This window comes from Aminipila sp., from assembly GCF_032051575.1.
Taxonomy (GTDB): Bacteria; Bacillota; Clostridia; order Peptostreptococcales; family Anaerovoracaceae; genus Aminipila.
In genome coordinates this window covers 230,687-288,357 of record NZ_DAMBYD010000006.1, presented here as the reverse complement: position 1 = coordinate 288,357, position 57,671 = coordinate 230,687, and the positions used below count along the sequence as shown (strand labels likewise).

At 35.5% G+C, this 57,671-nt stretch carries 58 protein-coding genes and 1 pseudogene (2 of these 59 running past the window's edge); 55 read left to right on the top strand and 4 right to left on the bottom strand.

What is annotated here, in order from left to right; all coding sequences use genetic code 11:
• Together RTW14_RS10480 and RTW14_RS10475 are read left to right on the top strand one after the other, a co-directional pair.
• Positions 1 to 1,018, top strand: the 3' portion of a protein-coding gene (locus RTW14_RS10480) for a sodium-dependent transporter (protein WP_312650656.1). 383 nt of this gene lie to the left of the window's left edge; the window shows 1,018 of its 1,401 coding nt (coding positions 384–1,401); the start codon falls outside the window, past its left edge; the stop codon is at positions 1,016 to 1,018.
• A gap of 24 nt (positions 1,019 to 1,042) precedes the next feature.
• Positions 1,043 to 2,230, top strand: coding sequence for an aminotransferase-like domain-containing protein (locus tag RTW14_RS10475; protein WP_312650777.1), 1,188 nt, complete (start codon positions 1,043 to 1,045; stop codon positions 2,228 to 2,230).
• Between the two features lie 144 nt (positions 2,231 to 2,374).
• On the opposite strand, the gene RTW14_RS10470 is transcribed toward RTW14_RS10475, so the two are convergent.
• Together RTW14_RS10470 and RTW14_RS10465 are read right to left on the bottom strand one after the other, a co-directional pair.
• A complete protein-coding gene (locus RTW14_RS10470; RefSeq protein ID WP_312650653.1) occupies positions 2,375 to 3,784 on the bottom strand; it encodes an alanine/glycine:cation symporter family protein in 1,410 nt (469 codons plus the stop codon).
• A gap of 217 nt (positions 3,785 to 4,001) precedes the next feature.
• Positions 4,002 to 5,411, bottom strand: coding sequence for an alanine/glycine:cation symporter family protein (locus RTW14_RS10465; RefSeq protein ID WP_312650650.1), 1,410 nt, complete (start codon positions 5,409 to 5,411; stop codon positions 4,002 to 4,004).
• A gap of 303 nt (positions 5,412 to 5,714) precedes the next feature.
• Here RTW14_RS10465 and glpK point away from each other — a divergent pair, with 303 nt between their 5' ends.
• From glpK to RTW14_RS10405, 12 genes are all read left to right on the top strand, one after another.
• A complete protein-coding gene (gene glpK, locus RTW14_RS10460; RefSeq protein ID WP_312650647.1) occupies positions 5,715 to 7,205 on the top strand; it encodes a glycerol kinase GlpK in 1,491 nt (496 codons plus the stop codon).
• Between the two features lie 29 nt (positions 7,206 to 7,234).
• Positions 7,235 to 7,897: a pentapeptide repeat-containing protein gene (locus RTW14_RS10455; protein WP_312650644.1), complete on the top strand. Its 663-nt coding sequence runs from the start codon at positions 7,235 to 7,237 to the stop codon at positions 7,895 to 7,897.
• 83 nt (positions 7,898 to 7,980) lie between these two features.
• Positions 7,981 to 9,033: an acyltransferase family protein gene (locus tag RTW14_RS10450; protein ID WP_312650640.1), complete on the top strand. Its 1,053-nt coding sequence runs from the start codon at positions 7,981 to 7,983 to the stop codon at positions 9,031 to 9,033.
• Between the two features lie 199 nt (positions 9,034 to 9,232).
• Positions 9,233 to 10,279 (top strand): heat-inducible transcriptional repressor HrcA, encoded by a 1,047-nt coding sequence (hrcA, locus tag RTW14_RS10445; protein WP_312650636.1) that lies wholly within the window; start codon positions 9,233 to 9,235, stop codon positions 10,277 to 10,279.
• The gene (grpE, locus tag RTW14_RS10440; protein ID WP_312650633.1) at positions 10,272 to 10,841 is read left to right on the top strand and encodes a nucleotide exchange factor GrpE; all 570 of its coding nucleotides are present in this window, start codon (positions 10,272 to 10,274) and stop codon (positions 10,839 to 10,841) included. The genes hrcA and grpE overlap by 8 nt, the downstream gene beginning before the upstream one ends.
• 14 nt (positions 10,842 to 10,855) lie before the next feature.
• On the top strand, positions 10,856 to 12,730 hold the full coding sequence (gene dnaK / locus RTW14_RS10435; RefSeq protein ID WP_312650629.1) for a molecular chaperone DnaK: 1,875 nt from the start codon (positions 10,856 to 10,858) through the stop codon (positions 12,728 to 12,730).
• Between the two features lie 119 nt (positions 12,731 to 12,849).
• Positions 12,850 to 13,989, top strand: a complete 1,140-nt coding sequence (gene dnaJ / locus RTW14_RS10430) for a molecular chaperone DnaJ (RefSeq protein WP_312650627.1) — start codon at positions 12,850 to 12,852, stop codon at positions 13,987 to 13,989.
• A gap of 250 nt (positions 13,990 to 14,239) precedes the next feature.
• The gene (folE, locus tag RTW14_RS10425) at positions 14,240 to 14,794 is read left to right on the top strand and encodes a GTP cyclohydrolase I FolE (protein ID WP_312650624.1); all 555 of its coding nucleotides are present in this window, start codon (positions 14,240 to 14,242) and stop codon (positions 14,792 to 14,794) included.
• Positions 14,795 to 15,295, top strand: coding sequence for an HD domain-containing protein (locus tag RTW14_RS10420; RefSeq protein ID WP_312650620.1), 501 nt, complete (start codon positions 14,795 to 14,797; stop codon positions 15,293 to 15,295). It begins immediately after the preceding gene.
• A gap of 26 nt (positions 15,296 to 15,321) precedes the next feature.
• Positions 15,322 to 16,161, top strand: coding sequence for a dihydropteroate synthase (gene folP, locus RTW14_RS10415; RefSeq protein ID WP_312650616.1), 840 nt, complete (start codon positions 15,322 to 15,324; stop codon positions 16,159 to 16,161).
• A 7-nt stretch (positions 16,162 to 16,168) separates the two neighbouring features.
• Positions 16,169 to 16,990, top strand: coding sequence for a 2-amino-4-hydroxy-6-hydroxymethyldihydropteridine diphosphokinase (gene folK, locus RTW14_RS10410; RefSeq protein ID WP_312650612.1), 822 nt, complete (start codon positions 16,169 to 16,171; stop codon positions 16,988 to 16,990).
• A gap of 187 nt (positions 16,991 to 17,177) precedes the next feature.
• Positions 17,178 to 18,947, top strand: a complete 1,770-nt coding sequence (locus tag RTW14_RS10405; protein WP_312650608.1) for an oleate hydratase — start codon at positions 17,178 to 17,180, stop codon at positions 18,945 to 18,947.
• A 174-nt stretch (positions 18,948 to 19,121) separates the two neighbouring features.
• On the opposite strand, the gene RTW14_RS10400 is transcribed toward RTW14_RS10405, so the two are convergent.
• Positions 19,122 to 19,790: a CPBP family glutamic-type intramembrane protease gene (locus tag RTW14_RS10400; protein WP_312650604.1), complete on the bottom strand. Its 669-nt coding sequence runs from the start codon at positions 19,788 to 19,790 to the stop codon at positions 19,122 to 19,124.
• Between the two features lie 151 nt (positions 19,791 to 19,941).
• On the bottom strand, positions 19,942 to 20,829 hold the full coding sequence (locus RTW14_RS10395) for a 3-hydroxyacyl-CoA dehydrogenase family protein (RefSeq protein ID WP_312650602.1): 888 nt from the start codon (positions 20,827 to 20,829) through the stop codon (positions 19,942 to 19,944).
• A 275-nt stretch (positions 20,830 to 21,104) separates the two neighbouring features.
• Between RTW14_RS10395 and RTW14_RS10390 the strand changes: the two genes are divergently transcribed.
• The 41 genes and pseudogenes from RTW14_RS10390 to RTW14_RS10195 all read left to right on the top strand — a co-directional run.
• A complete protein-coding gene (locus RTW14_RS10390; RefSeq protein WP_331654433.1) occupies positions 21,105 to 21,515 on the top strand; it encodes a ribosomal maturation YjgA family protein in 411 nt (136 codons plus the stop codon).
• A gap of 184 nt (positions 21,516 to 21,699) precedes the next feature.
• Complete coding sequence (locus tag RTW14_RS10385; protein WP_312650599.1) at positions 21,700 to 22,053, top strand: BMC domain-containing protein; 354 nt, start codon at positions 21,700 to 21,702, stop codon at positions 22,051 to 22,053.
• Between the two features lie 14 nt (positions 22,054 to 22,067).
• Positions 22,068 to 22,523 (top strand): EutP/PduV family microcompartment system protein, encoded by a 456-nt coding sequence (locus RTW14_RS10380; RefSeq protein ID WP_312650596.1) that lies wholly within the window; start codon positions 22,068 to 22,070, stop codon positions 22,521 to 22,523.
• A gap of 1 nt (position 22,524) precedes the next feature.
• On the top strand, positions 22,525 to 23,955 hold the full coding sequence (gene eutA, locus RTW14_RS10375) for an ethanolamine ammonia-lyase reactivating factor EutA (protein WP_312650593.1): 1,431 nt from the start codon (positions 22,525 to 22,527) through the stop codon (positions 23,953 to 23,955).
• Positions 23,956 to 23,997: 42 nt separating this feature from the next.
• Positions 23,998 to 24,648 (top strand): ethanolamine utilization microcompartment protein EutL, encoded by a 651-nt coding sequence (eutL, locus tag RTW14_RS10370; RefSeq protein WP_312650590.1) that lies wholly within the window; start codon positions 23,998 to 24,000, stop codon positions 24,646 to 24,648.
• 30 nt (positions 24,649 to 24,678) lie between these two features.
• Entirely contained in the window at positions 24,679 to 25,479 is an 801-nt protein-coding gene (locus tag RTW14_RS10365; RefSeq protein WP_312650587.1) for an ATP-binding protein, read from the top strand.
• A gap of 31 nt (positions 25,480 to 25,510) precedes the next feature.
• On the top strand, positions 25,511 to 25,786 hold the full coding sequence (locus RTW14_RS10360; protein ID WP_312650584.1) for a EutN/CcmL family microcompartment protein: 276 nt from the start codon (positions 25,511 to 25,513) through the stop codon (positions 25,784 to 25,786).
• Between the two features lie 38 nt (positions 25,787 to 25,824).
• Entirely contained in the window at positions 25,825 to 27,042 is a 1,218-nt protein-coding gene (gene eutH / locus RTW14_RS10355) for an ethanolamine utilization protein EutH (RefSeq protein WP_312650581.1), read from the top strand.
• Positions 27,043 to 27,068: 26 nt separating this feature from the next.
• A complete protein-coding gene (locus RTW14_RS10350; RefSeq protein WP_312650578.1) occupies positions 27,069 to 27,362 on the top strand; it encodes a BMC domain-containing protein in 294 nt (97 codons plus the stop codon).
• A 29-nt stretch (positions 27,363 to 27,391) separates the two neighbouring features.
• Positions 27,392 to 28,720 (top strand): 4Fe-4S dicluster domain-containing protein, encoded by a 1,329-nt coding sequence (locus RTW14_RS10345; protein ID WP_312650575.1) that lies wholly within the window; start codon positions 27,392 to 27,394, stop codon positions 28,718 to 28,720.
• Position 28,721: 1 nt separating this feature from the next.
• Positions 28,722 to 29,270: a BMC domain-containing protein gene (locus RTW14_RS10340; protein WP_312650573.1), complete on the top strand. Its 549-nt coding sequence runs from the start codon at positions 28,722 to 28,724 to the stop codon at positions 29,268 to 29,270.
• A gap of 40 nt (positions 29,271 to 29,310) precedes the next feature.
• Entirely contained in the window at positions 29,311 to 29,985 is a 675-nt protein-coding gene (locus RTW14_RS10335) for a cupin domain-containing protein (protein WP_312650571.1), read from the top strand.
• 30 nt (positions 29,986 to 30,015) lie between these two features.
• A pseudogene (locus RTW14_RS18750) lies at positions 30,016 to 30,267 on the top strand (BMC domain-containing protein); the annotation flags it as partial.
• 401 nt (positions 30,268 to 30,668) lie between these two features.
• A complete protein-coding gene (locus RTW14_RS10325; protein ID WP_312650566.1) occupies positions 30,669 to 32,180 on the top strand; it encodes an acetaldehyde dehydrogenase (acetylating) in 1,512 nt (503 codons plus the stop codon).
• Position 32,181: 1 nt separating this feature from the next.
• Positions 32,182 to 32,829, top strand: coding sequence for a phosphate propanoyltransferase (locus RTW14_RS10320; protein ID WP_312648417.1), 648 nt, complete (start codon positions 32,182 to 32,184; stop codon positions 32,827 to 32,829).
• Positions 32,830 to 32,879: 50 nt separating this feature from the next.
• Entirely contained in the window at positions 32,880 to 33,167 is a 288-nt protein-coding gene (eutM, locus tag RTW14_RS10315; protein ID WP_312650563.1) for an ethanolamine utilization microcompartment protein EutM, read from the top strand.
• A gap of 123 nt (positions 33,168 to 33,290) precedes the next feature.
• Positions 33,291 to 34,712: an APC family permease gene (locus RTW14_RS10310; protein WP_312650560.1), complete on the top strand. Its 1,422-nt coding sequence runs from the start codon at positions 33,291 to 33,293 to the stop codon at positions 34,710 to 34,712.
• A gap of 194 nt (positions 34,713 to 34,906) precedes the next feature.
• Positions 34,907 to 35,491, top strand: coding sequence for an ANTAR domain-containing response regulator (locus tag RTW14_RS10305; RefSeq protein ID WP_312650557.1), 585 nt, complete (start codon positions 34,907 to 34,909; stop codon positions 35,489 to 35,491).
• Between the two features lie 36 nt (positions 35,492 to 35,527).
• Positions 35,528 to 36,136: an ANTAR domain-containing response regulator gene (locus tag RTW14_RS10300; RefSeq protein ID WP_312650551.1), complete on the top strand. Its 609-nt coding sequence runs from the start codon at positions 35,528 to 35,530 to the stop codon at positions 36,134 to 36,136.
• The gene (locus RTW14_RS10295) at positions 36,117 to 37,478 is read left to right on the top strand and encodes a sensor histidine kinase (RefSeq protein ID WP_312650547.1); all 1,362 of its coding nucleotides are present in this window, start codon (positions 36,117 to 36,119) and stop codon (positions 37,476 to 37,478) included. Before RTW14_RS10300 ends, RTW14_RS10295 begins: the two co-directional genes overlap by 20 nt.
• Before the next feature lie 135 nt (positions 37,479 to 37,613).
• Positions 37,614 to 38,981 (top strand): ethanolamine ammonia-lyase subunit EutB, encoded by a 1,368-nt coding sequence (gene eutB, locus RTW14_RS10290; RefSeq protein WP_312650544.1) that lies wholly within the window; start codon positions 37,614 to 37,616, stop codon positions 38,979 to 38,981.
• Between the two features lie 13 nt (positions 38,982 to 38,994).
• A complete protein-coding gene (eutC, locus tag RTW14_RS10285) occupies positions 38,995 to 39,888 on the top strand; it encodes an ethanolamine ammonia-lyase subunit EutC (RefSeq protein ID WP_312650540.1) in 894 nt (297 codons plus the stop codon).
• Between the two features lie 41 nt (positions 39,889 to 39,929).
• Positions 39,930 to 40,376: an ethanolamine utilization protein EutQ gene (locus RTW14_RS10280; protein WP_312650537.1), complete on the top strand. Its 447-nt coding sequence runs from the start codon at positions 39,930 to 39,932 to the stop codon at positions 40,374 to 40,376.
• Between the two features lie 134 nt (positions 40,377 to 40,510).
• Positions 40,511 to 40,981, top strand: coding sequence for a metallophosphoesterase family protein (locus RTW14_RS10275; protein WP_312650534.1), 471 nt, complete (start codon positions 40,511 to 40,513; stop codon positions 40,979 to 40,981).
• Between the two features lie 121 nt (positions 40,982 to 41,102).
• Entirely contained in the window at positions 41,103 to 41,528 is a 426-nt protein-coding gene (locus RTW14_RS10270) for a MarR family winged helix-turn-helix transcriptional regulator (protein WP_312650530.1), read from the top strand.
• A gap of 22 nt (positions 41,529 to 41,550) precedes the next feature.
• On the top strand, positions 41,551 to 42,843 hold the full coding sequence (locus RTW14_RS10265) for a DUF6198 family protein (RefSeq protein ID WP_312650527.1): 1,293 nt from the start codon (positions 41,551 to 41,553) through the stop codon (positions 42,841 to 42,843).
• 70 nt (positions 42,844 to 42,913) lie between these two features.
• Positions 42,914 to 43,318 carry a hypothetical protein gene (locus RTW14_RS10260; RefSeq protein WP_312650523.1) on the top strand — a complete coding sequence of 135 codons (405 nt, stop codon included), beginning with the start codon at positions 42,914 to 42,916 and terminating at the stop codon, positions 43,316 to 43,318.
• 242 nt (positions 43,319 to 43,560) lie between these two features.
• The gene (locus tag RTW14_RS10255; protein ID WP_312650519.1) at positions 43,561 to 44,043 is read left to right on the top strand and encodes a very short patch repair endonuclease; all 483 of its coding nucleotides are present in this window, start codon (positions 43,561 to 43,563) and stop codon (positions 44,041 to 44,043) included.
• 275 nt (positions 44,044 to 44,318) lie between these two features.
• A complete protein-coding gene (locus RTW14_RS10250; protein ID WP_312650516.1) occupies positions 44,319 to 44,516 on the top strand; it encodes an antitoxin in 198 nt (65 codons plus the stop codon).
• 11 nt (positions 44,517 to 44,527) lie between these two features.
• Entirely contained in the window at positions 44,528 to 45,601 is a 1,074-nt protein-coding gene (locus RTW14_RS10245; RefSeq protein WP_312650512.1) for a DNA cytosine methyltransferase, read from the top strand.
• A gap of 8 nt (positions 45,602 to 45,609) precedes the next feature.
• The gene (locus RTW14_RS10240) at positions 45,610 to 46,830 is read left to right on the top strand and encodes a DNA cytosine methyltransferase (RefSeq protein ID WP_312650509.1); all 1,221 of its coding nucleotides are present in this window, start codon (positions 45,610 to 45,612) and stop codon (positions 46,828 to 46,830) included.
• Positions 46,831 to 46,853: 23 nt separating this feature from the next.
• Positions 46,854 to 48,581, top strand: a complete 1,728-nt coding sequence (locus RTW14_RS10235) for an McrB family protein (protein WP_312650506.1) — start codon at positions 46,854 to 46,856, stop codon at positions 48,579 to 48,581.
• 10 nt (positions 48,582 to 48,591) lie between these two features.
• Positions 48,592 to 49,845, top strand: a complete 1,254-nt coding sequence (locus tag RTW14_RS10230) for an LlaJI family restriction endonuclease (protein WP_312650503.1) — start codon at positions 48,592 to 48,594, stop codon at positions 49,843 to 49,845.
• Positions 49,846 to 49,884: 39 nt separating this feature from the next.
• Positions 49,885 to 51,375: a hypothetical protein gene (locus tag RTW14_RS10225; protein ID WP_312650500.1), complete on the top strand. Its 1,491-nt coding sequence runs from the start codon at positions 49,885 to 49,887 to the stop codon at positions 51,373 to 51,375.
• Between the two features lie 19 nt (positions 51,376 to 51,394).
• Positions 51,395 to 51,547, top strand: a complete 153-nt coding sequence (locus RTW14_RS18855) for a DUF3427 domain-containing protein (RefSeq protein WP_442871570.1) — start codon at positions 51,395 to 51,397, stop codon at positions 51,545 to 51,547.
• A 96-nt stretch (positions 51,548 to 51,643) separates the two neighbouring features.
• Complete coding sequence (locus RTW14_RS10220) at positions 51,644 to 51,823, top strand: hypothetical protein (protein WP_312650496.1); 180 nt, start codon at positions 51,644 to 51,646, stop codon at positions 51,821 to 51,823.
• A gap of 553 nt (positions 51,824 to 52,376) precedes the next feature.
• Positions 52,377 to 52,916, top strand: a complete 540-nt coding sequence (gene thpR / locus RTW14_RS10215) for an RNA 2',3'-cyclic phosphodiesterase (RefSeq protein ID WP_312650492.1) — start codon at positions 52,377 to 52,379, stop codon at positions 52,914 to 52,916.
• Between the two features lie 13 nt (positions 52,917 to 52,929).
• Positions 52,930 to 53,724 (top strand): EFR1 family ferrodoxin, encoded by a 795-nt coding sequence (locus tag RTW14_RS10210; protein WP_312650489.1) that lies wholly within the window; start codon positions 52,930 to 52,932, stop codon positions 53,722 to 53,724.
• 15 nt (positions 53,725 to 53,739) lie between these two features.
• Positions 53,740 to 54,177 (top strand): YaiI/YqxD family protein, encoded by a 438-nt coding sequence (locus RTW14_RS10205; RefSeq protein ID WP_312650486.1) that lies wholly within the window; start codon positions 53,740 to 53,742, stop codon positions 54,175 to 54,177.
• A 200-nt stretch (positions 54,178 to 54,377) separates the two neighbouring features.
• On the top strand, positions 54,378 to 56,969 hold the full coding sequence (locus RTW14_RS10200; protein ID WP_312650483.1) for a hypothetical protein: 2,592 nt from the start codon (positions 54,378 to 54,380) through the stop codon (positions 56,967 to 56,969).
• Positions 56,970 to 56,997: 28 nt separating this feature from the next.
• Positions 56,998 to 57,671, top strand: the 5' portion of a protein-coding gene (locus RTW14_RS10195; protein ID WP_312650480.1) for a DUF1848 domain-containing protein. 268 nt of this gene lie beyond the right edge of the window; only the first 674 of its 942 coding nucleotides appear in the window; its start codon is at positions 56,998 to 57,000; its stop codon lies beyond the right edge, outside the window.

Below are 57,671 nucleotides of genomic sequence, written 5' to 3'. Positions count from 1 at the left end.
CGGAGCAGATGCAACAAATTATTTTATAAATTTCTATACCAATGGATTTTCAGCATCCATCTTTGCAGTTATATTTACAATAATTACAGTAATAATTGTGATGGGTGGTGTGTCTGGAGGCATTGAAAGATTTTCAAAGATTGCCATGCCGGCATTATTTGTTTTATTATTAGTAGTAATTATAAAAGCAGTAACCCTGCCAGGAGCATCAGCTGGCCTGGAATTTATGTTTGTACCTAATTGGGAAGTTTTTAAGGGATTTGGTTGGATATCCGTACTTGCCACAGCCGGGGGACAAATGTTCTTCTCATTATCACTTGGCATGGGAATTATCATTACCTATGGATCCTATCTTTCCAAGACCGAAAATATTGAAAAAAATGCCCTTATTATTCCTATTACGGATACAATAGTGGCATTAATGGCAGGCTTAGCTGTTTTTCCAGCTGTATTTGCAATGGGTATGGAGCCTGCAGGAGGCCCAGGACTGCTATTCATAACATTACAGGCTGTATTTGATGCTATGGGAGCTGCTGGTCCTATGTTTGGCTTCTTTCTGTATTTTTTAGTTTTTATTGCAGCAATTACCTCATCCATATCACTAATGGAAGTTGTAGTATCCGTTCTTATTGACAGAAAAGAAGAAAAAGGAAAGATAGCTAACCGAAAGCAGCTGTCTGTATTTATTGGAGCTATATTATGTGTACTTACAATTTTGATTTCTATAGATTCTCTTGGAGAAGGCAGCCTGCCAAAACTTTTAGGATTCTGCTGGTTAGATTTCTTTGATTTATTATCAGAAGGTATCATGATGCCGGTTGGTGCGCTGTTAATGTCTCTGATTATTGGTTGGAAGCTTGGACCAGACTGGATGAGAGAAGAACTGTGCCAAGAAGGAAATAAGTGGAGATTTGAAAAATTTGCTATGTTCTGTTTTAAATATATTGCTCCTATTGGAATGGCTATGATTCTTTTAGGACAGATTGATGGTTTCTTTAAACTTGGCATTTTCAACTAATTGAAAGTGATTTTAGGAGGGAAAATTGTGATAAAATTTTCAGATAAAATGAATTTATTAACAGGTTCTGAAATTAGAGAGCTACTAAAACTTACTGAAAAGCCTGATATTATTTCATTTGCAGGGGGGCTGCCGGCTCCAGAATTATTTCCTATCGAAGAATTAAAAAGAATTGCAGTTTGTGTAATGGAGGAATCAGGAAAACAAGCACTTCAATATTCCACTACAGAAGGATTTTTACCGCTAAGAAAACATATTGCAGAAAGAATGCTTGCTAAAAATAAAATAAAAACAGATCCTTCTCATATTCTTATGACCAGTGGTTCCCAGATGGGGCTTGATTTTTCTGCCCGCGTATTCTTAAATAAAGATGATATCGTGCTTCTTGAAAGCCCTTCATATCTTGGTGCGATCAATGCTTTTAAAGCTAGTGAAGCTAAATTTATAGAGGTACCTACTGACAAAGAAGGTATGATTATATCAGAATTAGAAAAAAATTTGGGAAAAGAAGAACGGGTTAAAATGATTTATGTCATTCCTGATTTTCAAAATCCTTCGGGAAGGACCTGGTCACTGGAAAGACGTCAGAAATTTATGGAAATCGTAAATAAATATGAAATTCCTGTTATTGAAGACAATCCATATGGAGAGTTAAGATTTGAAAAGGAAATCTTACCTGCGCTTAAAGCACTTGATACGAAAGGATTGGTTGTTTATCTTGGAACTTTTTCAAAGGTTTTGGTTCCTGGTTATAGACTTGGATGGGTATGCGCCAGTGCTGAAAAGCTGGAAAAATATAACTTTATAGAGCAGGCATCAAGTTTACAGGCATCAACTATTTCTCAAATGGAAGTTTCAAAATATATGGATTTATATAATCTGGATGATCACATTGCAAAAATAAAAGAGGTATATAGAAAAAGAAGAGATATAATGCTTAAGACTATGGATGAAGAATTTCCTGAGGGTGTAGAGTATACTCGACCAGAGGGAGGATTATTTACATGGGTAATTCTTCCTGAATACATAAACGCTAGAAATATGGCACTGGAATGTATTGAAAAGAAGGTGGCCTATGTTCCGGGTGGAAGCTTTTTCCCTAATGGAGGACATGAGAATACTTTCAGAATGAACTACTCGTGCATGCCAGAGGAAAAGATTATTGAAGGGATTCAACGAATTGCTGAAGTGATTAAAAAAAATATGAAATAACAGAAGATAATAAAAGACTCAGCATTAATGCTGAGTCAGACTATAAAAAATAGAAGGTTGGCGAAAACTAATCTTCTATTTTTTATACTAATTTTTTATTAAGGAAGTTAATACCGTATACTGTATACTTGATAGAGCAAATTTTTAGGCAGATTTTTTTTCTATATATGCAGGGTTATTAAAATAGTCTTTTATAAGTTTTACAACAGTACCACTGAGTAAGAACAAAGCAATCAGGTTTGGAATTGCCATGAGACCATTAAATGTTTCAGCAACAGACCAAATTAGGCCTAAATCAGCTGTAGCACCGATAATCGCTACTAAAGAATAGATAATCATAAAAGGTTTTATGATTTTGGGACCAAATAAAAATTCAATGCACCTTGAGCCGTAAAGTCCCCAGCCAAGAATGGTTGAAAATGCAAAACAACATAATGCTATGGCAGTAATAATCGAAATCCATCCGCCATAAGTTGCTGTAAAACCGCTGATTGATAATTCTGCACCGGCAGCAACCCCGTAAGTAAATGGAACACCACTGCATAAAATAACTAGTGCAGTCAAAGTACAAATTAAGATAGTAGCAGTAAATACCTCAAAAATACCAAACAACCCTTGTTTAACGGGATGATTTGTATCAGCTGAGGCATGGGCTATTGGACCTGTTCCCAAACCAGCTTCATTCGAAAATATACCTCTTGAAATTCCTTTTTTTAAACTTATAAACAGGGTACCTACAACACCACCTGTGGCAGCCGATGGAGAGAATGCACCTTTAAAAATTAGTGCAAATACTGCTGGAATATGGCTGATATTCATTAGGATAACCCCTAATGCCAGAACAATATAAAGTAAAGCCATAAAGGGGACAAGTTTTTCAGTAACCATTCCTATACGTTTAATACCTCCTAAAAGAACCAGAGCAACTAGCATTGTAATAATAATTCCGATAAATAAGTTAATGGTTTTGAGGTTTTCAATTGATGCAACATTGAAGTTTAAAAGAGCAGAATCGATGGCTACTGTGATGGTGTTTACCTGAGTTGCGTTTCCAGTACCAAAAACTGCAAGAGTACCAAATATGGCAAATGCTATTGACAACCATTGCCAGTTGGAGGATAAGCCGTTTTTTATGTAATACATAGGGCCACCTACCCAGTCACCATGTATATTTTTTTCACGGAAATGGACAGCCAGTGTTACCTCCGAAAACTTAGTACACATGCCTAAAAGTGCAGAAAACCACATCCAAAAAACTGCACCAGGACCTCCGATTGCAATTGCACCTGCTACCCCCGCTATACTGCCTGTCCCGAGCGTAGCAGCTAAAGCTGTACACAACGCCTGAAAGGGTGTTGTGGCACCTTTTGCCGCTTTAGTTTTGTGAAAGGCTTTACCAATAGTTGTTTTAATGGCATAGTTGAATTTACGCAGCTGTATAAAACGAGTATTGAAGCTCAAGTATAAGCCTACACCGATTATGCAAATCATAGCAGGTACACCCCATACAAAGTTATTTACCATAGTATTAATACTTTCAATAGTGGCTAACATATTTTTCTCCCCCTTTTTTTCCCTAACCTAAAGATTAAATTTATTTTTTATTATATCACAAAAATCAGATTATTTTAATATTTTATAATCTTTAAATAATTTTTATTAAATGTAATATTAAGATAATTACAGTGAGCTTTAGAACATGATTTGCTAGATACAAAAAGACCCAGGATAAACCTGAGCCTTTTTGTGTTTAGCAATAATTCTTTTTATATTACTTAATATTATCGTCTTCATATGCAGGGTTTGAGAAATAGTCTTTTACAAGTTTTACAACTGTGCCACCAAGTAAAAATAGTGCTATCAGGTTTGGTATTGCCATCAGTCCATTGAAAGTTTCAGCAATAGACCAAATCATTCCTAAATCAGCAGTAGCACCTATGATAGCTACTAAAGAATATACAATTACGAAAGGCTTAATGATTTTTGAACCAAATAAAAATTCAATACACCTTGTACCGTAAAGACCCCAGCCAAGAACAGTAGAAAAGGCAAAACAGCATAATGCAATGGCGGTAAAGATTGTAATCCCTCCACCATAAGTTGTTGCGAAACCGCTAATTGTTAACTCTGCACCAGCGGCTGTACCATATTTAACTTCAATACCACTGCATAGAATAACAAGCGCTGTTAAAGTACAAATAACGATAGTATCTGCGAAAACTTCAAAGATGCCGAACAGACCTTGCTTAACAGGATGATTTACATCGGCTGATGCATGGGCTATGGAGCCTGTTCCTAAACCAGCTTCATTAGAAAATATACCTCTGGAAAAACCCTTTTTTAAACTCATAAACATACTGCCTACAACACCACCAGTAACGGCAGATGGGCTGAAAGCACCTGCAAAAATCATTCCAAATACGCCAGGAAGATGATCTATATTAAGAAGAACAACACCAAGTGAAAGTACGATATAAAGTAAAGCCATGAAAGGAACCAGTATTTCAGTAACTTTTCCGATACGTTTTATTCCACCTATTAGTACTAGGGCAACAAGTATTGCAATTATAATTCCGATAATTAAATTAATCATTCCCATATTTCCGGTTGATACAACATTGAAATTTAAAAGAGCAGAATCTACGGCTGTTATGATGGTATTAACCTGAGTGGCATTACCAGTTCCAAAAACCGTAAGTACACCGAAACCGGAAAAGGCGACTGCCAGCCACTGCCAGTTAGCAGACAAGCCGTTTTTTATATAGTACATAGGGCCGCCAACCCAGTCCCCATGTATATTTTTTTCACGAAAATGGACAGCCAATGTTACTTCTGAAAATTTAGTACACATGCCTAAAAATGCTGAAATCCACATCCAAAAAACTGCACCAGGACCGCCGATTGCAATAGCACCAGCTACTCCTGCTATGTTTCCGGTACCTACTGTAGCGGCTAAAGCGGTACATAGGGATTGGAATGGAGTAGTAGAACCTTCGGCAGCTTCGCTTTTTTTGAATGCTTTACCAAGCGTCATCTTTATTGCGTAGGTAAACTTTCGCAACTGTATAAAACGAGTAGAAAAGCTTAAGTATAAGCCTACACCGATTATACAGATCATAGCCGGAACACCCCAAACGAAATCATTTATTATGGTGTTAATATTTTCAATAGTATTTAACATATATTTCCCCTTTCATTTACCTTAATGCAAATTTATATAATAGGATTATAGACAAACAAGATTGATATTATTGCTAAGGTAATTAGAACTTTAAAAAATTATTTAAAATATTGTAATAATTTTAAATATTACAATTCAAGATTATAACAAATAATAATGAGCATTTGCAAACATTTATTTCTTTATTTTTAATTATTTTTTATAAACAGTATAAGCATAAAAACATAAAGTAATATGATATAATATAAAAACCAAAATATAATCATATTTATAGTAAGAAAAAATGTAAAAATGAGGCAGATTATGAATAAATATATTATGGCCCTTGATCAGGGCACTACAAGTTCAAGATGTATACTATATAATAAGAAAGGTGAAATTGTAAGTCTTGCTCAGAAAGAGTTTAAGCAGATTTATCCTCAGGGTGGATGGGTAGAACATGATCCAATGGAAATCTGGTCTACACAAATTGGTGTAGCACAGGAAGCATTATATAAAATAGATGCTACTTTTGAAAATATTCAGGCTATAGGGATAACTAATCAAAGAGAAACTACAGTGGTCTGGGATAAGCATACTGGGCTTCCTATATATAATGCGATTGTCTGGCAGTGTAGACGTACAGCTGAGTTTTGTGACGAGTTGAAAGCAAAAGGACTATCAGAAAGCTTTAAATCTAAGACAGGACTCCTAATAGATGCATACTTTTCTGGCACAAAGTTAAGATGGATACTAGATCATGTAGAATGCGCAAGGGAAAAAGCAGAAAATGGGGATTTGCTATTTGGGACGATTGAGACTTGGTTAATTTGGAAATTATCCATGGGCAGAGTTCATGTGACAGATTATTCAAATGCTTCAAGGACAATGCTTTTTAACATTCATACGTTAAAATGGGATGATGAAATATTAAAAGAGGTAGATATACCAAAGAATATGTTACCTGAACCTATGCCGTCAAGCTGCATTTATGGGGAAACGGATCCTCTAATATTTGGTGGGCCTATAAAAATAGCCGGAGCTGCTGGGGATCAGCAGGCGGCACTATTTGGACAAACTTGTTTTAAAGAGGGTGAGGTTAAAAACACATATGGAACAGGCTGTTTTTTACTTATGAACACTGGAGAAAAGCCTGTTGAATCCCAAAATGGTCTTCTTACGACTATAGCCTGGGGGCTTGATGGAAAGGTTAATTATGCATTAGAAGGATCTATATTTGTAGCTGGAGCTGCTGTACAATGGCTTCGAGACGAATTGGAAATTATACATTCCTCTCCAGAGTCTGAGGTTATGGCTGCTTCTGTGGAGGACTCTGATGGTGTGTATGTAGTGCCTGCTTTTGTTGGAATGGGCGCACCATATTGGAATCCTTATGCCAGAGGTTCCATTTTTGGTTTGACTAGAGGAGCAAATAAATATCATTTAGTCCGAGCAACATTAGAGTCTCTGGCATATCAGACTGCAGATTTGCTTAATGCTATGGAGGAAGACTCCAATATAAAATTAGCTGTTCTAAAAGTTGATGGGGGTGCAAGTGCGAATAATCTTCTGATGCAGATTCAAGCAGATTTGCTTGACACTACAGTTCACAGACCAAAGTGTATTGAAACCACTTCTTTAGGAGCAGCTTATCTTGCCGGATTGGCTGTAGGTTATTGGAAAAACAAAGAAGATGTAATTGAAAACTGGCAGATAGACAAAACTTTTGAACCTGACATATTACCAGAGAAACGTCAGGCAATGCTTAAAGGGTGGCAAAAGGCGGTAAAATGTGCTCTGATGTGGGCTGAATGATATAAAAATAGAAGGGGAGTATTCTGTACATGAGTGAATTAGAGGTAGTGGATAATATAGAGAATTTTATTGTTGTAGATGAACTAAATGATTTTATATGTTTAATTGAAGATTTTAAAAATCAAGGTGAAAATATAGAGGAAAAATATATAACTGCTTTGAAAACAGAAAATGTAAATTTTTCTACCATAGAAGGAACAAATGTTATTTTTGAAAACTGTGTATTCAATAAAGTTGTGTTTCAAAAAACATATTTTAAGAATTGCTTCTTTAAGAATTGTGACTTTTCAAACTGTGATTTTAGTAATAGCACTTTCAGTAATTGTAAATTTCAAAATGTGAAAGGTGTAGGCACTAATTTTTCTGATAGTGCCTTTAAAGACGTAAAGATAAATGAATGCTTGCTTAGGTATGCTGTATTTACATACTCTTTGTTTAATATTTGTAATATTGAACAGAGTGATATGTCAGAAGCCTTTTTAGATGATTGTAAAGTGAAAAAATTTACGTTAAATCATGTCAATTTAATTCGAGCAAATTTTTATAAAACTGTACTAAAAGGTATTGATTTAAGAACTTGCCAAATTGATGGACTGATCTTGTCCTCAGAAGCAAAAGAAATACATGGTGCTGTTGTAGATATGCTTCAGGCAGCAGAATTAGCCAAAATGCTAGGAGTTATAATAAAATAAGACATTATAATACAATTTTATGATATAATGTCAACAAGAATGTTAAAAATTCTACAGAAACACAAAATAAGGAAGGTATTTTTATGGAAAACAATGTATCAGTAGAAGCTCCTAAAATATTAACAGCAAAACAGAGAAGCTTTATATTTGATAATCTTAGAGGATTGGCAATTTGGTGCATACCTATTTCGCATTTTACTAGAGTTGGTGGCGAATTTATACATGGCTCTCTTGGTGGGATAGTTTATATTACTATTAATGTATTTGTTATGCAGCTGTTTATGTTTTTGTCAGGCTTTTTCTCGAAAAAAGTGGATAGAGCAAGAGAATCAGCATTTAAGACTTTCATGTTACCGTATTTGTTATTTACTCTAGTTTTTTACATATTCCGATATTGTTATTTTGGACATGCTAATTTGGATTTTTTAAAACCGCCATTTGCATTATGGTTTTTATTTGCAGTATTTTTTTATAGGTACTATTTAAAAGATTTAGTTAAGATTAAGCACTTATTGGCCATCAGTATAGGAATATATTTAATTACAGGACTTTTACCTGTAGATACTGACTATTTTGCCTTGGGAAGAACAGTATCATATTTCCCATTCTTCTTAATGGGTTACTATTGTACAAGTGAAAAACTGAAATCTTTACAATGCTTAAAAAAGTGGCAATGTGTTCCTTTATTAGCCATACTAATAGGGATTTCTTACGCACTTGCTTACTATGTTAAAGTTCCTGTCGCTTTTTACTTACTAAAAACTACTGCAGCAGATTTAGGAATGGCGTGGTATATGGATATAATTATGAGAGCAGCGGTACTTGTTCTTGCAGTTGCCTGGACCATATTACTATTAAATATAATGCCAGATAAGAAGAATTATCTAACCTATATTGGTATGAATACTATGCCAATATATATATTTCATTTATTTATAAGATATATAATTAAAGATTATGGTTTTCCATGCCCAAATTGGACAATATACTATCTGTGGTTATTTGGATTAGCATCACTTTGTGCCATTGTTTTTTCCAGCCCGCCAATTGCAAAGATTTATGATAAGACACTTGATAAATTATATGACGGATGGCTGAAACTCAAGAAAAAAATGATGTATGAAGAAACCGTATAGCAACTTACTATTATGCAAGTAATCAATGCCTCTTGTCAAAAGACGAGAGGTATTTTATTTTTTACTATATATATTAAAAACAGCAGAAATTTTGCTATTTTTTTTGAAAAGAGTGTTGACATTACTACGTAAGAGTGTTAAATTAAAAATGTGATTAGCACTCATGACATGTGAGTGCTAACAAGGAAGGGTGAGAAAGATGGATTTAAACGAAAGGAAATTGAGAATATTACAAGCGATTATTGGTGATTTCATTAGAACAGGCGAGCCAGTTGGATCCAGAACTCTTTCAAAAAAGTATGAGTTAGGCGTAAGCCCAGCTACTATTCGTAATGAAATGTCGGATTTGGAGGATATGGGATTTTTAACACATCCTCATACTTCATCAGGCAGGGTACCTTCAGATAAAGCATACAGATTGTATGTAAATGATCTAATGAAAAAGAAGGAGCTTACCTTTGAGGAAAAACAGATTATTACAGATAAACTGCACAGTGATATGTCAGAATTTGAAAAGACTATACAGCATGCAGCTCACTTATTATCGGAGATAACAAATTTGACTTCTTTTGCTATGACGCCAAACCAGGATGAAGATAAGCTTAGATATATTAACTTTCTTCCTGTAGACAGTGGTACTGTAATACTTATGATTGTTGCAGACAGCGGTAAAGTTTCCAACACGGCACTTAAGATTAAAGTTCCGTATACAAATGAAAGTCTTGAACTATTATCGAAATCCATGACGTATAACTTTAGAGGAAAAACTATTAGCGAAGCTTTAAAATTTGACATCATAAAGAGTTTTGAAACAGATATAGAGGCCATGAGCATTTTGGCAGAAAACATTATGCCAAACTTCATGAGAACTCTTGAAAATATGTTAAATGTAAACTTGTATATGGATGGACTTACAAATATATTCTCCATACCAGAATACAACGATTTAGATAAAGCCAAGATGTTTTTGGAGTTATTAGATAAAAAAGAAGATTTTACAAAGAAGCTCATAAACAGAGATAATGGTGTAATTATAACTATAGGAAATGAAAATGCAGATGATCTGATGCAGGATTGTAGCGTGATTACAGCTACTTACCACATAGATGGTAAGCTTGTTGGAAAGATAGGTGTAATTGGACCTACAAGAATGAAATACGACGAGGTAACTTCTGTTATCGAGTATGTAACAGAAAATTTGAGCAATACTTTTAAACTAACAGGAGGTAACGAGGAAGATGAATAAAGATCAGACGGCTACAGAAAAAGAAGTAGCAGAGGACCTGGAAACTCAGGATACTGATACTGAAACTGTAGAAGAAACTGAGAATATTGAAGCTGAATGTGAAGAAACAGAAAAAATAGCAGCTGACAAACCAGGAGAAACTACCACAGAAGATGAAGAACTTAATACAAAGTATATGAGACTTATGGCAGATTTCCAAAATTACAAGAGAAGAACAGAAAAAGAGAAAAGTGACATTTATGCATATGCAAACGAAAAAATCGTTTCAGAATTGCTTGATGTTATAGATAACTTCGAAAGAGCTCTTACACATGGTCAGGGTGACGAAGGTTTTATTCAAGGTATGAACAATATATTTAAGATTTTCAAGGGGGTACTGGAAAAAAGCGGGTTAGAAGAAATAGACGCATTGGGAAATGAATTTGATCCAAATTTTCACAACGCAGTAATGACTGAAGAAAGCAGTGAATACGAAAGTGGCTGTATAACTCAGGTTTTACAAACAGGATATAAATTAAATGGTAAAGTTATACGACCTAGTATGGTAAAGGTCGCAAATTAGGGAGGTAATATATTATGGGAAAAGTAATAGGTATAGACTTAGGTACAACAAATTCCTGCGTAGCGGTTCTTGAAGGTGGAGAACCTGTAGTAATCGCTAATGCAGAAGGAAATAGAACTACTCCATCAGTAGTTGGATTTACAAAGGGTGGAGAAAGATTAGTTGGTGAAACTGCAAAGAGACAGGCAATCACTAATCCAGACAGAACGATTGCATCAATTAAGACTCATATGGGTTCAGACCACAGAGTAGAAATTGATGGAAAGCAGTATACACCACAGGATATCTCAGCCATGACTTTAGGTAAGCTAAAGGCTGACGCGGAAAGCTATCTTGGTGAAAAGGTAACAGAAGCTGTTATTACAGTACCTGCTTATTTCACAGATGCACAGAAACAGGCAACAAAGGATGCAGGTAAGATTGCTGGTCTTGATGTAAAGAGAATCATCAATGAACCTACAGCGGCATCTCTTGCATATGGTCTTGATAAAGACAATGGACACCACAAGATTTTAGTATACGACCTAGGTGGTGGTACATTCGATGTATCTATTCTTGAACTTGGTGACGGCGTATTTGAAGTACTGGCTACAAATGGTGACACAAAGCTTGGTGGAGACAACTTTGACAAGATATTAATTGATTACATGGCAGATACATTTGCCAAGGAACACGGAATTGATTTAAGAGCTGACAAGATGGCTCATCAGAGATTAAAGGAAGCAGCAGAAAAAGCTAAGAAGGAACTTTCAAGTTCACAGACAGCTAACATCAATCTTCCATTCATCACTGTAAGTGCAGATGGTCCTCTTCACATGGATATGGACATAACAAGAGCTAAGTTTGATCAGTTAACTTCAGATCTTGTAAACAGAACGATTGAACCAATGCAGAAGGCTATGAGAGATGCTGGTGTAACGAATGCTGATATCGCTAAAGTTATTTTAGTTGGTGGTTCAACAAGAATTCCAGCAGTTCAGGATGCTGTAAAGAGAGTAACTGGTAAAGAACCATTTAAGGGCATCAACCCAGATGAATGCGTAGCTGTTGGTGCTGCTATTCAGGCTGGTGTATTGACTGGTGAAGTAAATGATGTATTATTGCTTGACGTAACTCCACTTTCACTTTCCATTGAAACTTTAGGTGGTGTTGCTACAAAGCTTATAGAAAGAAATACAACTATTCCTACAAAGAAGAGCCAGGTATTCTCAACTGCTGCTGATAATCAGACAGCTGTAGATATTCATGTAATGCAGGGTGAAAGAGAAATGGCTGCTGGAAATACTACACTTGGACGCTTCCAGCTTTCAGGTATACCACCTGCACCTCGTGGAATTCCTCAGATTGAAGTTACATTTGATATTGATGCTAATGGTATCGTAAATGTAAGCGCTAAGGATATGGGTACTGGTAAGGAACAAAGAATCACTATTTCTTCTTCAAATAAGCTTTCAGATGACGAAATACAGGCCAAAGTTAAGGAAGCTGAACAGTTCGCAGAAGAAGATAAGAAGAGAAAAGAAGAAATTGAAATCAGAAACAGAGCAGAGACTCTAGTTTATGAAACTGAAAAGAATCTTAAGGAGTTAGAAGCAAACCTATCAGAAGATGAAAAGGCAAGTATTTTAGCTGCTAAGGACGAATTATCAAAGGCTCTTGAAGGAACGAATCTGGAAGAAATCAAAGATAAGACTGATAAGTTAACAGAACAGTTCCACACTATTTCAGCTAAAATGTATCAACAGGCTCAGGCTGCTCAGCAAGGCGGCGCAGCAGGATTTGATCCTAACATGGCAGGCGGCATGGGCGGAGCTGCTCCTGAAGGAGATGCTCCAAAGCATGATAATGTTGTAGATGCTGATTATGAAGTAGTTAACGAAGACAAATAGTTGACATATGAACCTGCATGGGGTAATATTGATACGGTAAATTTCCTAATAATAAGCACTCCTTCAGGTAGGGAGTGCTTATCAGATTGATATAATTAATGCAGAGTGGAGAGAAAACAATGGCAGATAAGAGAGATTATTATGAAGTCCTTGGAATTCAAAAGGGCGCTAGCGAGAGTGAGATAAAGAGTGCTTTCCGAAAGATGGCCATGAAGTATCATCCAGATAAAAATCCTGGGAACAAGGAAGCTGAAGAAAAATTTAAAGAGATAAATGAAGCATATAGCGTTCTTTCCGACACTGATAAGAAGAGCAAGTATGATAGATTCGGTCATGCCGGCGTAGATCCAAGTGCAGGTTTTGGTGGCGGCGGTGCAGGTTTTGGTGGTTTTGAAGACATATTTGATATGTTTGGCGGTATGTTTGGCGGCGGCTTCGGCGGCGGTGGAAGCTCAAGAAGACGTAACGGACCGATGAAAGGCCGTGATTTACAGCAAGAGGTTGTGATTTCATTTGAAGAAGCAGCTTTTGGCGCTAAGAAACAGATACAACTTACGAAATATGTTGAATGTGAAAAATGTCATGGAACAGGTGCGGCTGAAGGTACATCAAAGAAGGCATGTCCAACTTGTAATGGTACTGGTGAAGTTAGAACCACACAGAGAACTCCTTTTGGCCAGTTCCAAAGTGTTTCACCATGTCAGAACTGTGGAGGCAGTGGCCAGGTTGTTGAAAAACCTTGTTCAGAATGTAGTGGGAGTGGAAAGGTTAGAAAGACTGTAACCATTTCCGTTGATATTCCAGCAGGCGTTGATAACGAATCTGTAATATCCATAAGAGGCCAGGGTGAACCTGGGACTAATGGGGGTCCAAACGGAGACTTATATGTAGTTATAAGAGTAAGGGCTCATTCTCTATTTAAGAGAGATGGCCAGGATTTATGGCTTGAAATGCCTATTTCTTATGCCCAGGCAGCTTTAGGTGATGATATAGTGGTTCCTACATTAAGTGAAAAGGTTTCCTATAGCATACCAGCAGGAACTCAGCCTGGAACAGTATTCAGGTTAAAAGGAAAAGGTATCAAGGGCCTTAGAACGTCAAGAATGGGCGATCTTTACGTGAAGGTAATCTTAGAAGTTCCAACAAAATTGAATACTGAACAGAAAAAGAAGATTAAAGAGCTTGGGGATATTCTTGGTAACGAAAACCATGGAAATAAGAAAAGCTTCGCAGACAAAATGAAAGAGATTTTCAAATAAACAGTATTAAATATAAAGAATAGTATTAACGGATTTACCTTTCAATTTAAGGTAAATCCGTTTTTTTATCTAATAGGAAATATCGATAGATTTTCCTATTAGATAAAAAAGGAAGTGCACCTACATTCGCGAAGCCACATTTTTTATCTATTCCATCAGAATTGACATGCTTTGTTGAATTTTGTATAATAAGGTCCATCAATAGTAATTGAAAATATTGCATGATAATGAAGAAAGAAGTTGGATTGAAGTGATTAATAAAGAGAAGATTCAGGCAGGTGTAAAACTGCTTTTAGAGGGAATAGGTGAGGACATCCATAGGGAAGGCCTTATAGAGACACCAGAAAGAATTGCTAGGATGTATGAAGAAATATTTGGTGGGATGTATGAGGATGCAGCAACACATCTGAGCAAAAGATTTCATGTTAAAAATAATGAAATGGTAATTGAGAAAGATATTGTGTTTTATTCAACTTGTGAACACCATATGCTTCCGTTTTATGGGAAGGCACACATCGGATATATTCCAGATGGAGAAGTAGTTGGGCTAAGCAAGCTTGCAAGAATTGTTGATGTGTTTGCAAAACGTTTGCAGCTTCAGGAGCAGCTTACAGCACAGATTGCAGATGCGTTGATGGACAACCTTGCTCCAAAAGGTGTTATTGTAATGGTAGAAGCTGAGCATATGTGCATGTCTATGCGTGGTATAAAAAAACCAGGGAGTCAGACTGTTACTATTGTCACAAGGGGTGAATTTGCCAAAGATGAAGCATTACAGAATAAATTCTTTCAGATGGTGAAATAAATGAAATTTGTAGATAATCTTATAAAGCATCCAATTTACATTGAAAATTTAAATCAAATTACTACAGCAGAAGCTCATAGAGTATTTTGCTGTCATGGGATTATGCATTTAATGGATGTAGCAAGAATTGCATATATATATAGTTTAGAACAGAACCTTGGACTAGAGAAAGAAATGATTTATTTAACTGCATTGCTTCATGATATTGGACGTGCTAAGGAGTACAACACCGGTGAGCCGCATGAGCAGGCGGGTAAGGAATTGACAAATCTGATTCTTAGAGAGCTAAATTATCCTCAAGAAAAGAGGGAAATGATTTTAGAAGCAATAGAAAATCATAGAATCAAGGAAAATAAAGGGTTGTTCTTAAATGATACGGCTGAACGATTAAAAGCACTTATAAATATGGCGGATAAGCAGTCCCGAAACTGTTTTTTCTGTGATGCTTATGAGGAGTGTAAATGGAGCGAAGATAAAAAGAATAAAACGATTGTACAGTAGCATAGGAAAAATGGAGGAATGGCGTAATGATTATAGGAAACAAAGAGTTTGACATAAAAAACAAGACCTATGTAATGGGAATTTTAAATGTAACCCCCGATTCTTTTTCAGATGGAGGCAGATGGAACAATGTAGATACTGCATTAAAGCATGCTGAGAAAATGATTCAGGAGGGGGCTCATATTATTGATGTAGGCGGCGAATCCTCGCGCCCAAAACATTCAAGGGTCGATGCGGAAGAAGAAATTCTGCGTACAGTACCCATAGTAGAGGCCATTAAAAAGAGATTTGATATTCCTATATCGATTGATACCTGTAAAAGCAGCGTGGCACAGGCTAACATTTTAGCGGGAGCTGACCTTGTGAATGATATCTGGGGGCTAAAGTATGACATGGAAATGGCAAAGGTAATTGCGGATAGTGATGCGGTGTGCTGCTTGATGCATAACCGTGATAATTCTGGTTCCTTTATGCATGACCATGATAATACTGAGTACAACAATTTTATGGAAGATGTCAAGGAAGATTTAAGAGAAATTATTCAACTAGCTAAAAAAGCAGGGATAAAGGATGATAAAATTATTCTTGATCCAGGCGTTGGTTTTGTAAAATCTTATGAGCAGAATCTGGAGGTGATTAACTGTCTGGAGCAGTTTAACGAACTAGGATATCCAGTACTTTTAGGTACTTCTAGAAAGTCGGTTATTGCACAAGCGTTAAATTTACCGGTAGATGAACGCGTTGAGGGCACTTTGGTAACTACAGTTATGGCTGTAATAAAGGGATGTGCTTTTGTTAGAGTACATGACATAAAAGAAAATGTTAGAGCTATTAAAATGGCAGAAGCAATTCTGGGAAATAGGTAAGAAAGTGATGGATAAAATTAATATAAAAAAGTTAGAAGTCTTTGGAAATCATGGTGTTCTTACAGAAGAGACTGTTTTGGGACAGAAATTCCTTGTTAATGCGGTTTTATATACAGATACAAGGCAGGCAGGAATCACAGACGACCTTGAACAATCTATTAACTATGCTTTAGTATGCCAGTTTATAACAAAGTTCATGCAGGAGCACACGTTTAAACTCATTGAAGCGGTGGCTGAGAAATTGGCAGAAGCTATGCTTTGCGAGTTTAATAGATTGGAGAGCGTTGAACTAGAAATTGAGAAACCGTGGGCTCCGATTAGACTGCCTTTGCAGAATGTGTCTGTGCAAATAGAACGCAGCTGGCACAAAGCCTATATTGCTTTTGGATCAAATATGGGAGATAAGGAACAGTACATAAAACAAGGTATAGAAGTGTTAAAAAGTACAAGGGGATGTGAAGTTACCAAAGTATCTGATTTTATTCATACAGAGCCATATGGAGGCATTGAGCAGGATACATTTGTAAATGGCTGCTTGGAATTGAGAACGTTATATCCACCTAAAGAATTACTGAATATATTGAATGAAATAGAAAAAAATGCAAAGAGGGAAAGGATTATCCATTGGGGACCAAGAACATTGGACTTAGATATCATCTTTTATGATCATTTGGTTTTAGCGGATGAGGAACTGATTGTCCCCCACATTGATATGCAAAATAGGGAGTTTGTGCTAGAGCCTATGAGACAACTTAATCCTTATTTTAGGCATCCTGTATGTAACTTAACCATTGAAGAGTTATTAAACAAACTTAAGAAAAAGAAGTAACGAACGGTTTTAAATACTATATCAAAGCAGATTCTAGCATTAATAGGTTAGCATCTGCTTTTTAATTAAAAAATTTTTGGTATAAAATAGTAAAAAAATTGGAATAATAATATAATATGTGATATTATATTACATGATAAATGAATCTACATTGTACGTGATAAAATGAAAATTTGGAGGTAATTACATGTATTATAGTAATGGGAATTATGAGGCATTTGCAAGACCGGAAAAGCCAGCAGGTGTTGACTTAAAGTCGGCTTATCTAGTCGGCTCAGGTTTAGCATCTTTAGCAGCAGCCTGTTTCCTAATTCGCGATGGACAAATGAAGGGTGAAAAAATTCATATTTTAGAGGAGTTATCCCTTCCTGGGGGTGCCTGTGATGGCATTAATGATAATGAAAAAGGATTTATTATCCGTGGCGGACGTGAAATGGAAAACCATTTTGAGTGTTTATGGGATTTATTTCGCTCTATACCTTCTATAGAAACAGAAGGGGCATCTGTATTAGATGAATTTTACTGGCTGAATAAAAAAGACCCTAATTTTTCTCTGATTAGGGCAACTGTAAACAGAGGAGAAGATGCACATACAGATGGGAAGTTTGGATTAAGTGACACGGCATCGATGGAAATAATGAAATTATTTTTTACTCGAGATGAAGATTTATATGATAAAAAAGTTTCGGAAATGTTTACCCACGAGTTCTTTTCATCAAACTTCTGGCTTTATTGGAGAACGATGTTTGCTTTCGAAGATTGGCATAGTGCATTAGAAATGAAGCTTTACATTCAGAGGTTTATACATCATATTGGTGGATTGCCTGATTTCTCAGCACTTAAGTTTACAAAATATAATCAATACGAATCATTAATTCTTCCAATGGTAAAGTATCTAGAATCACATAATGTTGATTTCCAATATAATACAAAGGTTACAAATGTGCTCTTTGACATAACAGGGAACAAAAAAACTGCCAAAAAAATTATATGTCTGCATGATGGCAAGGACGATGTCATTGAACTTACAGAAAATGATCTAGTGTTTGTTACAAATGGCAGCTGTACGGAGAATTCATCATTAGGTGATGACAACCACGCACCAGATTTTATCATTACAGATGGTGGATGTTGGGATTTGTGGCGCAATATAGCTAAACAAGACCCTTCTTTTGGACATCCGGATAAGTTCTGCACGAATACAGATGCAACCAATTGGGAATCATCTACTGTGACTACCTTAGATGATAAAATACCGCCCTATATCCAGAAAATCTGTAAGCGAGATCCATTTAGCGGTCGAGTTGTCACTGGAGGAATTATTACTGTAAAGGACTCAAACTGGCTTATGAGTTATACCTTGAATCGTCAGCCACATTTTAAAGAACAGCCAAAAGATCAATTAGTAGTCTGGGTATATGGATTGTTCACAAATGTTCCTGGTAACTATATAAAAAAGCCGATGAGAGACTGTACGGGGATTGAAATTACAGAAGAGTGGTTATACCATATGGGGGTTCCTGAAGCAGAAATTCATGAATTAGCCACCAATTCAGCTCGCTCTATTCCTTGCATGATGCCTTATGTTACTGCTTTCTTTATGCCAAGAGCTAAGGGTGACAGACCAAAGGTAGTTCCAGAAGGCTGCGTAAACTTTGCATTTATTGGACAGTTTGCTGATACTGTTCGGGATACGGTATTTACTACAGAGTACTCCGTTCGAACAGGTATGGAGGCCGTTTATACCTTACTAAATGTTGACCGTGGAGTACCTGAGGTATTTAACTCCTGCTATGATATACGTGTATTGTTAGATTCAACAATTAAAATGAGGGATGGTAAAAAGATAACAGACATGAAACTTCCATTTATGGCAAATCTGGTAGAGAAGAAAATGTTAAAGAAAATATCTGGTACAGTGATAGAAGAATTGTTAAAAAAGTATAATGTAATATAAGAACTCCTCCAATAGGGATTTTACGAGAATCATAATTGTTTAGCATACAGCTGATGAACGGTTACTGATGAATTGTATAATAATCTTTATTGGAGGATTTGCTTTGTGGCAGATTTTGAATTTGAACACTCAGAAATTTATGTATAACTGTAGCAAGCATAGGATACACAGCAATTACATGGAGAAAAGATTCCATATTATTAATCCGTATCCACTTATTAGTGTATCGTATAGACCGTGCGCTAAGAGTAACGGAAGAATAGTTTTCTTCTTAGATAAGTACAAATAACCACAAAATAGAATTGTTGTGATAGACGTACTATAGATATGAGTCCAATTAATCGCTAAAGTTCCTGTCAAGTGGATACAGTAAAAAAGAATGCTGCTAATGAGGATAATGAGCAATTTTGATTTTATCAATTGATTCAATTTACTGAAAATAAATCCCCGAAATACAAGCTCTTCGGAAAAGCCGATAGTAACTGTCAGAAAAATTAGTTTTGATAAAAAAGAATATATATCAAATTGACTTCCGTATTGACTAATATCCATTTTCATAATCAATATAGGAGGAAGAATTTGAAGTAAATAGAGAACAATGCCTAATATCAGACCGTGCCCAAAATCCCAAATCGAAAAATGTAACAAGCCGACACTGCTAAGCGATTTTTTATCTACTTTCAATGTTATAAAGCCAATCAAGGCAATTTCAAGGAAGCATGTAATTATGATTATCCAATTATCATGGATATTTAGCACCAAATTATTTGATATCCAACTAATAGACAATACAAAAATATAAACAGAAACAATCTGTAAGATTAACTTGGTTTTAAATGTCATTATAGGTTATTACCTCCAGCATCACTTTTTATATAAAGATTTTACCGTATATTTCTCTTCATAATGAAGAAAACCCAAAAAGCCGTAGGACTTTAAAATCTTACGGCTTTTCTCAAAAAATCTAAGTTATTAAAGCATTTTATAAAATTTGTTATAGCAAATGAATATTTGGCGTACGAGTACCATCTTCATGGTAAATATAGAACCCTTTGCCAGTTTTTCGACCTAAATTACCAGCAGCCACCATTCTGCGTAGAAGAACAGCAGGACGATACTTTGGATCTCCGATTTCACTGTAAAGTACTTCCATAACTGCAAGTTCAACGTCAATACCAATCATATCAACCAATTCTAATGGACCCATAGGGTGGTTTAAACCCAAACGCATTCCTAAATCAATCTCTTCAATTGATCCAATTCCACGTTCAATCAAAATAAAAGCTTCATTTAACATTGGAATTAACATACGATTTACAATAAAACCAGGCTCATCTTTGGAAACAATCGCCACTTTTCCTAGTTGTTCTCCGAAAGCAATTGTTCGATCTATGGTTGCCTGACTAGTTTGCAGCCCTTTGACTACTTCTAGCAGACTTAGAAGGGGAACTGGACTGAAAAAGTGCATTCCTATAAACCGTGAAGGATTCTGTAAATGGCTCGCCAGTGTTGTAATGGAAATTGAAGATGTGTTACTGGAAACAATGGCATCCGGTTTTGCATATTTATCAACTTCCTCCATAATGGAAATTTTAATCTTTTCGTTTTCTGAAGCGGCTTCAATGATGAAATCCGCGTCATTGCAATCAGAGAGCGCGGTTGTTAATGACAGATTTGATAAAGCTTTCTGCATATCCTGTTCTGTCATTTTACCTTTTTTCACGCTCTTCTGAAGCATAGTTTCTACTGTCTTGCGGCCTTCGGCTAGCCTCTTCTCGGAAATATCATTGACTGTAACCTTAATACCGCTGGTTATGGCAACTTGAGCAATACCCATGCCCATAAAACCTGCACCTATAATAAATAAATTATTTACACTCATAATTACCTCTCTTTCAATAGCAACATACTTTTATCAAAACAATTATTTAATCATTGAGTCAGCTGAGTTAGCAATAATTATACTATATTACTATTATAATGTACATTGTATTTATATAAAAACATGTTTTATTGAAATATATATAAAATTCTGAAAGTTGTCAGATTATACTTTGAGTTGTACGGGAGCACGATGTAATAGAGTTTTGTTTTGATAAATATAAAAAATAATGGTAAGATTGTAGAAGTAACTGTATGGATAAGGAGAAAAAGTGTTTGAAGAACGATTTTAATGCGAAAAGGGTTCATTACTTAGTGGCATTTATCATGTTGCTTATAATAGAGATTCTGATAGCTCTATATATTCATGATAATTTTATTAGACCTTATGCCGGAGACATACTTGTGGTAGTTTTGGTATATTGTTTTATAAGAATTTTTATTCCAAATGGAGTCAGGATGATGCCATTATATGTGTTCATTTTCTCAGCATCAGTAGAAAGTCTACAATATTTTAGGGTGTTAGAAATGATAGGTTTCACAAATAATACTTTTTTGAGGATTGTACTGGGCTCAGTTTTTGATTTTAAAGATATTTTTTGCTATGGTATTGGCTGTTTAATAATTGGGATATATGAATCACTAAGATTACAAATTCATCAACAAAAGAATAACAGAAAACTGTAGAAATGCAGTTGACATTTGATATTGGGTATGCTAGTATAAGCATATAAAATTAATATAGAAATAAGAAATGCATACGACAGAGTAGCATTTTTATTGAAGTGCATGGTGTAGTGCCTTGGATATTTATATCCAAGGCACTTTTTTGTTTACACACATTATTTTGTATGAAAGAGTGGTAAAAATTATGGGAGCATTTGATGATAAAGAACGGATTATTCAGGAGTTTGTACCAGGCAAACAGGTGACATTGGCCCATGTAATTCCACATCCAGTGGAGGATTTATACCAGAAGGTGGGGCTTATTGATGCCACAGCAGACGCCGTAGGGATTTTTACAATTACACCAAGTGAAGCTGCAATTATTGCAGTAGATGTAGCTTGTAAGGCGGCAGATATAAAAATAGGGTTTGTAGATCGCTTCAATGGATCTGTAGTTATAACGGGAGATGTTTCAGCAGTTGAAGCCTCCATAAAACAAGTTATTTCTGTTTTATGTGATTCCATGGGATTTTCTTCTACTGCAATCACTAGATCTTAAGAGGAAGTGTCAAATTGGATAAGAAAAGAATTATTTTGATTGGACGGTCAATGGCAGGCAAAACAACACTTTGCCAGTATGTGAATAAAGAAGAAATAAAGTACTATAAAACCCAGACGGTACATTTAATAAATGACCAGATGATTGATACACCAGGAGAATATTTAGAACGAAGATACTTACGAGGAGCACTTTCAGTGTCAGCAACGGATGCAGACATGATTATGTTGGTTCAAGATGCTACTGAGGATGGAACCATGTTCCCACCAGGTTATGCAAGCATGTACTGTAAGCCTTGTGTAGGTGTGGTTACAAAATCAGATATTGCAAAGGATGAGCAGATAGAGCATGCAAAGCAATATTTGAAATTTGCAGGAGCACAAGAAATTTTTGTAACAAGTAGTATGAAAGGAACTGGCTTTGAAGAACTAGTAAAGTCTTTTGAAAAAGATACGCAGAGGGGAGACTGATATGCAGGAAAAAATTTTGAGTACAGGCATTGATATTGGAACATCAACGACACAATTAATATTTAGCCGCCTGACTATTGAAAATCTGGCTAATAGTTATTCCGTACCAAGAATTAGTATTGTTGATAAGGAAGTAATATATCGAAGCGATATATATTTTACACCTTTAAAATCACAACATGAAATTGATGCTTCGAAAGTAAAAGAAATTGTAGCGGAAGAATATAAAAAAGCTGGATTTAAACCAGAAGACTTACAAACAGGGGCGGTTATTATCACTGGTGAGACCGCAAGGAAAGATAATGCCAATGAAGTCTTATCTGCTCTAAGTGAAATGGCTGGTGATTTTGTAGTAGCTACTGCGGGTCCAGATTTGGAATCTGTTCTTTCCGCAAAAGGTGCAGGCACCGATAAGATATCAAAGGAAAGAGCTTTAAATATTGCCAATATAGATATTGGAGGGGGTACCAGTAATATTGCTGCCTTTAGCAAAGGGATTTTAAAAGGAACTGTATGCTTGGACATTGGTGGACGGCTGATTAAAATCAGCAATGGTAGAATTACATATATTTATAAAAAAATTAAAGAGTTAGCCGAACGGAACGGCATAACTGTTAATGAGGGAGATTATGCAGACGAAGGTGTGCTTCGGAGAATTTGCGCTTTAATGGCGGATCAGCTGGCACAAGCACTTCATTTAATGCAGCCTGACGGATTTCATCAAGCCATGTATACCAATGGCGGTAAAACTTTTAATGATGATCTCCAGATTAGTGCAATTACTTATTCAGGTGGTGTGGCTGATTGTGTTTATAATGAAAATGGATCAGATGTATTTAAATATGGGGATATTGGGGTGCTTCTTGGTGAAGCAATAAAAAATAATGCACTTTTAGGTGCTTTAAAGAAATTTCAACCAGAAGAAACCATAAGAGCTACTGTCGTTGGTGCTGGTACTCATACAACGGATGTAAGCGGTAGTACTATATCATATAGTAAAGAAAACCTACCCATTAAAAATATTCCCGTGCTAAAAATTAGTGAGGCTGAGGAAATATCAGAAGAAAGCATTATAAAAACCATTAAGGAAAAGTTACCTGTTTATTATACAGAACAGAAGTTAGATATTGTGGCAATTGCATTAGTGGGAGAATCCTATAAATCATTTGTAGATATTCAGAGGTTGGCAAATGCCATTGTAACTGGGGCAAAGGAAATCATAGATGGCCCGCATCCTCTTATTATAATTATTGAAAGTGATGTAGCGAAGGTATTGGGCAATTCAATAAATTTATTACTAAACCGTAGTAAAGACGTAATTTGTTTAGACAGTATTCACACAAATAATGGTGACTACATTGATATAGGAGAACCTCTTGCTCAAGGCAATGTGGTTCCTGTAGTAACTAAAACATTAATTTTTAATTCATAACTTTATATGAAGAAAAAATAGATATTTTTAAGGAGGGAACGAATGAAAGGTGATATAATTAAAACTTCAGTTTTAGCAACAAAAATTATTTCAAATGTAAGTCCAAGCATGGCGAAGGAACTAAATCTGGCATCAGACCAGAAATCTTTGGCATTAATTACTACAAATTGTGATGATGTTACTTATACAGCATTGGACGAAGCAACTAAAAAAGCGGATGTTAAAGTAGTATATGCCAAGAGTTTTTATGGTGGCGCTGACAATGCAAATACAAAGTTGGCAGGTGAAATTATTGGCATTTTGGCAGGTCCAAATCCAGCCGAAGTTAAAAGCGGACTTGAAGCCTGTATGGAAATGATTGAAAATGAACTTCATTTTATTTCAGCAAATGAAGAAAATTCTATTATTTACTACGCACAATGTATCTCAAGAACGGGATCATATCTCTCAGAAGGCGCTGGTATTGAAGAAGGAGAGGCAATTGCATATCTGATTGCACCTCCAATTGAATCGATGTATGCTGTTGATGCTGCATTAAAAGCGGCAGCAGTAAGCCTTTGTGTGTTATATGCACCACCTTCAGAAACAAACTTTGGAGGAGCTCTTTTGACAGGCAGTCAGTCAGCATGCAAAGCTGCATGTGAAGCATTTGCCAATGCAGTAGTATATGTAGCTGAGAATCCGATTGGTTAAAGGAGATGTACCATAAAAGGAGGTAATGATTTGAAAGTCATAACAGAGTCCGATTTAAGAAACGAATTGCGTACATCAGAAATGAAGGTATTTTACTTAGACGAAGACAAAAAACTTACACCGGCAGCAATAGGCTTTTTAAGAGAACGTAAAATTGAGGTTGTTAATGGTAGTGAGAAAGAAAAAAATAAGGAAATTGAGGAAAAAACGGTAGCTTCATCAATATCCCAGGGGCAACTAAGAGGAAATACAGAAGAAAAGGTTAAGCCCCCAAAATATATTGATTATGAGACAGGAGCTTACTACTATGAGAAACCTGAACATATGACTCAGTTATATGACAACTTTTTAGTAACAAAAGATCATCCAAGGATTCATCTTAGAGGAAAAGTGGACAGCCTTCAAGCATTGGTTGTGCTGGATCAGACTATTTTAGCAGAAATGGGTGGACAAGAAAAACTGATTGGAGATTTGGACCAGGTATTGAAGCTGCTGTACGAAATTATGGGTTGTGATGTATTGAATAACCCCTTAGTAAATGAACAGATTTTGGGACTAACTCATGCTGAGATCAGAGAACATTCTCATAATCCCATGAAGTTTTATAAAATAAAACAAATGGTTTTACCAAATTACTCTATGGGTAAAGTTTATGCCATGTTAAATCAGTTAAGGGCAGCAATTAGAGAGGTTGAAGTTTCGGCAGCAGAAGCTTTTCATAATGGTAAAAAATATGAAAGAATGGACATTATTGAAACATTCAATCGGCTTTCCAGTGTGTTACATATAATGATTTGCCGTTATTTAGCGGATGATTATAACAGATATTAAGACAAATTATAGTGAAAGGAGGTTAAGGCAGATGAAAGCAGGAATGGTGATCGGTAATATTTGGGCAACTAGAAAAGATGAAAAACTTGAAGGATTAAAACTTATGATTGTACAGCCACTAAATATTATCGATAATACACCCATTGGCCCACCAATTATTGCTGCTGATACCATTGGCGCAGGTGTGAATGAAAAAGTAATATATGTTGGAGGAAGTTCAGCACGTATGCCGGTGGGCGGTTCTAACATCCCTGTCGATGCAACAATTATAGGTATAGTAGATGGTCAAGATGTTATAAGTTTATGAGTAGTAATTTAACTCTAAAGAAAAGGAGAAGGTAACTAATGGTATTATTTGGACAAATAATTGTTTATATTATTATGGCTTGTGCTTTAGCTGGATGTCTAGCTTACATATTTAAAGAAGGAAGTGAACTGGGTAATCAGTTTCTAGAAGGTATCTATGCAATAGGTGCAATTTTTATTCCTGTAGCAGGCGTAATGGCGTCAGCTCCTTATTTAACTGCTTTAGTTAAGGTAATCTTTGGACCTGCTTTTCAGGCAATCGGTGCGGACCCGTCCATGGCAGCAACAACATTTATTGCTGTAGACATGGGAGGGTATCAGCTGGCTGACGCTTTAGCTGCGACTAGAGAATCATGGATCATGGCTGAGATTACCGGTTATATGGCAGGTGCAACAATCGTTTACAATATTCCAGTTGCTTTAAAGATGCTGAATAAAAAAGACAGACCCTATTTAGCACTTGGAATGATGTCTGGATTTTTAATGATTCCAGTAGGTGTTTTAATTTCTAGTGTGATTATCGCTTTAACAAACCCAATGATTAGAGAAACTGTTGCAACAAGTGGTGATGGAACATATCAGTTAGCCTTATCATTTATGCTAATATTCAAAAACTTAATTCCACTTATTATTATTTGCGTAGCAATTGCTATTGGTCTTATGATAATACCAGATAAGATGATTAAAGGATTTGCTGTATTCGGAAAAGTAATGGATTGTGCACTTACTTTAATTCTTACACTATGCATCATTGAGTACTTTACAGGAATATTCTCAAAGATCTTTGGAGCATGGGGATTTGAGCCAATTCTTGCTGATGCAGCAGACTGCAACAGAGCATTAGAAATTGCCGGATATATTGGTATTATGCTTTGCGGTGCATTCCCTATGGTATATCTACTTACTAAATATCTAAGCAAACCACTGGAGGCTATAGGTAAAGTTTGTGGGCTTTCAAAGGATGCTGTTGCTGGAATCCTTGCGGGTGCAGCTAACGCCATTGCATTATATAAGCTGATTGGTGATATGAAGGCAGAAGATAAAGTTAAATGTTTAGCATTTGCAGTTTGCAGTGCCTTCTTAATTGGTGACCACCTTTCATTTACGGCCAATTTCCAGCCAACACTGATTTTACCTGTCATGGCTGGTAAATTAATCGCAGGTTGTTTGTCTGTATATATTGCAACAAAAATTGCTGTACCTAAGGCAAGACAAATTGAGGCGCTGCAGGCTAAAGAAGACTCAACTGCAGCTTAATGCCGCACCTTTAAGAGGTAATATAAATGGAACTTCGTATAATAAAGTCCCCATCAGAGGGAACAATTAACATTCTAATGCGTAGAAAAGGTACAGGCTGTAATACACTCCCTCCTTGTTTGGATGCGGTTGGCCTTGTACAGGGTAAGATGATTGAAATGATTGTTGCCTCTGATATAGCAGAAAAAGCTGTGGGGGTCACAGTAGAAGAAATAAAAGGAAGTTGCCCTCAAAATATGATTTTGCTAGCAATCTTTGGACAAACAGCTGCAGTTGAAGAAGCATTGGAAGAGATAAAAAGAAAGTGGGAAAATATTTAGATTGTACTTTCAGGTAGGAGGTTTATAAAATGAGTCTTCTTGATATGGTAAAAGAAGCCGGCATTATTGGTGCAGGCGGGGCAGGATTTCCTACCCATGCAAAGTTAGCATCAAAAGCGGATTATATACTTCTTAACGGAGCTGAGTGTGAGCCATTGTTACGAGTGGACCAACAGCTGATGGAGATGTTTCCCGATGAGATCATTAAAGGCTTTGAAGCAGCAGGTAGGCTGGTAAATGCCGATAAGGCCATAATAGGCATTAAAGGAAAACATAAAGAAGTAATTGCTATCTTGCAAGATAGAATTAAAGAATTGCAGGCTGGAGATTATGTAGAAGTAGGATTACTTCCAGATATTTATCCAGCAGGTGATGAACAGGTTTTAGTTTATGAATTAACAGGCAGAGTAGTTCCTGAAGTGGGTATTCCTATTCAGGTAGGATGTGTAGTAATCAACTCAGAAACGGCATTAAACATTTTTTATGCATCTGCAGGTAAACCTGTTACTGAAAAATATATCACAGTTGCAGGGGACATACCAAACCGCCTGACAGTAAAGGTCTCTGTAGGAACACCTATTATAGATGTACTGAAACTGAGTGGTATAGAAAATTTTGATGATTACGCAGTTATAGATGGCGGTCCTATGATGGGCCCTGTTATGGGTAATCTGGATGGTTTTGTTACAAAGAAGAATAAAGGTTTTGTTATATTAAAGAAAAACCATCCATTAATCAGAAGGAAAACAGCAACAAAAGAACAGGCAAAGAGAATAAACAGAGCTTCCTGTGAACAGTGCCGTATGTGTACAGATATGTGTCCAAGATTCTTACTGGGACATGCTACACAGCCACATAAGATGATGCGGGCTTTAGCTTACGATTTAAAGGATGTGGAAGCTCAGAAGGTAGCACAACTGTGCTGCCAGTGTAATTTATGTGAATTGTTCGCCTGTCCTATAGGGTTATATCCAAAGGCAGCAAATAATTTCTTTAGAGAAAAGCTGGCAGAACAAATTATAAGATATAAACCAACTAAGGAAGTATTTGAAGCACGTAGTGCTCGTGAACATCGTTTAGTCCCAAGTAAGAGACTTATTGCCAGAATTGGGTTACATGATTTTGACAAACCAGCACCTATGACGGACACTTCCCTGACTCCTTTAGTTGTGCGTATTGCAACAAGACAACATGTAGGAGTACCGGCAGTTCCTGTAGTATCCGTTGGTGAACATGTACAGGCAGGACAATTAATCGGTAAAATTCGAGAAGATAGTCTGGGAGCTGCAATTCATGCAAGCATTTCCGGTACAATAACTGAAAGCGGAAATGATTTTATAGCAATAAGGAGGGATTAACATGGCAAACGCAATAGGAATGGTTGAATTTACAAGTATTGCACGTGGTATTTATGCAGCAGACCAGATGGTAAAGATTTCAGATGTTGAAATAGTCACGGCCTGTTCCACTTGCCCTGGTAAATACATAGCAATTGTTCATGGAGACGTTGCAGCTGTTGAAGATTCAGTTCAGATTGGGGAAAAGGTAGCAGGAGAATTTTGGATTGATTCGATTATTATACCAAATGTAAATCCTCAGGTTTTTCCAGCGATTACTGGAGCAACAATGCCTGAAAAAATTGAAGCACTGGGTATTTTAGAATCCTTCTCCATGTCTACTATGGTTATTGCTGCTGATGCAATTTTAAAGTCTGCGGAACTTGAACCGCTTGAACTTCGTCTGGGCAATGGTTTAGGGGGAAAAGCCTTCTTTACATTCACAGGTGATGTTGCAGCTGTACAAACAGGTGTTGAAACGGGGAGAACGATAGCAGAGCAAAAAGGTTTGCTAGTCAATGCTGAAGTGATACCTTCGGTGTCTGACAAACTGATACCATCTTTGTTCTAAAAGGTAAAAAACTTTAAAATATGAAAGAGTGTGAAGCCAAATGAAAAGATTAATTTGTGCAAAAGATGTTGAGGCCCTGGAAAAGCAGGGAGAGAAAGTAATCTATATTGATAAAGACACAATATTGACCCCATCTGCAAAGGACGCAGCAAGAGCTTGTGGAATTACATTTTCTAAGGAAGCTCCAGCACCAACTGCGTGTGAAACTCCCGTAGCGTCAGTAAGTGAAGCTGCAGTATCCGCTACTGAATCAGCAAAAGCTTGTAACGATGAAATCGATACAAACATGATTTACACTGCATTGAAGACTTTACTAGAAAAAGGCTTATTACAGGGAGCATTTGATTCAATTGTTGGTGGGAAACCGTATGCTGCTGAACATGATTCATGCGGACTGAAGATTGTTCGCGGAAACACAGTACAGTATGAAGCACTAGATACAGGAAATCCATCTGATAAAGTATTTTATCAGGAAATCATCAATAAAAATGATGGATGCTCCATGAACGCAGGATTCATTACAATTGAAAACTGCCAGTTTGACTGGGAATGTGCTTGTGAAGAACTTTATCATATCATGGAAGGTACATTGACAGTAACTGTAAATGGTAAGGTATATACTGCACAGCCAGGAGATTCTGTATTCTTCCCTAATGGAGCTAAGGTAGCCTTTGGTTCGCCTAATAAGATGAAAGCTTTTTATGCTACTTACTAGAGGCAGAACCGGATTTTAGGAGGTATGTAAATGCAAATGCAAGCGCTCGGGTTAATAGAAACAAAAGGACTGATTGCAGCTATTGAAAGTGCAGATGCTATGCTTAAGGCAGCAAATGTAAGTTTAGTGGACAGAGTCTTTGTAAAGGGTGGCTTGGTTACAATAATTATCGAGGGAGATGTTGGTGCAGTTAAAGCCGCAACAGATGCTGGTGCAGCAGCTGCGCAGAGAGTTGGTCAATTAATCTCGGTGCATGTAATTCCAAGACCACATGAAGAAGTTGGAAATAAGGTTATATATCCTACTTCAAAGATAAAGATAAATGAAGAAACTGCTGAAGAAGAAGTACCTGTGGCAGAAGAGATAGAAGAAGTCTGTGTAGCAGAGGAGATTGTTGAAACCAGTTTAGATTCTGATTTAAATGAAATACACAAAGAAGACCTGGATAAACTGGTAAAAGAAAGCAGTATGGAAAAAGCACTGGAAGTTTTAGATAAGCTTAAAGTGACAAAGTTAAGAAATTTAGCTCGTGAGTTTAAGGAATTCGGCATAGCTGGAAGATTAATTTCCAAGGCAGATAAGAATTTGTTAATTAAAGAATTTAAGAAGTATTACGAGCAGCACTAATTTGCTAAATGACTAAACAAATATATACTTAGCAAAAAGAAAGGAGGAATCACAAAATGGAAAATTTTGATTATGATTTACGTTCAGTACAGGAAGTAAGAAATCTTGCACGTCTTGGCAAAATTGCAACAGACAAGCTTGCCACTTACACAGAAGAGCAGATTGATAAAATTCTGCGAAATATGGTGCGTGTAGCGGAGGAAAATGCAGTATGCCTGGCTCAGATGGCTGTAGAAGAAACTGGGTTTGGAAGAGTTGCAGATAAGACTTACAAGAATCATATGGCATCCACTATGGTGTACAACGCAATCAAAGACATGAAAACTATTGGTGTGGTTCAGGAAGATGTAGTAAATAGGATTATTGAGGTGGCTGACCCGGTTGGTCTGGTTATGGGGATTGTTCCATCAACCAATCCAACTTCAACAGCGATTTATAAGGCAATCATTGCAATTAAGTCAAGAAATGCAATTATATTTTCACCACATCCTTCCGCTGCAAAGTGCACAATGAAAGCTGCAGAATTAATATATCAGGCGGCAGTAGAAGCTGGTGCTCCTGAGAATGTTATTGGGTGTATCTCCATGCCTTCTATGGCTGCTACAGATGAACTGATGCATGCTAAAGAAGTTGCTATCATTATTGCAACAGGCGGTCCTGGAATGGTAAAGGCAGCATATAGTGCTGGTAAGCCTGCTCTTGGAGTTGGTGCTGGTAACTCACCTGCTTACATTGAAAGAACTGCAAAAATTGAACAGGCTGTCAAGAACATCATGGCAAGTAAGACTTTTGATAATGGTACAATATGTGCTTCTGAACAGTCAATTATCTGCGAAGAATGCAACCGTGATGCTGTAGTTGCTGAATTCAAGAAACAGGGCGGTTACTTCATGACCGCTGAAGAAACTGCTAAGGTATGCAAGCTGTTATTTAAGAATGGCCACAGCATGAATGCTAAATTTGTAGGAAGATCTGCTGATGTTGTTGCAGAAGCAGCAGGAGTATCAATCCCAGCAGGCACAAGAGTTCTGATTGGTGAACAGGGTGGTGTTGGTGATGGATATCCACTTTCCTATGAAAAGCTTACAACCGTACTTGGTTTCTACACGGTTAAAGACTGGCATGAAGCATGTGAATTAAGCATCGCATTACTTCAGAATGGTATTGGACATACCATGAGCCTTCATACTGAAGACAGGGATATAGTCATGAAGTTTGCGGCTAAACCAGCATCCCGTATTCTGGTTAATACCGGGGGTACTATGGGTGGTACTGGTGCAAGTACAGGACTTATGCCTGCATTCACATTAGGCTGCGGTACTTGGGGTGGAAGTGCAACTTCAGAAAACGTAACGCCAATGCACTTAATAAACATTAAGAGAGTTGCCTATGGATTAAAGGACTGTACAACATTGGCATCTGATGATCCTACATTTAACCATCCTGAACTTACAAGTGGCTGCACTAATGCTCATTGCACAGAAGCTGCTAAAGAAGAAGGATTAAATCAGGAAGATTTGATGAGTCTAGTTAATCAGTTAGTAAGCGCAATGAAGGGGGCTAACTAGTATGGATAAATGTGAAGCTGTATTAAAGCTTTTACTAGAAGCTGTACAAGGTAGCGTAACCGCTCAGCCAACAGAAAATTCCAACGAAATTCCTGTAGGCGTTTCAAACAGGCACATTCATCTTTCACAGGCAGATTTAAATGCTTTGTTTGGCGAAGGATACCAGCTGACAAAGATGAAGGATTTATCACAGCCTGGACAGTATGCATGCAAGGAAACAGTAACAATCTGTGGTCCGAAGGGTGCTATTGAAAAAATCAGAGTTCTTGGTCCAGTAAGAAGCAAGACTCAGGTTGAGGTTTTAACTGGAGACTGTTTTAAACTTGGAGTTCCTTCTCAGGCAAAACTATCAGGTGATTTAACAGGAACACCAGGAATTACTATTATAGGCCCAAGAGGCTCCGTTCAGACTTCACAAGGTCTGATTGTAGCTCAGAGGCATATCCACATGACACCAGCAGATGCCCAGCGCTTTGGTGTACATGACGGACAGACTGTATGTATACAGGTTGAAGGTCCAAGAGGTGGTATGTATAGCCATGTTGCTATAAGGGCAAATGATGCTTCTGCGCTGGAATGTCATATTGACACAGAAGAAGCAAATGCAATGGGCTTAGGTTCATCAGCAAAAATCACAATAATCAAATAAAGTGTTAAATAAATTAAATTTAAAATAAAAATTTTTAGGAGGATTTTAAGATGAAATATGATGCATTAGGAATGATCGAAACAAAGGGTTTAGTTGGTTCAATTGAAGCTGCAGATGCTATGGTAAAGGCTGCAAACGTTACATTAATCGGTAAAGAATTCGTAGGTGGCGGACTAGTTACTGTAATGGTAAGAGGAGACGTTGGAGCTGTAAAGGCTGCTACAGATGCTGGCGCTGCTGCTGCTCAGAGAGTTGGCGAATTGATTTCAGTACACGTAATTCCAAGACCACATGCTGAAGTTGAAACGATTCTTCCTGCAGCAAAAATCGTGAAATAAGCTGAGGGATAATTAAAATTTAATTTAGTCTTAAATGGCAAGTCTCTTCAAAAATGGGGAGACTTGTTATGCTTTTACGATAAAATAAAAAACAATAATTGATGATAAAGGAAGGTAAGATTTGTGGCAAATAATTCGAAAAAACTTAGTTGGGTTGCAGGATTGTCAATATCACTGGGCGTACCAATGCTTATACTACCGTCAATAGTATATTTTACTGATTACATGTGGGGATTTTCCATAGTTGTATGGGGTCTATCCATCATACAGGGCTTTTTCCAGAATCTTGCGTATGCAGAAATGGCTGTAGATTTTCCCGATGCATCGGGTCTGCCAGGATATGCACAGAAGATTCTTGGATCTGGAGAAAACAAGCTGGCTAAATTTACAGGGGGATTTAGTGCATGGAGCTATTGGTTTGGATGGGGACCAATCCCAGCCATATTTATATTATCAATAGTTGAATTTCTAACGGGTTACTTTACTAATTTAAATAGCATTGCAAAACCAATACTATTTTTATGTGTAGCAACTATTGTTTTATTTGGGCTTTTTATTACAAACAAAAAGGGGCTGCAAAACAGTGCTATGGCTGGATATGTTTTAAACATTGTTTCACTATTGCCACTGATTGTTTTAGCGGTGGTACCTTTCATTTGGGGGGGAGCAGATATTTCAAATATTACGAGTAATTGGATTCCACCTGATTTTACTCTTGATACACATCACATCATATTATTATTTGGAATATTTGGAATGGCAGAATGGAGTGCTTGTGCATGGGAAACTGCTGCTGTTTATGGACCCGAATATAGAAATCCTAAGAAAGATGTACTGAAAGCAATATGTAGTTGTGGAATCGTATGTTTAGTAGTGTATATCCTCGTTCAGACGGCATGTATTGCAGTACTGGGGGTAGATGGTGTTATTAATGCCGCGCAGCCACCGATGCTTTTGTTAGCAGAGTACAGCTTTGGAAGAGCAGGGGTAATGATAAGTGTTATGGCTATTATAGTTGCTATGGTATCTGTAATACAAACAGCTTTTTTAGGCGCTTCTCATGCAATGCATTCTATGGCGTTAGAGAAAAATCTACCTGCTTTTTTTGGGAATGTAAACAAGCATGGTGTACCACAAAATGCTATGATTGCTGTAATAATTTTGAATTATAGCTTATTATTTTTAGGAAAACCATCCGCTATTGTTGCAGCATCTGCCATAGGCTATTCTATAGCAAATGGATTAGGTATGTATTCCTATGTTAAGTATAAAAAAGAAAAGAACAAGTCCAGCGAGAAAAAAGATGGGGTGAATCTGCCAAGTGTATGGTGTTGGATTGCACTGACCTTTGCTATTATTGATGTACCTCTATATGTAATCGGACTTATTTATATAAATAGTCTGGATGCTGGCTGGAGTTCAACTATAGTTGCAGTTGCTATTTTACTTTTGTACATACCCCTTTTCATTTATACCGCATTCGAAAAAAAACATAGTATTGTTAAGCCGCAGGTGAACGTCATAAATAGGGATAACAATCTATAAAATTATCATAAATGCTTACAACCTTTTTCAGTCAAATATATTGACAATATATTTGAGCTATTGTATTATATTGCTAGTGAACTACACATTGAAGTGGGTCCGCTAACTATGATGACGCGATGGAGCGCACCTAGATATGTTTATTTAGGTGCGCTTTTGTATATATTAAGCAAATGAAAGGAAGATATTAGGACTTGGGAAATAATGTATTATTAGCTGTGAAAGATAGCGTAGATAGGAATAATATCAAAGAATTGCTTACTGTAGAAGAGTACATAGTAAATGATGAAGTAGGGAATGCTATAGAAGCTGTATTAAAATGTGAGAATGAGCGCCCGGATATATTATTAATTGATTTGGATTTACCACTTTTAGATGGTATTCGAACAATTCATTACATTGCGGAGCATAAATTAGCTAAAGTAATCATTGTAATAGATAGTGATTGGACTGCAAATCTTTCTAAAGTAGATCTATATGAAATAGATGCATTTGTTTCCAGACCTATAAGCAGGAGGAACCTTATTCCATGTTTATCTATGGCACTGGCACGGAATGAGCGAAAATTAAAGCTGCAAAAACAATATGAAGAAATGGAAAAAGAGTTTTATGACAATCGATCCATTCATTGTGCAACCCATATATTTATGACTGAAAAGAATATGACTGAGGAAGAAGCACTAGAATATTTAAAAGAATTAAGTTTGAATAACAATAAGGAACTATCAGAGCTAGCAGACGTAATTTGTTCTCTATGTGAAGGTAAAAGCAAGGTATAATGTTTATGTAGTAAGTGTGTTATTAGGAGGAGCATTATGGCTATCCATCAGCTTAAAACAGTTGTTATTGCAGATGATGACAATAATTTTAGAAATTCATTGAAAGAATTTTTTAAAGGTACTATATACCAAGTTGTGGCAGAAGCACCAAATGGTTTGGAAATTGTGGAGAAATGTAAGGAATTTAATCCAGATATTGCAATTATTGATATCCAGATGCCCATTATGGATGGGATTAAAGTAGCCAAAATTGTTGCACAGGAAAAAACTGCAAAGTGCATTGTAATGTTAACCTCATTTGACGATAAGGAATATGTAAACGAAGCTATTATGGCGGGTGCAACAGGATATTTGACCAAACCTATTGATTTTAGCCTGATTGTTCCTACAATTGAAGTTTGTTTAGAGAAAAGTAAAGATTGCTATCTTTTAAGTAAAGATATCCAGAAAATCAAAAAAAGAAGAGATACAAGAGACATTATTGACAGAGCTAAATTGATAGTTATGGAAAGTAAAAATGTTTCAGAAGATAAAGCTTATGAAATAATTAGAGAATTGAGCAGGCGTAAACAGGTTTCTATGGAGTGTGTAGCACACTATTTATTGGTAGGTCAGAGGCATAGCGATGAACGATGTGAATTATAAATTGTTCCATAAATACACGGATTTGAATGAAGAAGAAATAGCATATTTAGAAACGTATATAGATAAGATGCAGATGATGGCAGATCAGGAAAAGGCAGATGTCTTTATTGACTGCAAAACATATACAGGGAAAACAACGGTAATTATAGCCGAGGCTAAGCCGAGTACAGTAGCATCTGCCTATAAAGAGCACTTATTAGGTATGTTAATCAAATGGGAAAATGAGCCTGCGTTGGACAGAACGTTTCATCTAAAACTGCCGACTACAGGAGTAAAAGCTTTACACGTGCCGGATAACAGGAATGTTGTTCAATCTGCGTTCCCTATTATTTTTAAAGAAAAAGTAATTGCTGTTTTAATTTATGAAAAAATTATAGAAGACGAGTATAAAAGCCCTGAGGATGAGACACCAAGTTTAGCCCGTTTTGAATCAATCAATAAAGAAGATTTACTGGAATTTATCCGGGATGCGGCTGTTTTGATAAATCATAAAGATAATATATGCTATAGTAACAGAGCAGCGAAAGCACTTTATAAAAATCTAGGATATGTAGATGATATTCTGGACATGTATGTGGGAAATCTCTGGTGCGTTCCGGAATCTGAAGACACGGAAGTAAATACCTTAAATATCAGTGGTCATACCTTGCAGGGAACCAAAGTTCCCATGAACTCAGATGAAGTAAAGTATGCTCTGATTATTGAAGATATTACAAATGTAGTATTGCTTGAAAAAGAAAATAATAAAATCAAGATTTCTTATAAGGAACTGAAACACAGACTTAAAAATAGCCTCCAGTTAGTTTCTGGAATATATAATGAGAAAGCTTCTAAAACAAATTCTGTAGAAGTGGCACAAGCCTATAAAGAAGCAGCAGGAAGATTGATGTCAGTATTAGCCACTTTAGGAGAAAGCATAGATTCATTTCAGGATGAAGTAGAAATTAAAGAAATGATAAAAGGAATATGTAGCGCCATGATTTCAGCTGAAGCTAGTCCTTATTTATCAATAGAATTTGAAATAAAAGGTGACCCAATTTGCGTTTCTGGGGAGAAAGCCGTGACCATTGGACTAGTTGTCAATGAACTGATTCATAATGCTCTGAAGTATGCCTTTAAAAACAGAACTGAAGGTAAAATCCTGGTCGACATAAACAAAGACGAAATAAGCTCGACGATTGTTGTGGAAGACAATGGAATTGGTTTTGGAGTTGATAGAAGCCCTAAGAAATTTTCGGGGTTGGAATTAATTAACATTATGGTTTCAGAGAGATTAGACGGTGAATTAATTATTGATACCGGAAATTCAGGAACAAAAGTACAATTTGATTTTATTGAATAATAATTAATAAGAAAAAGTCTGTAATTCCGTATAGGAATATGGATTAATAAAGTTTGAAGCGATGAAGCTCAGAAGTAGTGTAATGACTATTTCTGAGCTTTTTGCATATAGAATTCAAAAGAAAGGATAAAGAAGATGAAATTAAAAACAAAACTCAATGGAGAAATATTTCAATTTCGTAACATTAACGATGTTTTAGCTAAAGCCAATGAACCAAAGTCAGGTGACCGTCTGCAGGGAATTGCAGCAAGTAACGAAACAGAAAGAGTTGCAGCTAAAATTGTCCTTGCCAATCTAACAATTGAGGATTTAGTAGAAAACCCTACTATCCCTTATGAAAAAGATGAAGTTACCAGAGTAAATATTGATGGTTTAAATCAACCGGTATATAAAAAGATGAAGTCTATGTCAATAGGGGAGCTAAGAGAATGGATTCTTGATTACCATACAACAGGTGATGATTTGACAAGAGCTTCAAGAGCCTTTACAGGAGAAGTTGTAGCAGCTGTTGCTAAAATCATGGGATCAATGGATTTGGTGTATGGAGCTAGTAAGATTAATCGAATAACTCGCTGCAATACTGAAATAGGACAACCTGGTACACTTTCGTATCGTTGTCAGGCGAATAGTACTACAGACAATCCAGAGACTATTCTTTTAGGTGTTATGGAGGGCATCAGTTACGGCAGTGGCGATGCGTGTCTAGGAATAAATCCTGTTGAAGATAATGTAGACAGTACAAGAAGAATTGCAGATGCATTATATGAATTTATTTGTAAAAATGACATTCCTACACAGATAACCGTATTGTCCCATATAACTACACAAATAGATGCAATTAAAAAGGGAGCACCTCTTTCAATGATCTTCCAGTCAATTGCAGGGAATCAGCTAACGAATGACAACTTTGGTGTTAATAAAGAGTTGTTACATGAAGGGTATAAAGCGGCTTATGAACATGGGATTAGTTCCGGTCCTAACCTACTTTATTTTGAAACTGGTCAGGGTTCAGAAGTTTCAGTTGGATGCGACTGTGGTGTTGATGAAATGACCCTGGAAGCTCGTACTTATGGCTTTGCTAGATATTTTAATCCTTTCATGGTTAATAATGTTTCCGGATTTATCGGACCAGAAACCATTTTTGATGGTAAAGAAATGATTAGAGCTAATCTAGAAGATCATTTTATGGGTAAATTGATAGGACTTCCTATGGGAATGGCCCCTTGCTTTACAAATCACACATCTATTACGATGGATGATCAGCAGATGGCAACGATGCTTTTGGCTATGGCAGGAGCAAATTATTACATGGGAGTACCAGTTGGTGATGATGTAATGCTTGCTTACCAAGATACTAGTTTTCATGATGATGCAGCATTACGTGACATGACAAACCGCAAACCTGCGCCTGAATTCCACCAATGGATGATAAAGAAAGGCTTAATGGATGAAAATGGCCGATTAACAGATTTAGCAGGTGATGGCTCTATTTTCTTAAAGTAGGAGGAGACGGATAATGAATGAAGAACAATTAAAAAATCTGATACAACAGATTATCGAAAAGATGGCTATTGATAATAATCAAACATCTGCTGCAGGTAATGGCAGCACTTTTTCCGGAGAGAAATGCAGTACAGTGATATCCAATGAAGAAGTACCTGATATAACAGAGTATGATTATACAAGGCATCTAGAAATTCCTAATGCAGCTAATCCAGAAGAATACTTACGTATAAAGGCTAAGACTGATGCGCGTCTGGGTGTTGGAAGATGTGGTCCAAGATATAAAACTGGAACCTATTTACGTGTGCTTGCAGATCATGCTGGTGCAATGGATGCAGTACTAAATGATGTTCCAGAAGAATTAGTTATAGCAAATGGATTGTTTTCTGTAAGTACAGTATGTAAATCAAAATATGAGTATATGACTCGTCCGGATCTTGGAAGGTTATTTACGAAAGAAGCAGAAGCAGAAATTAAGAGTAAATGCAGATTGAATGCTGATGTTCAGGTAATCGTGGCAGATGGACTTTCCAGTACTGCTGTTGAAGAAAATATTAAAGATTTGCTTCCATCATTGGAACAAGGATTTAAAGTGGAAGGTATCAATGCAGGAACACCGTTTTTTGTAAAATATGCTCGTGTTCCATCCATGGATGCCATTACTGAGATGATTAAGCCTAAGGTAACCATTATCTTACTGGGAGAAAGACCTGGATTGTCTACATTTGCATCCTTAAGTGCTTACATTACTTATGATGGATATGTAGGTATGCCTGAAGCAAATAGAACTGTTGTTTCCAATATACATAAAAATGGAACAAACGCTGTTGAAGCTGGTGCACATATTGCAAGTGTAGTTAAAAAAATGATTCAGCAAAAGGCTTCCGGAACAGGTTTACAGTTATAGAAAAAAATTATATTGAATTAATATAAGAAAGAAGGGTTTATATGGCTGTTAATGAAGAAATCATAAAGAAAATAGTAGAAACTATTATTTCAGAAGCTTGTGTTACTCCAGATGAAAATGGAATAAAAAAGCATAGAGATAAAAGTGGTGTTATGGTTATAAAGACCAAGTCTATTAAAGCGGAACAGTGGGAACAACCAGGTGTTTATTTAAAGCAGGCAACCAGTTTAGAAGAAGCACCTCGTATGGGTTGTGGAGTAATGGAGCTTGATAGAGATGGCACTTTAGCATGGACATTAACCTATGATGAATACGATTATGTTATAGATGGCATTCTTCAGATAGAAATTGATGGAAGAACTGTAACTGGCTGTGAAGGGGATATTATTTTGATTCCTAAGGATTCACATGTTATTTTCAAAACTCCATGTTCAACAAGGTATGCATATTTTGTTTACCCTGCAGATGTGGTGGATGAAATCGTTTAAAGTAAAGTACTCCTTTTATAAATTTTGAAATACAAGAAACAGAAGCCGGTATTTATATACTGGCTTCTGTTTCTTTGTATTTAAAATAGTGATTCTGTTCAATATCTGATAAAATGGTAAAAAGGAGTGATAGTATGGATAAGGATATAAAAGTAGGAATTATCTCTGATACGCACGGTTTATTACGTGAAGAGGTTAAGAATATTTTACAGGAGTGTGACTATATCGTTCATGGTGGCGACATTAACAAACAAATGATTATTGATGAACTGAAGAAGATTGCACCTCTGTATGTTGTCCGTGGTAATAATGATAAAGAATGGGCTGAGCATCTACCAAATGATTTGAGATTTAAACTAGCAGGTGTGAGGTTTTATATGGTGCATGATAAAAAAATTATACCCAAAGACTTGAATGATGTGGATGTAATCGTATTTGGCCACTCACACAAGTATTACGAAGATGTAAAGGATGGTGTTCTATGGCTGAACCCTGGAAGCTGCGGAAGAAGGCGGTTTGACCAGTCTATAAGCATGGCAGTTATGACAATCGGAAGTGGAGCATGGAAAATTGAAAAGATTGAATTGAATCCAGAGATGAAATAATTGATGATGTAAAGTTATAAAGGTACTTGACATTGTATTTCTATAATATATAATAGATTAGAATTCTAACAGTTAGAAGTCTAATTATTGCAGTTATAATAAAAACATACGGGAGAAAGCTATGATTGATATTAATTTCCATAATCTAATGATGATAACCCAAGCTGTATTACATAAAAAAGTATTTACCAAACTGAATGATACCAAATTGTCTTTAGGCCAGCCAAAGGTGTTAGATTATTTAGGGAACCATAATGGCTGTGTTCAAAAAGATATAGCAGCTGCATGTCAGATTGAACCAGCTACGGTTACAAGTTTACTTGGGCGGATGGAAGAAAACGGACTAATCGAAAGAAAATCCCTGAACGGAAATAGAAGATCCCAGTATGTTTATTTAACCGAGACTGGTGAAAAAATGCAAGGCAAAGTCAACTCTGTATTTGATGAGCTTGAAGGCCTTGCTTTCGAAGGATTTTCAGATCAGGAAAAAGATGCATTTATTCAACAGCTACATCGAATATACTGCAATATGACAAAAGAAAATTAACCATTTAAGTGAGGCGGAATGAATGTCAAAAAAAGAACTATTAAAACGTTATATATTATTTATACTAGGATTATTTGTAAATGCATTGGGAGTAAGTCTGATAACCAAAGCCAACCTTGGAACTTCCCCTATATCAAGTATCCCTTATACTTTAAGCATGGGATTCCCATTGAGCATGGGGCAATTCACTTTTTTGTTAAACATGATTTTGATTGTAGGACAAATTATTTTCTTGAGAAAGGATTTTCAAAAAGTACAGTTAATACAGATTCCAATTTCTGTTCTCTTCGGATATTTTATTGATTTAACCATGTCTTTACTTTCATTTTTTACTCCAGCTAATTACATAATAAAAATCACATCACTTCTTGCGGGGTGCGTTATTTTAGCATTGGGTGTCAGTATAGAAGTAATAGCAAATGTTGTCATGTTATCTGGAGAAGCTTTTGTAAAGGCTATTTCTACAAAGTATAAAAAAGAATTTGGAACAACAAAAATCTGTTTTGATACTACTTTGACCCTATGTGCCTGCATTATTTCTCTAATCCTATTTCATAAAGTAGCAGGTGTCAGAGAAGGTACAGTAATTGCTGCATTTATAGTAGGATTAATAGCTAAATTCTTTAATAAGCACTTATCCTGTATGGACAAGATTCTATGTGATTATGCTTCTGTTGTAGATAGTGAAATGGCATCTATGCAAGAAGGTCACAATAAAATCATTATTACCATTGCTCGTGAGTTCGGAAGTGGGGGCCATGAAATAGGTCAAAAACTGGCGGATGAGTTAAACATAGCATTCTATGATAAAGAAATTATTTCTTATACGGCAAAAGAGAGTGGATATTCGGAAGATTACATTGCAGATCATGAGCAGACACTGAATAACCCTTTCCTGTACGATTTAGTCACACAAAATTATGCCTATATGAAAGAAGCTTTATCTAGAATTGATGTAATTTTTGCGGCACAGCGTAAAGTAATTAAAGAAATTGCAGACCAAGGACCCTGCGTAATCGTGGGAAGATGTGCTGATTTTATCCTACAAGAGGAAGATATAACAAGAGTCTTTATCCATGCAAATGAGAAAAGCAGGATCCAACGAACGGTGAATGTTTATAACTTCAGTAAGGACGTTGCGAAGTCCAGTATACATAAGAATGACAAGGGCCGTAAAAACTTCTACAAGAGATATACCGGAAAAGAATGGGGTAATGCAAAAGAGTACAACTTGACCATTGATAGCAGTGTATTTGGAATAGATGGAGCAGTGAAGATTATCAGAAATGCAGTGAGTGAACGGAAATATTTATAGTGTAATAATAATAAACAATTTTCATGAATGATTTGTGCCGAAAGCGAAGCGGCGGGGAATGGGGGTAAATATGAAAAACAGCGGTCAATTTGAATTTAAAAATGTTGTAATAGTACTTTTGATTGTACTTCTATGTATATCAACGGGATTTCTGATTAAATATGGGCGACAACTAGGTAATGGTAATATAATAGGAACTTATAGTGTGGGGGAATTAGCTGATATTCAGTATTTTGTATTTAAGGGTGATAATTACTATAAATATAAAAATCAAACAATGGTCGAAAAAGGAATATACAAAAAAGATTATGAAGACATGTATGTACTTGAAGATACGGATGGAGAAAAACATTGTATAGTATACAGCAAAAATGTATTGTATTACTTTGACACAATACAGAACTATGTTATTCAATACAAAAAGATAGATAGCCGACCAGTACTTATGGGGAATGGGGAAAATGTTAGTGATTAAATGAGTTAAAAATTGTTTTAAGTATAAGGTAATAAATTAGAAAGAAGTTAATCTTTAAAAGAGCTTTGGAACGCAGTGAAATACTAAGTTTAAGGCTCTTTTTTGATATCATTAAAGTATTAAATTGGTGGTACATAAAAGTGTGAGAAAAATAAGTTATATTGGCTTTATTAAATGGGATTAGTCAAATATAGAGTGCTATGATAGAATAGAAGTGAGTTTTTTTAGAAGATGGTGAATTTATGGATAATTTGACGGCGGAACAAAGACACAGAAATATGTGTAATATTAAAAGCAAAGATACATCTATAGAAATTAAATTACGAAGAGCTTTATGGGCTAAGGGATATAGATATAGAAAAAACTATGATAAGTTGCCGGGCAAGCCAGATATTGTATTGCCTAAATATCACCTAGTAATTTTTTGTGATAGCGAATTTTTTCATGGATATAATTGGGAAGAACAGAGGGAACGATTGAAACAAAGTAAAAATAGTGAATACTGGATTAATAAAATTAATAGAAATAAAGAGCGTGATAGTGAAATAGATAAACAGTTGTACTTTAGCGGCTGGGCAGTAAGAAGGTTTTGGGGTAAAGAGATAAGTAAAAATGTAGAAGAGTGTATTAGAGCGATAGAAGAGTATATTCTTGATTTTACTATGGAAAAAGAACTAGATAAAAAACAAGAACAAATGTTCCTAAAAGGGGTTGATTTTATTTGAGAATTATGGCAGAATTAGAAATAAATTGTATTGCAGCTATACTGATTTATAATAATAAAATGATTTGACCTGGATGCGCTCTGAGGGAAAATATATATGGTATATAGGCTCCATTATAATGAGAATCAAGGTAGGAAAATTCTTATCATGGTTCTCTTTTATTAGAATTATATTGGTAACAAATCAATACAACTATTTCATAAATAGTTATTTGAAATAATGGTTTACACCATGATAAAAACATTATATAATATGGTTTATAAACGGAGGTAAACATGATGTCGATAAAGAAAAATAATATGGGAGGTCGTCCCCCTGGAAGAAGGAAAACTGCTAAAATTGAGATATCAATAGAGCCAGAAGTAAAAGACGAATTCATGAATTTGCTTCGAGACGAGGGAAAAACTGCGTCTGTTGAAATAGGATTATGGATTAGAAATTATATTAAGGAAAATAATCCAAATGAGAACTAAAGGAGATAATAATGAGGAAATATAAATATACATGTTTGGATTTGTTTTCTGGTGCTGGTGGCTTATCCAGAGGCTTTTTTGATGCTGGCTACGATGTTGTATTAGGCGTTGACTTCGATGAGATGACATTAAAGTCATTTAAAGAGAACCATGGAAGTGCAGAAGCTAAGAAGTTAGATTTGTTTAATCATGATAATATTGATGTGATAATTGATTTTTTGAAAGAAAGAAATATAAAGTTAGATGTATTAGTTGGAGGACCACCATGTCAAGGATTTTCAATTGCAGGGCCGAGAGATAAGAATGATAAAAGAAATACACTATATCAGGCAATGGTAGAACTTGCAGAGCGAGTTAAACCACAAGCGGTTGTGCTGGAAAATGTTCCAGGTATGCTTCAGACAAATGGAGGAATCGGAGCAAAAAGGATAGTTGAGGATTTCGCGGCTATTGGATACAAAATGGAACCTAAACTTCTTTATGCACCTGATTATGGCATTCCACAGATAAGGAAGAGGGTTTTTTTTGTGGGATTACTAAATTCAAAAGAGACTTTTGTGTTTCCTGAACCAACGGTTGATAAGGAAAGTTATGTTACATGCGAAGATGCTATTTGTGATTTGCCGGCCCTTGAAAATATTTATGGTGATGAGGTACAGGAATACCCATGCGAACCATTAAGTGATTATCAGAAGGAAATGCGAAAAAAATCTGATAAAATTTATAATCACATTGGAACAATTCATGATAAAAAGACAGTGAAAATGATTTCACTAGTACCAGAGGGAAAAAACTATAAGGCGTTGCCAGAAGAGTACCAGGGATTGTATAAATATCATGAGGCTCTTACAAGATATAATAGTAAAAAACCTTCACTTACAATAAATACTGGACATAGATCACATTTTCATTATAAGTATAATCGAATTCCTACTGTACGTGAAAGTGCTCGTTTGCAGAGTTTTCCTGATGATTTTATTTTTTATGGTAATAAGTCTCAGCAGTATAAGCAGGTTGGAAATGCAGTTCCACCAATGCTTGGTAAAGTAGTTGCAGAAAGATTAAAATTGTATTTGAGAAAGTAGGAATAATGATGCCAAAATATAGAATGATCGATTTGTTTGCAGGATGCGGAGGTTTAGAAGATGGATTCCTTCAGAGTGGCAAATATACTGATGTTGCTGCTGTAGAGTGGTTAAAACCACAAGTAAATACTTTAAAAGAACGGCTTAGAAACAAATGGAATATTGAAGATGCTCAGGAAAGAGTAATGCATTTTGATATTCAGAGAGAAAAAGAACTATTTGAAGGTTGGCAAGGTGATTCAGAATTTGCATCAGGTAAAGGACTTGATTATTTTGTTAATCAGGCCAATGGAGTGGATGTAATTATTGGCGGACCTCCTTGTCAAGCATATTCTGTAGCGGGAAGAGTACGTGATGAAAATGGGATGAAGGAGGATTATCGTAATTATCTTTTTGAACATTATCTCAATGTAGTTAATAGATATAAACCTAAAGTATTCGTGTTTGAAAATGTTCCAGGTATATTGAGTGCAGCACCAGATGGAAAACCTATTACGGATAAGATTCGTGCCGGGTTTGAAAATATTGGATATGAAATTATTGATGATTTAAAAAAGTATGCAAAGGTGAATGCAAGTGATTATGGGGTTCCACAGAATAGAGACAGAATGATAATAGTTGGCATAAACAAAAAATGTTGTAAGTACATACAGAATTTGTTAAAGAATTTTTATACAGAAATTCTGCCTAAATATAAATCAACTAAAAAGGTGACTGTTAGAGAGGCTATAGGTGATTTGCCTAAGTGTACGCCATATTTTGATGAGGAACATCATAAAAGAAGAAAATCACATAATACACCAGAATCAGATATAACATGGCATAACCCACGTTATCATAACTTAAGGGATATGGATACTTTTAAAATATTAGCTCAGGATATTGAAAGTGAAAAAAGAGAATACGATAGTAAAAAAATAAGCAAATTGTATGAGGAGAAGGTTGGTTCCAAATCACCTATTCACAGATATCATGTCTTGGAAGCTGAGTTACCAAGTACAACGATAATTGCTCATTTGTATAAAGATGGAAATCGATTTATTCATTATGATTCAAAACAATGTAGATCAATTACAGTTAGAGAAGCAGCTCGTTTACAATCCTTTGATGATGATTTTAATTTTGTTGGAAGTCAGGGCAATGCCTATCAAATGATTGGAAATGCGGTTCCCCCTAAATTGGCAAAATGTATTGCATTAGCAATTGGTGACTTAATGGAAATGCTGTAGAGCTGCAAAAAAGGAGGAGAAGAATGTATCACTACTTATTTACTAATGATTTACGGATATCAGTATTGGGAGATTCATTGCAGAATGCAGCTACAGCATTTTTAATGAATACTGTACCATCTGCAAGTGAAGATAAAAGCGCAAATAATAATATGAAAACACTTGGCTTTTATTTTAATCTTACAGAAACGAGTGGATGCTCGGAAGTGGCTTCTCATGGAAATGTTAGGGAAGTAGTACTAAATTTTATTAAGAAATTTCAGTACCCGAACTTACGAACACGTGAGGCGTATGAGGAAACTCTTGCAGATAATATTAAGTTAGCGCCTATGAGAACAATTATAAAAATCCTCTATACATTTAATTTGATTGTACCAGGTAATGCTTATTTGACTAAGGAAGAAATTAAAAATTTCATTTTTTATAATGATAATGTTGCGAAGAATTCTGATTATAGCTTGCTAGAAGTTGTAAACCAAATATTACAATATCGAAAAGTACCAACTTTTCCTGATAATATTTCTTTTAAGGAAGATGAGAGAAATTGGAAGCATGAAGACCGTCAGTTGCGTGAAATGATAAAAGTGCTGCTTTGGTCTGGATGCGTGGCAGAAGAGGGAGAAAAGATTTATATTAAACACGATACGTTAACTCAAGAAAATAAAGCAGATATTTTTGATATTATCAATTGTAGTTCTTTCTGGAATGGGGGGGATTTACTAAGTTATCAATCATATATGGATATAGATGAAAAAAACGATAATCTCAATACAAGCTCTAAAGAAAAAAAAGAGGAAAAAGTACCTGGAACAAATATTCTCTATTATGGTGTTCCAGGAGCTGGAAAGAGTTATACAATTAAGAAAATGTGTTCAGATGCGACAAAGATAGAAAGGGTTGTATTTCATCCAGATTATACTTATTCGGATTTTGTCGGTCAGATTTTACCTAAAGTGGTAAAGGATGAAGAAAATCCACAAGGCAAACTCAGATATGAATTTGTACCAGGGCCTTTTACAAAAATGTTGAAAAAAGCAGAGACAAATAAGGAGAACATGTACTATTTGGTTATTGAAGAAATCAACAGAGGAAATGCTCCAGCTATTTTTGGAGAAATCTTTCAGCTTTTAGATAGGTCAGAAGATGGTACTGGTGAATATGCTATCTCAAATTATGATGTTGCTAATTGGGTCTATGGTGATGAAAACCATGAGGTCCGTATTCCTTCTAATATGTCTTTATTGGCCACAATGAATACATCAGATCAAAATGTGTTTACATTAGATACTGCTTTCCAGAGAAGATGGGATATGAAACATATACCAAATAAAGTAATGGAGGCAAAACATGCAAATAATAATATATTGGGAACAAATGTAACCTGGGGTGCTTTTGCGACAGTAATTAATAATGAAGTACTCCAAATGAGTATGGACATGTCTAGTTCAGAGGATAAGAGACTTGGCGCATATTTTATTAGACAGAAAGAATTAGCAGTAGATAGATTCCCTGAAAAAGCGTTAAAATATTTGTGGGATGATGCATTTAAAATGGATAAAGATAAAATCTTTAATGCTTCTATGAATTCGCTTGAACAAGTAGTTGATACTTATCAATCAGAGACATCTGATAAATTAAAGGCAGTACTTAGATTAGAGGTATATCAAAAAATGATGAGCCAGATAAAAACATATAATGAAGATGAGGAAATTATCGCTGAAGAAGTGTCGGATATAGAAGAGAAAGCGTAGGTGAGCACTTATGCCTAAAACACTATTAAAGGACAGGTGTAGTGTTAACACAAATATTGATTCTGATGTTTTCGTTGGTATAAAAAGCGAAGAGGGAAATGTACAGATTTCGTTTCCTTTGGGTTTTCATATTAGTGAAGAGGAAAAAGAATTAAGAAAAGATATTTTGTTAATTATGTCTACTTTGGCAAAAAATACGAATAAAAGAGATTCAGAAGTGCTGGGGCAGTCAAACTCTTTTGATGAGGTGAAATTTCCAATACAATCGTATTTGTTCATTATTCAGGACTTTTACGTTAGAGGATATTATAAAGAAAGAGAAATACATTATAATGTTTCAAAACGTGGAAAAATAAATTGGAGTAGAACAATAAAAACACAACGTGCTTATATACAGGATGAAGATCTATTTTATCTTGACTTTGTGACAAAAAGAAATCAAATCAATGAAAATGAACTTATTACACTGATACATAAGTATTGTGTATATGAAAGTTTTGATAAGATGGGATGGCTTTTTTCAAGTTATTTACCAGAGAAGCCAAGAATCAAGTTTAAGCAAAAACTTTTTTCTGGTGTTCTAAAAGATAAATTGTCAAATACTTTCAATGATGAAAATCGTCAATTATTTATTAATATGTTAGCACTTATTGAGTATCAGGGTGATGAAAATGCAGAGAAAAACTTCCGGTATGGTACCTATAAATTTTCTACTGTTTGGGAGAGGATGATAGATAAAGTATTTGGTGAGTCAAATAAAGAAGAATATTATCCAAAGACAATATGGAACCTTAATGGTAGTGATTTTGAAGGGCATGATGCTGAAGATAAAGATAATGCTTACTTACGCCCTGACACTATAATGAAATATAATGATAGGATTTATGTGCTTGATGCAAAATATTATAAGTATGGGTGGTCCAAAAATCCGGGGCATTTACCAGAGTCTACATCAATCAATAAGCAGATAACGTACGGCGAGTATATTGCCGAAATGGAAAAGTTTTGTGATGATAACGGAAATCATCCGATAGTATACAATGCGTTTATTATGCCGTATAATTCTATTGGAAAAAGCTTTTATACAGAGAACGAGATGTATTTCATAGGTACAGCAAGAAGCAATTGGAAATTAAATAATAAGAGTTATGAAAAAGTCCAGGGTATTTTACTAGATGTTAAATATCTGATGTCTCTTTCTTCTGCAAAAGATATGAATGAAATAACTAAAATGGCAACGTTAATTGATTCTGTTGTTAGGTAATGTGATATTATATTTAATATAATGGAAAAGAGGAAATCAATGAAACATGATATAGAAGCCACATATGTTGCAAGTGAATTGGCAAGAGAACTTAGTGCAGAGCAAAAGAAGCTTTTCAAAGTGTTTAGAAGAGCGGGGGCATGGACTGTTACTACGAATGGGACAACTGACAAAGATTGGCCATATGCGGACGGTATGATTTTAGTATCCAATGGAAAAGGACCTGATGTGAAAATTGCATTAGAGTATAAAAGGCCTAACGAGGGATTGCATGGTATTCTAACTGCACTAGGTCAAGCTTTTGCTTACTTAGCAAAAGGATATGATGCTACTATTATTGTGATTCCTGATAAATATGATAGCTGCGCTGATCCTGGAGAGAAAATAGTTAAATTTATTGAAACGGCTAATAAAAAGGCACAAATAGCAGTGTATACATATGACCCACATTTAATGTCTGTAAGTTTCACATCGATGAAGGGGAAATTACTCAAAAAAAGAGATTTAATATTTACGTCATCTAAAATTTCTAAAAAGACGGCTTCGAAAGCTTCAGATACAATTTGGACTCATTTTAGAGAAGGTAGCAGTGAATTCGATGATGTTTATAAGTATTGCTATGAATTGAAAATGCTAGACGAGACAAAAAAAGAAAATTTATTATCGTATAGCATTCCAGCAGAATTAAAAACGGCAATAAGTGCTATTGATTCAAGTGTTGATCCGTATATTTATTTATCGAATTCGACTGTAGATGAAAACCGAAAAAATAGAGTTTGGAGAAAATATTGGTTTGAATATATGCTGTTAGAAGATTCTATGACATTGTATGAAAAAAGGGGTACAAAATATGAAGTAAAAACCGCATTTTGCAAAGTTTTAAGTGGGATGGATAAAAAGCCCAGACAATTTTTCTCTGTAGTGAAAAAGAAAATAGTAGCTGATTTAAACAAAGGGAAAATAAATGAAAATCAAGCTTGGATACAATTTGCTGAAAAGATACACGATAGAGCACATAGCTATAGAATCGACATTGAAGCATTTACAAGTGGAATTGAATTTGTTGATTCCGATAACAAGTTGACTTTATTAGGACATCGATACGTTGGTAGTTGTATAGGTGGTGATGCTTTTCTAGATATACCTAAAAAGATTTTTACAGCTGCATACTTGAATAACGGGAATTTAAATGTATTTTTACAATTTTTCTATCAAGTATCAGAAGAATTTTTGGCAAAAGACAAATTAAAATGGTCAGAAGAAGTTAGGGATAAAAAGGGAAATGTTGTAGGTTATAAGTTTAATGAATTACAGTATTGCACCGACATTGAGGATAAGTTTTTTAAAGATTTGCATATTATAAGAAAAGTAAGTATTAGATCAGGGAAAAAACGTCCACCTTTTAAAGCCGAATTGTGTGGATTAAAAATGATGGAATTGGTAGGAGATTCTCGCGTTGGATGCGGGTTGCCGATAGATTGGATAAAGGTTCAAGCAATTAATGAATACTATATAGCCAATAGATTATGACTATAAAATTTAATACGGAATGTGCCCAATTTTTGTTACATACAAAAAGTCTAAGAATATAGATGTGGGATTAAAGTATGATGATAAATCCCTATCAAAAGAGTTATTCAGTTGGATGGCAAGACCAGGAGTAAATTTACAAAATGAAGATGTTAATCTTATTAAGAATTAGACCAGCCAGTTAGAGACGATATATATGAGTATATTATAGACTGATTTGTAATATAAGAGGTTATAAATTAAGTATGTAGCGAAAGGGGCAATGTAAATGTTAGAGTTAGAAAAAAGCAGTGGAGTATGGGAATTATGCCCAATCTGTGAAAACCAAGTGTTTATTGCAAAAGATAAGCCATCATTGTGCCCAATTTGTAATGAAAAAATATTACCTTGTAGTATGTGTGAGGAATGTAAAGCAACACAAGATAAATGTTTTGTTTGGGACGAATAAATGTAGAAGATTAAATAGTACCCCGCTTATTTGTGCATAGAAACAGAGGTTGCATGAGATAACCACCAAAGGGGTAACCATTTGAACGTAGAAATCAACCAACAACACATCAAATTTCAGCCTGCATGACAGCAGGTTAAGTAAAGCATACATAAAAGATAACCGAGATGTTATATGTGAGAGATGGAATTTTCATGTTGGATTCCAACAAGGAAAATCCATGCGATATAACATTACAAATTAAAGATGTAGCAATCTCTTATAAAGATGTTGATTTTGACAATTTTAAAATTTTCATTTACTGAGAGGTTAGAATTCTTAGAAAAAACATTATTAACCATAAAAAAACAAGTATCATTGAACCAGTTTTATAGAAATATTATTAATAAAAAATGAAATTCAGAAATAATTATGAAATTTATGGATATAATCTAGTTAAATTGTCTTATATACATACAAATATGTATACCTAAAATGGCCTGCTGAATTTAGTTTAAAAATTACCATTGCGAGGACATTGAATATTTTGGAATGAGTTTGAAGGAAAATAATTATGCGATTATTTATTTCTATAAATTTGAATGAAGATATCTGTGACAGGATATATGATGCAATCTGTCATATCAAGGAGATTGCCCGAAAGGGACACTTCAGCCGTAAGGAAAATCTCCATGTGACGCTGGCCTTTTTAGGGGAAGTTGATTCTGATGATGTAGATAAAGTTAAGTTGTGTATGGATGCGGTGAATGTGGAAAGCTTTGATATTCATATTGGCGGATTAGGGAGATTTAAAAGGACTGGCTTTGATATTTACTGGATTGGAATAGAAAAGTCCAATCCCATGAGCGAGCTACATAAGTTACTGAATTATGAATTGAACAGCAAAGGTTTTTCAGTAGATATGCGTGAGTTTAAGCCTCATTTGACTTTGGGCCGTGAGGTGAACTGTGATTATCAGGAATCAAAGAAACTGGTAGAAGAACTTGGGAGTATGACCCAGTCAGTAAATAAATTCAGTTTGATGCTTAGTGAACGAATCAATGGTAAACTAGTATACACAGAGCTTTATACCAGGGAGTTAATTAAGAAATGATGGAGATTTATAAATGACAAAGTTAAATTTAATTTATTTTAGTGCTACAGGAAATACCAAAAAAGTATTACAGACAGTAGCCAAGGAAATTACAGATAAGTACACAGAATATGATATTACTATGGAAAAAGATAGGGTTGAGGAAATTATTCCTCAATTTACTGAAGAGGATTTGGTTATGGTTGGTGTACCTGTTTATGGCGGACGTATACCTAGTTTTTTAATCTCATACTTAAATACCATAAAAGGAAATAATACGAAAGCGGTATTTACAGTTAATTACGGAAATCGCGAATATGAAGATGCACTAATTGAATTGAAAGACATATTTGAGGCAAATGGTTTTATCGGTATAGCGGGTGCAGCTTTTGTTGGTGAACATTCCTACACTGATTTAGTTGCAACAAATAGGCCTGATAAAAACGACTTATACATAGCTTGTGATTTTGGCAAAAAAATAGAAAAAAAGATACAGGCAATAAGAAGGGATCATACATATGAAAAGCTAATAGTGAAAGGCAAATTCCCTTATGTGGTGAAAGATAATGCGCCAGTATCGCCAACAGCACCAACAACAAATGCTCTTTGTATTAGGTGTGGTTTATGCGCAGAAACATGTCCAGTAGGTGCTATTAATAGAGATGATTTTATAGAGAGTGACCCGCATAAGTGTATGCATTGTAATAGATGTATAAAAAATTGTCCAGTTAATGCTAGAAAATTTGAAGCGGAATGGGTAAAAAATATAATAAACTGGCTTGAAACTACGTGTTCAGGAGTAAGAAAAGAACCAGAATTATTTATTTAAAATGAAGGAGAGCATATGCGGATTTTAATTGATGCCGATGGCTGCCCAGTGGTTGATATAGCAGTTGGAGCAGCAAAAAAACATAAGATGGAGTGCATTATTTTATGTGATACCTCTCATGTTTTTAAAAAGGAAGGGGCAACCACCATTATGGTATCTAAGGGGGCCGACAGTGTGGATTTTGCACTAGTAAATATGGTGCAGAATGGAGATGTGGTCATAACTCAGGATTACGGGCTTGCGGCCATGTGTCTTGCAAGACACGCTGTACCAATTAGTCAGAATGGGCTAATTTACAGTGAGGATAATATTGACGGTCTTTTGATGCAGCGGCATACTGCCAAGGAAATCCGTATGGGCGGAGGCAGGATGAAAGGACATGCAAAGAGAAAGGTGTGTCAGGATGAGGCGTTTAAAGAAACTTTGGAAGCTTGTTTGCAAAATAAAAAATGAAAATTCTTCTTTCGTTTGCGAAAATGTCGAATTTGGTGTATAATAAATATATAGTTTATTTGTAAATCGGCGACGTTAAGAAAGTAAACCTATATTAGGAATTGGCATTGCACAGGTTTCTATGCTTCAATAGAATACCTGTGCAGTTTTTATGCTTCAATAGATATAAAATAGAATGAAGATGGCAAGTGAGGAGTTAAATGAAGGTAGTATATAAGAATTTTAGTTTAGGAGCAATTGAGGAAAATATATCAAATTTAATTAAAGAATGTGAGCTATGGGGCGATTTAGATTTAGCTTATGAGGAATACGAGATATTAAGCGAAAAAATATTTGAGGTTACAAATAAAGACTCAAGCGTATTACAAATTCAGAAAAGTTATCCATTAGTAAACATAACACATGCGGTAAATCTAATTCTTCATGAAGAATACGAAGAATTCTGGAGTACGTATAGCGAAAAACTAGGGGTTACTATCAATAACAATCAAAAAATTATATTAGGTAAAAATTGGAAACTTATATTTAACAAACTTGGTTTTAATAAATTTAATAGTGATATTAAAGATATGAGCGTAATGCCAATTTTATCTCAGGCGGGGATACCAAATAGTGAGATTGAAGACATTTTTGATATGATAAAATACAGCAATATGCAGGAAGAATTTGATCCGGCGGTGTTAATTAATGAATTGACAAGCTGGCGTAGCTATGCCATTGGATTAGCAACTACCTCCTATATAAAATTGTATCCAGAGAGAGCAGCTAAATTCTTCATGGATATGAATGAACTTGTAAATTTAAGTGAAAACACAGATATAGATGAAGAAAAATATAGTGAAAGAGTTATAAGCAAATTTAAGGAATGGAAAGAAAAACAAAAATACCTAGGCAGGAAACGTCCGAAAAACACAGAGGTGCCATCGCCATATTTAATATATAACCAGAAAGAAAATCAGTTCAGTATGGTTTTACCACCATATTCTGTTAAAAATGAATATGCTCATTACATGAAATACAAGATAGTGGATAGTGATTATAATCGATACGAGGGAAAAGTTGTAATCAGGGGTGACGGACAAGGAAGATATATAAAGGAGCTAGTGATTCCTGTAAATGCAGCGAGAGCCTATTCGGTTCATTGGTATGATGATACAGACGAGGCCAATCCAATGCTGGATAAAAAAATCACAGGAGTTTTAGGGTATGGCCATGTCATTTTTGATTGTAATGGTAAAGAAGTTGATGAGGCAGTATTACAGGAAAATTGTAAGACTGAAGAGACAACATTTTCAATAAATTCGAAAGAATCCATTTTGGAAAACATTCGATATAGAGATGATTTGGGGAAACAAAATAAAGCAATAATCTATTGGGATGCACGAAAAAATTATCCTGTAAAATCCCTAGTATTAAAGCAATTGAATAATCATGCTTTTTCTGAGGAAATTGATACGATGAAGTGTAAGCAGTTAAAAGCGGCTTCAGGAGAAAAGGATTTTATATACTTGAAAAATAAGTTGGAAAGCGGAGTTTATAAAGTGTGCGATGCAGATACTTGTCATTTGAGTAATGAATTCTTTACCCCTATAGAGATTGATGATATTCACATTTTTAAACACAGAGAAGAAGGATATAAAGAGAATATTGGCAGCCTCAATGAGATATTAATCACCACATTGATGAATTATGATTCTATAAAAATGCTTGAAAAACTAAAAATTGTAGTGAAAGAAACAGGGGCTAAAAGAGATCCTTATTTGGATAGTGAAGGTTGTGAAATACTAGCTTTACTTATATGTAATTTTTGTGGACAGGATAAAGAGAATGAAGAGGATGATAGTAACTTGAAGAGCAATAATAGACGTTGTGCTCAGATGATTGAAGAAATACTACACCTCATCAGTTTACACATGTTAAATACAGAGCAAAGAGGTTTCATCCTGGAGAATATGTGTAGATATCATTTGTCACAAAAGGAATTTGAAACCTGTTTTGAAGTCCTTAATTTGCAAATGGCTAGTTTTAGAGGCACTACAGAAATTTCTGCTAACGAAATTGAAAAGCTGGCTCAAGTAAATGATATAGCAGCGATGCGGTTATATTTGAAAAATCCAATGGATTATAAACAAGGCATGAAACTGCTGGGATTAACAGGCATTGAGGCTATGCAGGAAATGCTGCAGTTTGATGAAACTATAACCACATCCTCAGACTGGCTGGCACGTTATGAAGAACTTGTTAAAGGAAACGTGGACAAGCAGGATTATAAGTTTTTCCCGACTTCTAAGATTACAGGAAATCATACAGAATTTCATGATATGGTCAACTGGGGTGTTCCAGGACAGTATAAATCACCTGAAATCAATTTTGATTTAAAACACAGTGAAGGTATACCGTTCTGTGGTCAGCTTTATTTGGATGTATTACTTTCATGGTATATGGAGTATCGAAACAAGTCCGAGCAAATGACAGGTCTTGTTAAAGAATTGGGCATGCTGATTTCATCTATTGATAAAGCTTATATGTCATTAAATCAGGGTATAAAGAACTCTATTATACTTTATGAAAGGTCACTTAGTGCCAGATATATCGAAGGCAAAAGTGTATTTGCGACTTTTTATTATTGTGGGTTGGCTTCTGTAATGTTAGCGTTGCATGGACATATAGATTTAGATCCCGAAACTTTGAAGATTTGCGATCGATTCATACAAAAAATGAACCTATTGTTTCCTGAATTGGTGGAAAGAGATTTACTCTTGGCGGATATGTATGTTCTATTTAATAAATAAATAATAAATGAAGAATAGGTAATGAAAGATGATTATCAGTGCAAGCAGGCGAACTGACATTCCAAATTATTATTTTGACTGGTTTACAAACCGCTTGAAAGAGCGGTTTGTTTTAGTGAGAAATCCAATGAACTATAATCAGGTGAGTGAAATTGATTTATCTCCTGAAGTGGTGGACTGTATTGTGTTCTGGACAAAAAATCCAGCACCAATGCTGGACAACCTTAAGCAGTTGAAGGATTATCATTACTATTTTCAATTTACGATTACTTCCTATGACAAGGATATGGAAATAAATGTACCTTCTAAATCAAAGAATTTAATTGACACATTTAAAAGGCTTTCAGATCAAATTGGCCCAGAAAAGGTTATATGGAGATATGATCCTATTCTGATAAATAATAAATATAATCAGGACTATCATGTGGAACATTTTGAAAAAATAGCCAAAGAACTTGAACATTACACAGAAAAATGCATCTTCAGTTTTATAGATTTCTATCCTAAGATTAAAAACAACCTGGCAAAATTGGGAGCATCAAGTCTGGATGATGGTGCAAAACGCACAATGGCAGAAATGTTGTTCCATATAGCAGGCAGGTATGGCTTAAAGTTAGAAACCTGTGCAGAAAACATAGATTTAAGTCCCATAGGAATTGGTCATGGTAAGTGCATTGATGACGTACTAATTGAAAGAATTAC

Excerpts from the sequence above, each read along its gene's own strand:
- RTW14_RS10470 (WP_312650653.1), bottom strand. The coding sequence starts at position 3,784 with ATGTTAGCCACTATTGAAAGTATTAATACTATGGTAAATAACTTTGTA.
- RTW14_RS10465 (WP_312650650.1), bottom strand. The coding sequence starts at position 5,411 with ATGTTAAATACTATTGAAAATATTAACACCATAATAAATGATTTCGTT.
- glpK (WP_312650647.1), top strand. The coding sequence starts at position 5,715 with ATGAATAAATATATTATGGCCCTTGATCAGGGCACTACAAGTTCAAGA.
- RTW14_RS10455 (WP_312650644.1), top strand. The coding sequence starts at position 7,235 with ATGAGTGAATTAGAGGTAGTGGATAATATAGAGAATTTTATTGTTGTA.
- RTW14_RS10450 (WP_312650640.1), top strand. The coding sequence starts at position 7,981 with ATGGAAAACAATGTATCAGTAGAAGCTCCTAAAATATTAACAGCAAAA.
- hrcA (WP_312650636.1), top strand. The coding sequence starts at position 9,233 with ATGGATTTAAACGAAAGGAAATTGAGAATATTACAAGCGATTATTGGT.
- grpE (WP_312650633.1), top strand. The coding sequence starts at position 10,272 with ATGAATAAAGATCAGACGGCTACAGAAAAAGAAGTAGCAGAGGACCTG.
- dnaK (WP_312650629.1), top strand. The coding sequence starts at position 10,856 with ATGGGAAAAGTAATAGGTATAGACTTAGGTACAACAAATTCCTGCGTA.
- dnaJ (WP_312650627.1), top strand. The coding sequence starts at position 12,850 with ATGGCAGATAAGAGAGATTATTATGAAGTCCTTGGAATTCAAAAGGGC.
- RTW14_RS10420 (WP_312650620.1), top strand. The coding sequence starts at position 14,795 with ATGAAATTTGTAGATAATCTTATAAAGCATCCAATTTACATTGAAAAT.
- folP (WP_312650616.1), top strand. The coding sequence starts at position 15,322 with ATGATTATAGGAAACAAAGAGTTTGACATAAAAAACAAGACCTATGTA.
- folK (WP_312650612.1), top strand. The coding sequence starts at position 16,169 with ATGGATAAAATTAATATAAAAAAGTTAGAAGTCTTTGGAAATCATGGT.
- RTW14_RS10405 (WP_312650608.1), top strand. The coding sequence starts at position 17,178 with ATGTATTATAGTAATGGGAATTATGAGGCATTTGCAAGACCGGAAAAG.
- RTW14_RS10400 (WP_312650604.1), bottom strand. The coding sequence starts at position 19,790 with ATGACATTTAAAACCAAGTTAATCTTACAGATTGTTTCTGTTTATATT.
- RTW14_RS10395 (WP_312650602.1), bottom strand. The coding sequence starts at position 20,829 with ATGAGTGTAAATAATTTATTTATTATAGGTGCAGGTTTTATGGGCATG.
- RTW14_RS10385 (WP_312650599.1), top strand. The coding sequence starts at position 21,700 with ATGGGAGCATTTGATGATAAAGAACGGATTATTCAGGAGTTTGTACCA.
- eutA (WP_312650593.1), top strand. The coding sequence starts at position 22,525 with ATGCAGGAAAAAATTTTGAGTACAGGCATTGATATTGGAACATCAACG.
- eutL (WP_312650590.1), top strand. The coding sequence starts at position 23,998 with ATGAAAGGTGATATAATTAAAACTTCAGTTTTAGCAACAAAAATTATT.
- RTW14_RS10360 (WP_312650584.1), top strand. The coding sequence starts at position 25,511 with ATGAAAGCAGGAATGGTGATCGGTAATATTTGGGCAACTAGAAAAGAT.
- eutH (WP_312650581.1), top strand. The coding sequence starts at position 25,825 with ATGGTATTATTTGGACAAATAATTGTTTATATTATTATGGCTTGTGCT.
- RTW14_RS10350 (WP_312650578.1), top strand. The coding sequence starts at position 27,069 with ATGGAACTTCGTATAATAAAGTCCCCATCAGAGGGAACAATTAACATT.
- RTW14_RS10345 (WP_312650575.1), top strand. The coding sequence starts at position 27,392 with ATGAGTCTTCTTGATATGGTAAAAGAAGCCGGCATTATTGGTGCAGGC.
- RTW14_RS10340 (WP_312650573.1), top strand. The coding sequence starts at position 28,722 with ATGGCAAACGCAATAGGAATGGTTGAATTTACAAGTATTGCACGTGGT.
- RTW14_RS10335 (WP_312650571.1), top strand. The coding sequence starts at position 29,311 with ATGAAAAGATTAATTTGTGCAAAAGATGTTGAGGCCCTGGAAAAGCAG.
- RTW14_RS10325 (WP_312650566.1), top strand. The coding sequence starts at position 30,669 with ATGGAAAATTTTGATTATGATTTACGTTCAGTACAGGAAGTAAGAAAT.
- RTW14_RS10320 (WP_312648417.1), top strand. The coding sequence starts at position 32,182 with ATGGATAAATGTGAAGCTGTATTAAAGCTTTTACTAGAAGCTGTACAA.
- eutM (WP_312650563.1), top strand. The coding sequence starts at position 32,880 with ATGAAATATGATGCATTAGGAATGATCGAAACAAAGGGTTTAGTTGGT.
- RTW14_RS10300 (WP_312650551.1), top strand. The coding sequence starts at position 35,528 with ATGGCTATCCATCAGCTTAAAACAGTTGTTATTGCAGATGATGACAAT.
- RTW14_RS10295 (WP_312650547.1), top strand. The coding sequence starts at position 36,117 with ATGAACGATGTGAATTATAAATTGTTCCATAAATACACGGATTTGAAT.
- eutB (WP_312650544.1), top strand. The coding sequence starts at position 37,614 with ATGAAATTAAAAACAAAACTCAATGGAGAAATATTTCAATTTCGTAAC.
- eutC (WP_312650540.1), top strand. The coding sequence starts at position 38,995 with ATGAATGAAGAACAATTAAAAAATCTGATACAACAGATTATCGAAAAG.
- RTW14_RS10280 (WP_312650537.1), top strand. The coding sequence starts at position 39,930 with ATGGCTGTTAATGAAGAAATCATAAAGAAAATAGTAGAAACTATTATT.
- RTW14_RS10275 (WP_312650534.1), top strand. The coding sequence starts at position 40,511 with ATGGATAAGGATATAAAAGTAGGAATTATCTCTGATACGCACGGTTTA.
- RTW14_RS10270 (WP_312650530.1), top strand. The coding sequence starts at position 41,103 with ATGATTGATATTAATTTCCATAATCTAATGATGATAACCCAAGCTGTA.
- RTW14_RS10265 (WP_312650527.1), top strand. The coding sequence starts at position 41,551 with ATGTCAAAAAAAGAACTATTAAAACGTTATATATTATTTATACTAGGA.
- RTW14_RS10260 (WP_312650523.1), top strand. The coding sequence starts at position 42,914 with ATGAAAAACAGCGGTCAATTTGAATTTAAAAATGTTGTAATAGTACTT.
- RTW14_RS10255 (WP_312650519.1), top strand. The coding sequence starts at position 43,561 with ATGGATAATTTGACGGCGGAACAAAGACACAGAAATATGTGTAATATT.
- RTW14_RS10250 (WP_312650516.1), top strand. The coding sequence starts at position 44,319 with ATGATGTCGATAAAGAAAAATAATATGGGAGGTCGTCCCCCTGGAAGA.
- RTW14_RS10245 (WP_312650512.1), top strand. The coding sequence starts at position 44,528 with ATGAGGAAATATAAATATACATGTTTGGATTTGTTTTCTGGTGCTGGT.
- RTW14_RS10240 (WP_312650509.1), top strand. The coding sequence starts at position 45,610 with ATGCCAAAATATAGAATGATCGATTTGTTTGCAGGATGCGGAGGTTTA.
- RTW14_RS10235 (WP_312650506.1), top strand. The coding sequence starts at position 46,854 with ATGTATCACTACTTATTTACTAATGATTTACGGATATCAGTATTGGGA.
- RTW14_RS10230 (WP_312650503.1), top strand. The coding sequence starts at position 48,592 with ATGCCTAAAACACTATTAAAGGACAGGTGTAGTGTTAACACAAATATT.
- RTW14_RS10225 (WP_312650500.1), top strand. The coding sequence starts at position 49,885 with ATGAAACATGATATAGAAGCCACATATGTTGCAAGTGAATTGGCAAGA.
- RTW14_RS18855 (WP_442871570.1), top strand. The coding sequence starts at position 51,395 with ATGTGCCCAATTTTTGTTACATACAAAAAGTCTAAGAATATAGATGTG.
- RTW14_RS10220 (WP_312650496.1), top strand. The coding sequence starts at position 51,644 with ATGTTAGAGTTAGAAAAAAGCAGTGGAGTATGGGAATTATGCCCAATC.
- thpR (WP_312650492.1), top strand. The coding sequence starts at position 52,377 with ATGCGATTATTTATTTCTATAAATTTGAATGAAGATATCTGTGACAGG.
- RTW14_RS10210 (WP_312650489.1), top strand. The coding sequence starts at position 52,930 with ATGACAAAGTTAAATTTAATTTATTTTAGTGCTACAGGAAATACCAAA.
- RTW14_RS10205 (WP_312650486.1), top strand. The coding sequence starts at position 53,740 with ATGCGGATTTTAATTGATGCCGATGGCTGCCCAGTGGTTGATATAGCA.
- RTW14_RS10200 (WP_312650483.1), top strand. The coding sequence starts at position 54,378 with ATGAAGGTAGTATATAAGAATTTTAGTTTAGGAGCAATTGAGGAAAAT.